At 28.3% G+C, this 57,671-nt stretch carries 42 protein-coding genes and 3 pseudogenes (1 of these 45 running past the window's edge); 29 read left to right on the top strand and 16 right to left on the bottom strand.

Annotated elements, in window-relative coordinates:
- On the top strand, window positions 1-1,314 hold the 3' portion of the coding sequence (locus QMG63_RS00225; protein ID WP_281860682.1) for a HEAT repeat domain-containing protein. It extends 108 nt beyond the left edge of the window; 1,314 of the gene's 1,422 nt are visible here — the last part of the coding sequence; its start codon lies off the left edge, out of view; it ends in the stop codon at window positions 1,312-1,314.
- On the opposite strand, the gene coaBC is transcribed toward QMG63_RS00225, so the two are convergent.
- On the bottom strand, window positions 1,308-2,483 hold the full coding sequence (gene coaBC / locus QMG63_RS00220) for a bifunctional phosphopantothenoylcysteine decarboxylase/phosphopantothenate--cysteine ligase CoaBC (protein ID WP_281862050.1): 1,176 nt from the start codon (window positions 2,481-2,483) through the stop codon (window positions 1,308-1,310). The two genes, QMG63_RS00225 and coaBC, sit on opposite strands and share 7 nt — an antisense overlap.
- Window positions 2,484-2,539: 56 nt before the next feature.
- On the opposite strand from coaBC, the gene QMG63_RS00215 reads away from it, so the two are divergent.
- Genes QMG63_RS00215 through miaA form a run of 9 tightly spaced genes read left to right on the top strand, consistent with a single transcriptional unit; the run spans window position 2,540 to window position 9,959 of the window.
- Window positions 2,540-2,734 (top strand): DUF997 family protein, encoded by a 195-nt coding sequence (locus tag QMG63_RS00215; protein WP_281860680.1) that lies wholly within the window; start codon window positions 2,540-2,542, stop codon window positions 2,732-2,734.
- Complete coding sequence (gene panF / locus QMG63_RS00210; RefSeq protein WP_281860678.1) at window positions 2,727-4,148, top strand: sodium/pantothenate symporter; 1,422 nt, start codon at window positions 2,727-2,729, stop codon at window positions 4,146-4,148. The genes QMG63_RS00215 and panF overlap by 8 nt, the downstream gene beginning before the upstream one ends.
- Window positions 4,149-4,152: 4 nt before the next feature.
- Window positions 4,153-5,115, top strand: coding sequence for an RluA family pseudouridine synthase (locus QMG63_RS00205; protein ID WP_281860676.1), 963 nt, complete (start codon window positions 4,153-4,155; stop codon window positions 5,113-5,115).
- Window positions 5,093-6,037 carry a hypothetical protein gene (locus QMG63_RS00200; protein ID WP_281860674.1) on the top strand — a complete coding sequence of 315 codons (945 nt, stop codon included), beginning with the start codon at window positions 5,093-5,095 and terminating at the stop codon, window positions 6,035-6,037. Before QMG63_RS00205 ends, QMG63_RS00200 begins: the two co-directional genes overlap by 23 nt.
- Window positions 6,027-7,433 carry a UDP-N-acetylmuramate--L-alanine ligase gene (gene murC, locus QMG63_RS00195; RefSeq protein WP_281862028.1) on the top strand — a complete coding sequence of 469 codons (1,407 nt, stop codon included), beginning with the start codon at window positions 6,027-6,029 and terminating at the stop codon, window positions 7,431-7,433. Before QMG63_RS00200 ends, murC begins: the two co-directional genes overlap by 11 nt.
- A gap of 11 nt (window positions 7,434-7,444) precedes the next feature.
- Window positions 7,445-8,311 carry a YicC/YloC family endoribonuclease gene (locus QMG63_RS00190; protein ID WP_281860673.1) on the top strand — a complete coding sequence of 289 codons (867 nt, stop codon included), beginning with the start codon at window positions 7,445-7,447 and terminating at the stop codon, window positions 8,309-8,311.
- Window positions 8,308-8,844: a (d)CMP kinase gene (gene cmk / locus QMG63_RS00185; protein WP_281860671.1), complete on the top strand. Its 537-nt coding sequence runs from the start codon at window positions 8,308-8,310 to the stop codon at window positions 8,842-8,844. Before QMG63_RS00190 ends, cmk begins: the two co-directional genes overlap by 4 nt.
- 28 nt (window positions 8,845-8,872) lie before the next feature.
- A complete protein-coding gene (locus tag QMG63_RS00180; RefSeq protein ID WP_281860669.1) occupies window positions 8,873-9,070 on the top strand; it encodes a DNA-directed RNA polymerase subunit omega in 198 nt (65 codons plus the stop codon).
- Entirely contained in the window at window positions 9,057-9,959 is a 903-nt protein-coding gene (miaA, locus tag QMG63_RS00175; RefSeq protein WP_281860667.1) for a tRNA (adenosine(37)-N6)-dimethylallyltransferase MiaA, read from the top strand. Before QMG63_RS00180 ends, miaA begins: the two co-directional genes overlap by 14 nt.
- 176 nt (window positions 9,960-10,135) lie before the next feature.
- Here miaA and QMG63_RS00170 read toward each other — a convergent pair whose 3' ends face one another.
- On the bottom strand, window positions 10,136-10,495 hold the full coding sequence (locus QMG63_RS00170; protein ID WP_281860665.1) for a hypothetical protein: 360 nt from the start codon (window positions 10,493-10,495) through the stop codon (window positions 10,136-10,138).
- A 78-nt stretch (window positions 10,496-10,573) separates the two neighbouring features.
- On the opposite strand from QMG63_RS00170, the gene QMG63_RS00165 reads away from it, so the two are divergent.
- The gene (locus tag QMG63_RS00165; RefSeq protein WP_281860663.1) at window positions 10,574-11,122 is read left to right on the top strand and encodes a TDE1717 family outer membrane beta-barrel protein; all 549 of its coding nucleotides are present in this window, start codon (window positions 10,574-10,576) and stop codon (window positions 11,120-11,122) included.
- On the opposite strand, the gene QMG63_RS00160 is transcribed toward QMG63_RS00165, so the two are convergent.
- The 5 genes from QMG63_RS00160 to topA all read right to left on the bottom strand — a co-directional run bounded on the left by QMG63_RS00160 (window position 11,115) and on the right by topA (window position 19,100).
- Complete coding sequence (locus tag QMG63_RS00160; protein ID WP_281860661.1) at window positions 11,115-11,903, bottom strand: phosphodiester glycosidase family protein; 789 nt, start codon at window positions 11,901-11,903, stop codon at window positions 11,115-11,117. The two genes, QMG63_RS00165 and QMG63_RS00160, sit on opposite strands and share 8 nt — an antisense overlap.
- Window positions 11,896-12,408, bottom strand: a complete 513-nt coding sequence (locus tag QMG63_RS00155; protein WP_281860659.1) for a hypothetical protein — start codon at window positions 12,406-12,408, stop codon at window positions 11,896-11,898. The genes QMG63_RS00160 and QMG63_RS00155 overlap by 8 nt, the downstream gene beginning before the upstream one ends.
- 83 nt (window positions 12,409-12,491) lie before the next feature.
- Window positions 12,492-13,931: a PTS transporter subunit EIIC gene (locus QMG63_RS00150; RefSeq protein ID WP_281860657.1), complete on the bottom strand. Its 1,440-nt coding sequence runs from the start codon at window positions 13,929-13,931 to the stop codon at window positions 12,492-12,494.
- Between the two features lie 141 nt (window positions 13,932-14,072).
- Complete coding sequence (locus QMG63_RS00145) at window positions 14,073-16,559, bottom strand: ATP-dependent RNA helicase (RefSeq protein WP_281860654.1); 2,487 nt, start codon at window positions 16,557-16,559, stop codon at window positions 14,073-14,075.
- A gap of 3 nt (window positions 16,560-16,562) precedes the next feature.
- Entirely contained in the window at window positions 16,563-19,100 is a 2,538-nt protein-coding gene (gene topA, locus QMG63_RS00140) for a type I DNA topoisomerase (RefSeq protein ID WP_281860653.1), read from the bottom strand.
- A 75-nt stretch (window positions 19,101-19,175) separates the two neighbouring features.
- Between topA and sbcD the strand changes: the two genes are divergently transcribed.
- The 4 genes and pseudogenes from sbcD (at window position 19,176) to QMG63_RS00120 (ending at window position 24,859) form a co-directional block, all read left to right on the top strand.
- A complete protein-coding gene (sbcD, locus tag QMG63_RS00135; RefSeq protein WP_281860651.1) occupies window positions 19,176-20,408 on the top strand; it encodes an exonuclease subunit SbcD in 1,233 nt (410 codons plus the stop codon).
- Window positions 20,395-23,244, top strand: coding sequence for an AAA family ATPase (locus QMG63_RS00130; protein ID WP_281860649.1), 2,850 nt, complete (start codon window positions 20,395-20,397; stop codon window positions 23,242-23,244). The genes sbcD and QMG63_RS00130 overlap by 14 nt, the downstream gene beginning before the upstream one ends.
- Window positions 23,245-23,291: 47 nt before the next feature.
- Window positions 23,292-24,232, top strand: a pseudogene (locus QMG63_RS00125) (ROK family protein).
- Window positions 24,233-24,859 carry a copper homeostasis protein CutC gene (locus tag QMG63_RS00120; protein WP_281860647.1) on the top strand — a complete coding sequence of 209 codons (627 nt, stop codon included), beginning with the start codon at window positions 24,233-24,235 and terminating at the stop codon, window positions 24,857-24,859.
- 203 nt (window positions 24,860-25,062) lie between these two features.
- Here QMG63_RS00120 and QMG63_RS00115 read toward each other — a convergent pair whose 3' ends face one another.
- From QMG63_RS00115 to QMG63_RS00100, 4 genes are all read right to left on the bottom strand, one after another.
- A complete protein-coding gene (locus QMG63_RS00115; RefSeq protein WP_281860645.1) occupies window positions 25,063-25,917 on the bottom strand; it encodes a hypothetical protein in 855 nt (284 codons plus the stop codon).
- Window positions 25,905-29,039 carry an isoleucine--tRNA ligase gene (gene ileS, locus QMG63_RS00110; RefSeq protein ID WP_281860643.1) on the bottom strand — a complete coding sequence of 1,045 codons (3,135 nt, stop codon included), beginning with the start codon at window positions 29,037-29,039 and terminating at the stop codon, window positions 25,905-25,907. The genes QMG63_RS00115 and ileS overlap by 13 nt, the downstream gene beginning before the upstream one ends.
- Window positions 29,024-31,180: an AAA family ATPase gene (locus QMG63_RS00105; RefSeq protein ID WP_281860642.1), complete on the bottom strand. Its 2,157-nt coding sequence runs from the start codon at window positions 31,178-31,180 to the stop codon at window positions 29,024-29,026. Before QMG63_RS00105 ends, ileS begins: the two co-directional genes overlap by 16 nt.
- 94 nt (window positions 31,181-31,274) lie before the next feature.
- Window positions 31,275-32,984 (bottom strand): phospho-sugar mutase, encoded by a 1,710-nt coding sequence (locus tag QMG63_RS00100; protein WP_281860640.1) that lies wholly within the window; start codon window positions 32,982-32,984, stop codon window positions 31,275-31,277.
- A 118-nt stretch (window positions 32,985-33,102) separates the two neighbouring features.
- On the opposite strand from QMG63_RS00100, the gene uvrB reads away from it, so the two are divergent.
- The 3 genes from uvrB to QMG63_RS00085 are packed head-to-tail and all read left to right on the top strand — an operon-like array spanning window position 33,103 to window position 41,337.
- A complete protein-coding gene (gene uvrB / locus QMG63_RS00095) occupies window positions 33,103-35,064 on the top strand; it encodes an excinuclease ABC subunit UvrB (RefSeq protein WP_281860638.1) in 1,962 nt (653 codons plus the stop codon).
- A 34-nt stretch (window positions 35,065-35,098) separates the two neighbouring features.
- The gene (uvrA, locus tag QMG63_RS00090; RefSeq protein WP_281860637.1) at window positions 35,099-37,939 is read left to right on the top strand and encodes an excinuclease ABC subunit UvrA; all 2,841 of its coding nucleotides are present in this window, start codon (window positions 35,099-35,101) and stop codon (window positions 37,937-37,939) included.
- A complete protein-coding gene (locus QMG63_RS00085; RefSeq protein ID WP_281860635.1) occupies window positions 37,894-41,337 on the top strand; it encodes an LPS-assembly protein LptD in 3,444 nt (1,147 codons plus the stop codon). Before uvrA ends, QMG63_RS00085 begins: the two co-directional genes overlap by 46 nt.
- A gap of 231 nt (window positions 41,338-41,568) precedes the next feature.
- Here QMG63_RS00085 and QMG63_RS00080 read toward each other — a convergent pair whose 3' ends face one another.
- Window positions 41,569-42,159, bottom strand: a complete 591-nt coding sequence (locus tag QMG63_RS00080) for a ribonuclease H family protein (RefSeq protein ID WP_281860634.1) — start codon at window positions 42,157-42,159, stop codon at window positions 41,569-41,571.
- 6 nt (window positions 42,160-42,165) lie between these two features.
- Window positions 42,166-43,767 (bottom strand): hypothetical protein, encoded by a 1,602-nt coding sequence (locus tag QMG63_RS00075; protein ID WP_281860632.1) that lies wholly within the window; start codon window positions 43,765-43,767, stop codon window positions 42,166-42,168.
- A 156-nt stretch (window positions 43,768-43,923) separates the two neighbouring features.
- Here QMG63_RS00075 and arcA point away from each other — a divergent pair, with 156 nt between their 5' ends.
- The 4 genes from arcA to arcC are packed head-to-tail and all read left to right on the top strand — an operon-like array spanning window position 43,924 to window position 48,584.
- Window positions 43,924-45,153: an arginine deiminase gene (gene arcA / locus QMG63_RS00070; protein ID WP_281860630.1), complete on the top strand. Its 1,230-nt coding sequence runs from the start codon at window positions 43,924-43,926 to the stop codon at window positions 45,151-45,153.
- Between the two features lie 19 nt (window positions 45,154-45,172).
- Window positions 45,173-46,168, top strand: a complete 996-nt coding sequence (argF, locus tag QMG63_RS00065) for an ornithine carbamoyltransferase (protein WP_281860628.1) — start codon at window positions 45,173-45,175, stop codon at window positions 46,166-46,168.
- 50 nt (window positions 46,169-46,218) lie between these two features.
- Window positions 46,219-47,634, top strand: coding sequence for a YfcC family protein (locus QMG63_RS00060; protein WP_281860626.1), 1,416 nt, complete (start codon window positions 46,219-46,221; stop codon window positions 47,632-47,634).
- A gap of 17 nt (window positions 47,635-47,651) precedes the next feature.
- Window positions 47,652-48,584 (top strand): carbamate kinase, encoded by a 933-nt coding sequence (arcC, locus tag QMG63_RS00055; protein ID WP_281860624.1) that lies wholly within the window; start codon window positions 47,652-47,654, stop codon window positions 48,582-48,584.
- Between the two features lie 263 nt (window positions 48,585-48,847).
- Here arcC and QMG63_RS00050 read toward each other — a convergent pair.
- Window positions 48,848-49,048 (bottom strand): annotated as a pseudogene (locus QMG63_RS00050) (diadenylate cyclase CdaA); the annotation flags it as partial.
- A gap of 70 nt (window positions 49,049-49,118) precedes the next feature.
- On the opposite strand from QMG63_RS00050, the gene QMG63_RS00045 reads away from it, so the two are divergent.
- The 3 genes from QMG63_RS00045 to trpS all read left to right on the top strand — a co-directional run bounded on the left by QMG63_RS00045 (window position 49,119) and on the right by trpS (window position 52,207).
- Complete coding sequence (locus QMG63_RS00045) at window positions 49,119-49,976, top strand: hypothetical protein (protein WP_281860623.1); 858 nt, start codon at window positions 49,119-49,121, stop codon at window positions 49,974-49,976.
- Between the two features lie 102 nt (window positions 49,977-50,078).
- Window positions 50,079-51,149: an AI-2E family transporter gene (locus tag QMG63_RS00040; protein ID WP_281860621.1), complete on the top strand. Its 1,071-nt coding sequence runs from the start codon at window positions 50,079-50,081 to the stop codon at window positions 51,147-51,149.
- A 2-nt stretch (window positions 51,150-51,151) separates the two neighbouring features.
- Window positions 51,152-52,207, top strand: coding sequence for a tryptophan--tRNA ligase (trpS, locus tag QMG63_RS00035; RefSeq protein WP_281860619.1), 1,056 nt, complete (start codon window positions 51,152-51,154; stop codon window positions 52,205-52,207).
- A gap of 69 nt (window positions 52,208-52,276) precedes the next feature.
- Here trpS and QMG63_RS00030 read toward each other — a convergent pair whose 3' ends face one another.
- Window positions 52,277-54,067 carry a phosphoglucomutase gene (locus tag QMG63_RS00030; RefSeq protein WP_281860618.1) on the bottom strand — a complete coding sequence of 597 codons (1,791 nt, stop codon included), beginning with the start codon at window positions 54,065-54,067 and terminating at the stop codon, window positions 52,277-52,279.
- Between the two features lie 154 nt (window positions 54,068-54,221).
- Here QMG63_RS00030 and QMG63_RS00025 point away from each other — a divergent pair, with 154 nt between their 5' ends.
- From QMG63_RS00025 to QMG63_RS00010, 4 genes and pseudogenes are all read left to right on the top strand, one after another.
- Entirely contained in the window at window positions 54,222-54,368 is a 147-nt protein-coding gene (locus QMG63_RS00025; protein WP_281860617.1) for a hypothetical protein, read from the top strand.
- A gap of 198 nt (window positions 54,369-54,566) precedes the next feature.
- Window positions 54,567-55,622: a hypothetical protein gene (locus QMG63_RS00020; RefSeq protein WP_281860615.1), complete on the top strand. Its 1,056-nt coding sequence runs from the start codon at window positions 54,567-54,569 to the stop codon at window positions 55,620-55,622.
- A gap of 182 nt (window positions 55,623-55,804) precedes the next feature.
- Window positions 55,805-56,335 carry a P13 family porin gene (locus QMG63_RS00015; protein WP_281860613.1) on the top strand — a complete coding sequence of 177 codons (531 nt, stop codon included), beginning with the start codon at window positions 55,805-55,807 and terminating at the stop codon, window positions 56,333-56,335.
- A gap of 95 nt (window positions 56,336-56,430) precedes the next feature.
- Window positions 56,431-56,954, top strand: a pseudogene (locus QMG63_RS00010) (glycoside hydrolase family 3 N-terminal domain-containing protein); the annotation flags it as partial.
- 59 nt (window positions 56,955-57,013) lie between these two features.
- On the opposite strand, the gene QMG63_RS00005 reads toward QMG63_RS00010, so the two are convergent.
- A complete protein-coding gene (locus QMG63_RS00005) occupies window positions 57,014-57,550 on the bottom strand; it encodes a hypothetical protein (RefSeq protein ID WP_281860611.1) in 537 nt (178 codons plus the stop codon).
- Window positions 57,551-57,671: the final 121 nt, after the last annotated feature.

The raw sequence follows: 57,671 nt of genomic DNA, 5'->3' as shown, positions 1-57,671 counted from the left end.
AGTAAGGATATTACAGAAAATGATTTAAAGAGGGATGATACTCAAAATCCTGTTCTTGAAAATGTTAACTTAGATGTGAAGCGGGTAAATGATGCTATTTCTTATGGACTTGATGCCCAAGTTATTGAAATTATTAATAGTCTTAAAAAATCAGGTGATGGTGAATATAATGCTTTGCTTGAAAAGAGATTGAAGAAAACTTTTAATATTGATCTTAAATTAGCAATTCTTGATTTGTTTTTATCACTTAAATATGCAGGCAGTGTTGATACTGCTAATTATATTCTTGATAATTATGAGAGCAATAGATATCCTAACAATTTGATCAATTTGGCAATTTTGTATCTTAAGGAATTTGGCAGTAAGGATTCTTTAAAAAAAACTCTTATTGATATTCTTGAAAATAAGGAAGGGAATATTGTAGCTACTGCTGCTTATTATCTTGGTGAGCTTTCTTCTCCTGAATACTCAAAAGATATGATGAATGTTTATGATAAATATTCTGGTAATGATGGAGTTAAATCGGCAATACTCATTGCTCTTGGAAAATCTGATGCTATTAATTATGCAAATAGATTTTATGAAATTTCTGTTGATAGTTATGAAAATCCAGAAATTAAGGCCTCAGCTATTAAGGCTCTATCATATCTTTTTCCTGAGAAAATAACAGAGAGCACTGATTTGTATCTTCAAAATAATAATAACAATTATAATATTAAAATTGCCATTGTGGAAGCACTCTCAAGGGACGTATCTTTGAAATCAAAAGAGATTTTACATGATTTTTTAAGGGATTCTGATGCTAATATTAGGATTAGTGCCGTTGAGGCTATTAAGAGGCATGGTGATATTGCTTCAAAAGAGGTATTAATTTATAAGATCAAAAGCGATCCTTCTTTAAAAGTCAGGGAAGCATCAGGTAGAGCTTTAGTAGATATGGGGTTTGGTTATGAAGAGATACAAAATATAATGTTTGATTTTAGTGTTGAAAATAACTTTAAACTTACTATGTTTAGTTATCTTTTAGATAAAGATGTAAATTCTGCACGTTTAATCGCTTTAAATCTCTTGGAAAAAGAAAATATTAATAAACCTTCAAAGTTGCTTACAAGTATTGCTATGTTTCTTGCAGCTAGAAAGGGTAATTTTGATAATTTTTATTCTAAGATTATTGAGAGTAAAAATATTGATTTAATGAATCTAGCAATTAAGGGCGCTATTTATAATAAATCTGCACTACTCTTAGATAAGCTTAAAGAGATCAAGAGAACAACTCGTTCAGAGTATTTAAGAAAACTTTTAACGAATTATTGATATAAAATTTTTAAAATTTCTGTTGCCGTTTCTTTTTTTGATATTTCAGGAAGTTTTTTAACACTATTTTTGTCTATTATATAAGTTTTGTTTAGGCTTGATCCAAAATATTTTAAGTCGTTTGCAATAATATAGTCTAGGTTTTTTGTTTTTAATTTTTCTTTGGCTTTTTCTATTAAAATTTCATCTTTTTGAGCACAAAATCCAATAACAATTTGGTTTTTAGTTTTGTTTTTGCCTATATGTTTTATTATGTCTGGATTTTTGATGAACTTAATATGAAGGTCTTTAATAGCATCTTTTTTGATTTTAGTCTTATAAATTTTATCAGGTCTAAAATCTGCAACAGCGGCAGCGCCAATTATAACGTCAAATTCTTGGTATATGTTTATTGCTTCTTTGTACATTTCTGATGCTGTTTTTATTCTAATAACGTTTATTCCATAAGGTGTTTTTTCATTGCTGGGGCCTGTAATTATTGTTACATGGGCTCCAAGATTTCGTGCCTCAATGCCTAGACTAAAGCCCATTTGTCCTGTTGATTTATTTGAGAAGTAACGAATTGGATCTAATTCTTCTTCAGTTCTAGATGCAGTTATTAGTATTTTTTTGTTTTTTAATGGTAATTTTGGCTCTAATGCGTTTAATATTATTTTTAAAATATCATTTTCATTTTTAAGTCGTCCAATAGCATTTAAGGAACATGCCAGAGATCCTTCATCAGGTTCAATAAATTTATAATTATATTTTTTTAGTTTTTTAATGTTTTCTTCTAAAATGGGGTTTTGATACATTATGTTGTTCATTGCTATTGCAAAATAAGTTGGAACAGTGCTTGCAGATATGACTGTAGTTAAAGTATCATCAGCAATTCCTGATGCAATTTTAGAAATGATGTTGTATGTTGCTGGAATAATTAATATTAAATTTGCCCATCTTGCCAAATTTATGTGTTCTACTTCTTCGTGGCTTGTATTCCACAGGCTTTGAATCACTCTATTTTTAGAGATTGTCTCTAGTGTTAAGGGAGTAATAAATTTAGTCGCGTTTTTTGTCATTATAACTTTGACATTATACCCCATCTTTACTAAATTTGAGATAATATAGGTTGACTTATAGGCTGCGATTCCCCCACATACCCCGATTAATATATTTTTATGTTTCTTCATGTTTATTTTATACATTATAATATAATTATATTTAATTTTTTCAAAAGGATTTTTAATTGATAAATAAAGTATTTTTTGCAAATATTATATATTTATTTCTGTTTATTTGGTGGCTTTTATCAGCTTATTTATCTTACTTTCCTATTGATATATTTAATATTCCTCTTTGGTTTTTTTTGTCATGTATCTTGTTTCCTATTTTCAGTTTTTTATTAGTGTGTTTTTTTGTGATTTTTTTTAAGAATGACTAAAGCATTTTTTTTATTTTTTATCTTTTTGATTTCATATTGTGCTTTTGGCATCTTTTTTGGAAAAAAAAGGGGAGAAGTGTCATTTTTACATAATTATTTTCTTGCAAATAAGGGTTTAAATTTTTTTGTAATGTCATTAGTTGTTGCTTCTACCTATATTAGTGCTAGTAGTTTTATTTCAGGCCCTTCGGCTGTTTATAAATATGGATTGTCTTTTATATTTTTAGCAGTTATTCAAATTCCTACAAGTTTAATTTCATTTGTCATTATTGGTGAAAAATTGAATTTGGAAGCTAAAAAAGTTAATGCAATAAATATTGTTGATTATATTGGGTATAGATATCTTAGTCGATCTTTAGTTTTTGTTAGTAGTGTGATAATAATTTTTTTCTCTTTGTTTTTAATTTCAGCTCAGCTTATGGGAGGTGCTAAACTTTTAGAGGTTTTTTTTCAAATTAGTTATACTGATGCTCTTATTTTTTTCTCTCTATTTGTTTTTTTATATGTTTTCTTGGGAGGGTTTAAGATAGTAGCATATATGGATTTAATACAAGGTATTTTGATGATCATAGCGTCTGTACTATTATTTTCAAGGTTAGTTGATTTGGGAGGTGGAATTAGTAATCTGTTTAAGGTGGCTCGGTTAAATCTTAACGATGATCTATTTTTGCCGTCAAATTTGAATTTGAAAATTGAATATATAATTTCTTTTTGGATACTAATAGGAATTGGGGTTTTGGGGCTACCACAATTTGTTAATAATTTTATAGCATTTAAAGATGTGAAAGCTATTAGATTTTCTCTTCCTATTGTTACTTTTGTAATAGGATTTTTTGTTGTTATTATGCATTTAATAGGTTTTTTTTCTCTTATTATTTTTCCTGAATTTGAACCAAATGATAAAGTTATCTTAAATGTAGCATTAAAGGTTTTAAATCCTAAAATATTTATATTATTTTTTATAGGACTCTTATCAGCGATAATGTCTACAATAGATTCAGGTCTTCTTTTACTGTCTTCTATTTGGGTAAAGTCAATATTGTTATTAAGTAAAAATATTAGTGCTAAGATTGGAATTAATAAAATTATTATTATTTCTAATGTTTGTTTTATGTTAATAATAGTTTTTTTATCTTTAAAACCACCTGACTTTTTGCTTTTTTTAAATATTTTTGCGATTGGAGCTTTGGAAGTTTCATTCTTTTCTATTATTGTTTTTGGACTTTATTTTAATTTTGTAAGTAAAATATCGGCTTTTATTTCTCAAGTTTTGGGACTTTTGAGTTATTTGATCATAGTTTTTTATGGTGAAGTAGGTAGTTATTATTTTCATCCTATTCTTCCTTCACTCTTTATTTCTGTATGTTCATTTTTGATAGTTAATTTTGTTTGTCAAAAATGTAGTAAAATTTAGTTGTATGTTGTCTTTAAATGTTAAGAATGTTGGTAAATATAGTGTTATTAATGTTCTAAAGAATGATGATGGTAAAAGACTTGATGCAGTGTTGACAAAGTTTTTAAAATTCCCTAAATCTAAAATAATCAGGCATATTAGAAATGGAGATATTCTTTTAAATAATTTAAAAGTTTCCTTTTCGCATAGGATTTTTAAGGATGACAAAATTTATTTGTATAAACCTTTACTGCAGGGTTTGAGCTTAAACAGGGTAATAGTCAAAGATGAGGCTGCTATATTAAGAGATATAAAAAAAAGAATAATATATGAAGACGCAGATTTGCTTGTAATTAATAAGAGAAAGGGAACTTTGGTTCATGGGGATAGATATTCACTTGATACTTTGATTAATGCTTATCTTGCAGATGAAAGTCTTGGTTCTCTTAGTTTTAAACCCTCCGCTGTGCATAGATTAGATAGAAATACTTCAGGACTTATTATTTTTGCAAAAAATATAAATTCTGCAAGAATTTTAAGTCAGGCATTTAGTAGTGCTATTGTTATTAAAAAGTATCTTGCTTTACTTGATGGCGTGATTACAAAACCTTTGACTTATAAAAATTTTTTATATCGAGATAAAATTGCAAGAAAAACTTTTGTTATCAATGATATAGATAAATGCAATGCTGTAACTGATATTAAACCAATTTTAGTGTCTAAGTCTTCAACACTTGCAGAGGTGTCAATTAAGACGGGATTTACACATCAAATAAGAGCACAATGTGCATTTAATAGACATGCTTTGATTAATGATAAGAAATATGATTCTCAATTTGTAAAAACCAATTACTTTTTACATTCTTTTTTGATAAAATTTAACCAGTCATTATTTTTAAGAAATGAATTTTTTGTTGAACCTAGTTCAGATTTTTTAAAACAGATAAGTAATATTTTTGGTGTATATGATTTTAAGGGATTTATTTAATAAGTGCACATTTAAAAATGTCTTAGGTACAGTTAAAGACATTTCAATTGCCATTAAACATAAGTTTGTAAAAATTAAGGTTTATTCTTTAGTGGGTGTTGCTGGTACTGGAAAAAGTTTTAGATCCCATTTGATAGCAGATAAATATTCTATTCCTTTGATAATTGATGATGGTGTTTTAATAAAAAATATGAAAATTATTGCTGGGAGTTCTGCTAAGTTTGAGAATAATATGTTTGATGCAATAAGACGTTCTATTTTTGAAGATGATGTTCATAGAAACGAAATCGTTGAAGTTCTTCGCAGAGAAAATTTCAATAAAATATTAATATTGGGAACAAGTATTCGAATGATAGATAAAATAACTTCTAGACTTTTCTTGCCTAGTTCTTCTAAAATTATTTATATAACAGATATTTCTACTAAAAGGGAAATAGAAAAGGCAAGAATTTCAAGACAAATGGGAGAACATGTTGTTCCAGCAGCTGCCTTTGAGATAACGTCTATTAAGCCTAATTTATTATTAGATTCAATACGAGTTTTTTTTAAAAGTAAAGGATTTTTATCAAAAAAAAGAAACTATATTCGTTCTATTGTAAAGCCTCATTTTCATGAAGAGGGTGGCATTTTATCTGTTTCTAAAAATGCTGTAAGACAAATTATTGAACATTGTGTTTCTGGATATAATGAAAATTATATTGTCTATAATTTAAAGATTAAAAAAAATCAAGGCAGTTATTCTTTTAAGCTTTTTTTAGATATTCCACTTGAAAATAATTTACTTAATGATGCGGAAATGCTTAGAAGTTATATTATTGAAAACGTACTAAAATATACGGTAATTAATATATCTGGTATTGATGTTATTATACATAGATTCTATGATCAAAAAGGTGATTTGGAAAAGAATAATGAATGTTGACTTGGATAATTTAAGTAGTATTTTTTTTGTAGGCATTAAGGGCTCTGGACTTTGTTCACTTGCCTGTTTTTTTAATGCTAAGGGGTATTTTGTAGAAGGTGTCGATGTTCCTTCCAAATTTCATACAGAAGATATATTAACTAGCAATAATATATCTTATTATGAAAATATTTATGAATTTTCACTCAAGGTTCATAATAAATCATATGATATTTTAATATATTCCCCAGCTTATGATAAGGATAATTTATCTGTTTTGTTAGAAGCGCGTGAACTTGGTATTCCTATTCTATCTTATCCTGAGGTTATTGGAAAGATTTCTGAAAAGTATTATAGTATTGGAGTTGCAGGTTCTCATGGGAAAACTACTACAGCAGCATTTTTGGGTCTATTGTTTAATACTCTGGGATTACAGCCTAATGTAATATTAGGTGCTAGTGTTAAAGATTTTGGAGATAAATCTAGTCTTGTTGGTCAAAGTAATATATTTATTGCAGAGACCTGTGAGTATAGAAATCATTTTTTACACTTTTCACCGGATATGATTGTTTTAACTAACATCGATTATGAGCATGTTGATTTTTTTGAAAATTATGAAGCAGTTGAGAATGTTTTCTTGCAGTATATTAATAATTTAAAGAAAAATGGAATATTAATAATAAATGCTGATGAAGTTAATTTACTTAAAATTGAAAATAGAATTTTGAGAAAAGATATTAAAGTGTTTAGTGTTGGATTTAATTCTTTAGCTGATTTTAAGATTGAACGTTTTGAGGTGATAGACGAGTTTTTAAAGTTTGATTTCTTGGGGGGTATTGATATTAGACTAAGGTCTCCTTTGATGCATAATGTTTTAAATTTTGCATTATCACTTTTGGCGTTAAAATTATTTTTCGAGGAACATAAAAAATTGGTTTGGAGGTTTGATGATCGGATAAAGATGATAGCTAAAGAATACATGGGGATAAAAAGAAGGATGGAATTTATCATGGAAAAAGATGGAGTTATATATCTTGACGATTATGCTCATCATCCAAAAGAAATTAGAAATACTCTTTTGGGATTGAAGACTTTTTATAAGGGTAGGCGTATTATTTTAGATTTTATGCCACATACTTTTACAAGGACAAAAGTTCTTTTTGCTGAGTTCGTTAAAGTTTTAAGTAATGTTGATGTGTTGATTTTGCATAATATATATCTTTCAGTTAGAGAAGATTTTGATCCTAATAAACTTTCTAAAGAACTGTTTCTGGCTCTTAAAAATTTAAATCAGAATGTTTATTTTTTTAAGGAAGTAGTCGATTCTGTTGATTTTATAAAGGCTTTGTTAAAGAGAAATGATTTATTTGTTACAATGGGAGCTGGTAATAATTTTATTTTACATGATTTTTTGTAAAGGTATTTTGAATGAAAAGTATGACTGGATTTTTTCACTTAGAAAGAGTTGTTTCAAATTATATGTTTAGTGTTAACTTAAAATCTTATAATGGTAGGTTTTTAGAATTTAAATTTAAATTACCTGAGGTTTTATATGCTTATGAGATTGAGATAAGGAATTTAATTTCAAATTATGTTAAAAGGGGAAATGTTTTCTTAAATGTAGGGTATAAGGAAATGGTTCCCAATATTAATTTTAGTTTAAATCATCATTATATTGAAGCTATTGCTCATCTTAGAGATAGCTTATTGCATAGTAATTTAAACATTAAGGATGAATTGAGTCTTAGTGATTTTTTATCTTTAAGAGGGGCTTTAATTGTTGATGAGGGTGATGTTAATCAAGAAATGATTTATCATGCTTTTAAGGAAGTTTTGGAAGAGACTTTATTAAATTATGATAAAAGTAGAATTTTTGAGGGTGAAAATACTAAACAAGATATAATTTCAATTCTTGTGTTAATACGGAATGATTTAGAATTGTTAAAGGGATCTCAGAGTAGTATAAATAGTAAACTTTTTTTAAGTCTTAAGGGAAATTTATTAAAGTTAATGGATGATTTTAGTGATATTAATATTGCAGAAGAGGCTGCTAAAATGTCAATTCGATTAGATATTAATGAGGAAATAGTAAGATTATATTCACATGTAGACAATTTTTATCAAAATCTTGAAAATGAAGTATGTGGCAAGATTTTAGAGTTTATTGTTCAGGAAATGCATAGAGAGGTTACAACAATGAGCAACAAAGCCATTGATCTTGATATTAGAAATTTAGTTTTAAACATGAAATTAAATTTAGAGAAAATAAAAGAACATCTAAGGAATATTGAATGAGAATAGCTGTTTCTAGCAAGAGTGGTTGTGGTAATACAACTATTAGTGGGATGCTTGCAAAGCATTATGGTCTAAAGCTTATTAATTATACTTTTCATGATATTGCTAGAGAGAAGAATATGTCCTTTGATACGTTTTATGAGAAAGAAATCATTGGTAGAAATGATCATTATTGGGATGAATATCTTGATAGTAAATTATTGGAGCTTTCAAAAGAGGATAATACAGTTCTTGCATCTCGTCTTGCAATTTGGCTTGCCAAAAATGCCGATTTAAAGATATATCTTTATGCTAAGATAGAAATTCGGGCAGAGAGAATAATAAACAGAGAAGGTGGTATGTATTCCGATATTTTGAGGAGCACTTTCAATAGAGATTTTAATGATTCAAAGAGATATTTATCTGTATATAATATAGATATTGATAATTATTTAAATGTAGCTGATTTTATAGTTGATACAACTGATAAATCTGCAAATAAAGTTTTTGAATTGATAAAGGATGAGATAGATAATAGAGGATTTATATATTAAGTAAATAAATTAAGGAGGTTTTAAAGAAATGAAAATACCTTTAAAAGAGATACAAGATTTTGATGGCAATTATTATGAACTTGTTATGGCAGTTATAGTTCGTACAGATCAGATTATTGATCAAATTTCTTTAGCAGAACATTCTATTTCTAATGAGAGAGTAGTAAGTCAGGCTTTTAATGATATTGTAACAGGTCAATTTACGTATTCAATTGAAGAAAAATAAAATAGTTTTTATTTTTGGTCCCACAGCTGTAGGGAAAAGTGATATTTTATTCAATTTTCCAAAAGGTATAGCTGAAGTAATTAATGTCGATTCTATTCAAGTTTATAAAGAGTTTGATATTGCTTCTTGTAAACCTAGTATTGAATTGAGGTCTCATATAAAACATCATTTAGTGGATTTTTTGGAACCGATTGAAGAATATAATCTTGGAGTTTTTTATAAAGAAGCAAGCAAGATAATAAAGAATTTAAGAGATCAAAACAAGCTTCCTGTATTTGTAGGCGGATCAGCTTTTTATTTTAAGCATTTACAATATGGATTGCCCAGCACCCCTCCTGTTTCTTCTAAAATAAGATTTTATGTAAATAATCTTTTTACTACAAGGGGGAAGGATTATCTCTTAGAGGAACTTAAGAGAGTAGACTTTGAAAGATATGAGTCAATCAATGAAAATGATATTTATAGAATTAAAAGATCACTTGAAGTTTATTATCAAACAGGTATTCCAATTAGTCAATTTTTAAAAAAAGGTCAGATGATTGAGGATGTTTTAGCTATTGGCCTGAAAAGGCCTATGGAAGAGATGAGGTCTAGAATAATATCTAGGGTAGGGAAGATGATTGATTGTGGATTGCTTGAAGAGATTAAGAGTTTATTAGGGAAAGGATACGATGAGACAACACCGGCTTTTAAAGGAATAGGGTATCGTGAATTTTTGTTGTGGAAGAGTAGACCTTATTCTATGTTAAATGATATAATAAATCTAATAATTAAAAATTCATTTTTATATGTAAAAAGGCAGATGACTTTTTTTGATAAAATTCCTAATGTTTTGTGGTTTCATCCAGATGATGATTTAAGAGACATTTTGGATTTAATTTTTGTTTAATAAGGAGATATGAAGAGTGCCTTGCGGAAGAAAAAAAAAATTACAAAAAATATCTACTCATAAGCGAAAAAAAAAGAGAAGAAAGAATAGACATAAAAAGAAAAACAAGTAATAAAAATGTTAGTTGGTTTTTTGCTAGCTAACATTTTTATATTATTAGTTTACTTAATTTAAATTTATTCAATAATTATATTATCTATTATATTTATGTCTTTACTAAAGATGTACCCTTTTTTTCCTTTGTAGGTTGCTAGTATCCATTTGCCTTTAATTCCGTGTTTTTCTGTATTTTGCATTATTTTTTCAATTTTTACTATTTCGTCTTTTCTAATTATTGTTAGATAATTATAGTTAGTATTGTCCGTTTTAGTTACATTGTTTAAAATAGCATAATTTTTTGTTATGATTCCTACTTTTCTTGAAAATCCTAAGATACTACTTTTGGGTAAGTTGAATTTGTTTATTAAAGAAATTTCTAATTTTTTGCTGCATGTTAAAAATATTATAGAAATTAAAGACAGTAATTTTATTTTCATACTTTTATTATATATGTTACTTGATATACAGTTATATATAATAATATAATGTTTCTTTAGAAAGTGTAAGGATTATCAATGAAAAAATATTTTTTTTTATTATTTTTATTTTTTCCTTCAAGTGCTTTAATATTCGCATATCCATTATCTTTTGGAGGGGGATTTGCTTATCAATTTACTAATTATACTAGCAAAAGTGATATAAGTAATTCTATAAAAAATTATAGTAGAGTGGATAATGGAATAAATCTAAGTTTGTTCTTTGATGTTAATTATGTTATTTTGGATCTCTCTTATAAAGATGCTTTTTTATCTAGTCATCATAGTAGATATTTTGCTTTTGGGCTTTATGGAATTTATCCGATTGTTTTTAAGGAATATGTTAGAACATTATTTCCCCTTCTTGGAATTAAATATACACTTGATTTAAGTGCTAAGAGACAAAATTTGGTGTTTTTGTCTTTGGGATTTGCTACGGATTTTTTCGTTCCTGAAGTTAAAGGACTCTATATTAGACCTTTATTTATTCTTTCAATTTCACCTACTTCTCTTTCTGTAAAGAATTTTTCTTCTCTAACCACTGAGGTTACTCTTGGAATTAATATTGGTTGGAAATTTCTCAATTAGACAGTTTTATTCCTAAGTGAAAAGGGACTATTCTCTCTTGTCCAAAAAGGTTAGATGTAGCATTAAGTTTATAAGCAGATTTGTTGGATTTTGTTACAAGTGTGGTTGAACCACCTCCATCTAGATTAATAGAGTTGTTAATATCATAACTTAATGATAGATCTATTGCTTCATTTAACGAGATTCCTTTGCTATTATTAGCGCCTCTTCCTTCTACCGTTATTAGATATAGGTGTTTGTTTCCTTTATCACTCCCTATTATTGTTCTTGGATGTTTATTTTTTTTAAAATTTTTGGTGTATTTTCCATTTTTGATTAAAGGAAAGAAACCGCTAAAACCATAGTCAGAATTTTTGATTTCATCTTGCTTGGGATTTAATATTATTTGATTGTTCTTGATTATAATTATTCCTTGATCTTTTTTTGCATTGGAGATTATTTTTTTATCATATATGTATAAACCGTTAGGGTAGAATATATTGTCTTTAATTTCATATGGACTAGTGTTAATAGCAATATCTACCTTGTTGGAAAGTAAAAATTGACTTGTTGTTTGGCCATTAAAGTAGTAATTATTAGTTTTTGTGTCATAAATAGGTTTTGATATTATGAACTTTAAATTTTTGTTTTTAATCTTGATAATGACGTAATTACTTTCTTTAAAAGAACCTTTAATGATTTCATATCTCATTTCCACGTTTTCTGGATTGATTGATTTTTGTGCTGATAAAACGCTTGCTGTCATAATTAATATTATTACGCTTAAAAATTTTTTATTCATTTCTCTTTATTTTATAAGAATAAATGCTCTTAGGATACTTGTTTAAAATTATATTTTTTATCTTTAAAGAAATTTTGTCATTTTTTATTCTTGCAATGTTATATAATTGATAAATTATTTTTATATCTAACTCTTTATGTTTGTGTAAGATATCATTGATTTCGTTCTCGCTTATATTTTCTTCATTGATTCTAAGTTTTAGTAACAAAATCTCGTTTTTTATGTTTTTATCTTTAGGATCTTGTATTTTTTTTAAAAAATTATTAGCTTCTTCATATTTTTTTATTTTAAGTAAATATTTGGCCATGAGTAGATAATAGTATTCTGAATTTAGATTCTTGATTGCATTTATTGTTTCGAGTTCTTTTGGTAAATTGTTATTTAAGTTGTATAGCATATATAATTTATTTAATTTTTCTAAATTTTCTTTGTCTGTAGCATATGTTAGAACAAAAGGAATTATTAATGACAAGATCAACAATATTTTAGATTGTATGAGATTCATGTAATTTTATTTAAGTTATTATACACTTTTTTAGTGAAAATAAGAAGAAAAAATTTTATTTATTTCTTCTTATTCTTTATGATTTAAGTTTTAGATTTTATATAATTTGAAATTTGTTCGGATTTTGCTCCGAATATTACTTGCACTTGATTTCCTAATGTAATGATTGTTCCAGTAGCTCCAAGTTGTTTCATTAAATCCTTATTTACTAATGAGGAAGAGTTAACGTCTACTCTTAATCGTGTAAAACATGAATCAATATTTGTTATATTGTCGAGTCCCCCAAGAGCTTGGATAATTTTCTCAAAATTTTCGTTTTGGGATAGTTTAGAATCATTATTAGAAATTATTTGCTGTTTGGTATTGTCTTCACGGCCAGGTGTTTTAATTTTAAATGTTTTGATTAGTGTTATGAAAATGGTGAAGTATACAGTTCCAATTACAAGTCCTATTGGTAGTATTAGTAAAGCATTTGTTGATTTTGGAAACATTAAGAAGTAATCTATTATTCCTGCGGAGAGTGAAAATGCTATGCGTATTTCAAGTATATTAGTAATTACTAATGATATTCCAGTTAAGATCGCATGTATTAGATAAAGTAAAGGTGCTATTAACATGAATGTGTATTCTATTGGTTCTGTAATTCCTGTTAAAAATGAAGTTAGTGATGCAGAGAGTAAAATACCACCTACTTCTTTTCTTCTTTCTTTTTTTGATGTTAAGTACATTGCAAGAGCTGCACCTGGTAGTCCAAACAGCATCACTGGATACATCCCCGATGTAAATGCGCCAGCGTTTGGATCTCCATTTAAATATCTTGTAATTTCTCCTTGAATTATGTTTCCGTCATTTGTGGTATATTCTCCAAATACAAAATATACTAAAGTGTTTAAAAGCTGATGCAGGCCTGTTATTATGAGAAGTCTATTTAAAAAGCCGAATACAAATACTCCTAAATTACCAGCTTCTATCATCCAGTTTCCAATTTGATTAATAGTTATTTGTAGAGGTGCCCATATGAAAGCAAATATTATGGCAAGTATTGCAGACAATATTCCATTAGCTATTGGCACTAGTCTTTGCCCTGAAAAAAAACCTAAAAATTGTGGTATTTTGTAGTTTGTTATTCTATCGCTAAGCATGGCTGAACTTATGCCTGTAATAATACCTCCCAAAACGGACATGTTAACAGGTTCTGATTTTCCGTTAATCATTATTGTAAATGTAGATAGCCCTGCATTTAAAATTAGGTATCCTACGGCCCCTCCAAGCGCTGCGGCTGCTTTATTATTTTTAGATAGTCCCATTCCGGTTCCGATTGCAAATAGTATGGGTAAATTCCCAAAAATGGCACCGCCTGATTGTTCCATTAATCTGCCAATTTGTCTAAGCATGTTGGAAGATTCTGTAGTTTCTATTATGAGGTATCCAAAGCCAAGTAAAAGACCAGCAATTGGTAAAACGGCTGCAGGAGTTTGTACAGCTTTTCCTAAATTTTGTATATTTTTAATTAAATTATTCATATTTATCCTCCATTAATTTATATGTTTTTTATTAGTTACAGTTTATATTAACTTTAAATATGATTCTAGTTTAAATAAAATTAATTTATTTATTTTTTTGTTAATATTTATTTTACAGTCTTAAATGTGATTTATGAATGTTTAAAAAAAGAAGTTTAATTTTTTATAAACTTTATTTACCATTTTTTTAATAGGATCAAGTTTCTTAATATTGTCTTTGTTGTCGATTAGGGTTTTTATGCTATCCATTGATTCCTCAATTGCTACGATAAAGCTTTTTTGAGGTTTGAGCCAAAAATTGTCTGAGTAGTTACTTTTAAGTGATAGGAAAAGAACTGATTTTTTATTGGGATGTTTAATGAAATTCATAGTGCATTTTAAAATATTTTGCATCTTGTCAATTTCATTAATGTTGATATTTGCGCTTTCATATGTTTTAATAAGCGACCAGTCTGATTCCATACCATTTACTATACGCATTATTTCTATTAATTGCTTATTTTTGAATATTATTAAATTTTCATGTGTTAATTTTGCAAGGACATTTCTTATTGCTTTCTCTTCTGAGTTTTTTAATCTTTTTGAGATTAATTCTTGAACTTCCTTTAAGCTAATTGTTAATTGATTTTTATTTTCATTGTGAGTATTAAATTTCTTTCCCCCAATAGTTATTTCATTTTCTAATAAATGTTTTTTATCTTTTTTTGCTATGTTTTTGTGGGTATGATTTATTTTTTTATTTTCTTGTTGAGTGTTTTTTTGTTCATTTTCTTCAAATTGAATATCGTTGATCCATTCTTTTTTAAGTACCCCAATTGATCTGGCATATCTTTTACTTGTCTCTATTATTTCTCCTGCTACGAAATATTTTACAGAATCTGTGTTAATAAGTGAGCCTGGATGAGTTACTATATTTTGGGCTTTTATTGTTTTATATTTATTTTTTGAAGTTTTAAAGCAAATGTAATCTCTCATGCCTTTCATTATGGATTTTAAGTACCCTTCGTGATCAATTTCATGTTTATGTACTATTGGTATGTTGAAGCTACTTACAATATTTTCAAGTTGTCTTTGTACGTTAGTAATTTCTTCAAGACCTTGTAAATCTAAATAGTTCTCTTTAGCAAAGGTTTCTTTATTAATGGCTTTTTTATAATCTTCAAATATATTAATAAATCCTATTAAGTCACCTAGTGGATTTTTATATTTTAGATGGGCTTGTCTGGCTTCTATTTCTTCGTTTTGAGGTAGTAAGAAAATTCCACTTGTGGATAAAAATGATAGTCCAATTGTGGTTGGATATATTGCTTGTTGATAGTTCATCATTGCTTCAACTAAAGCTCTTGAATGTATTGGTATTAGAGGGAATATGATCATATATTTTCCAATTTCCGTAAGTTCATTTTTTTCATTTATTGCATCTAAGGATTTTAATATGTCACTTGCTGTTTGAATGGATTTAATTGATGGTTTTGAAATGAAGTCAAATCTTGTAAAATTTCTAATTCCAATATCCGCCATTCTTAAGATTACTTCAGAGAGATCTGTTCTGTATATTTCTTCCTTTTGATATTCGTCTCTTAATTGATATTCATCTCTTTTATATAATCTGTAACATGTTCCCTTTGCAAGTCTTCCTGCTCTTCCTGCTCTTTGTGTTGCAGATGATTTTGAAATTGGTACTTCTTGAAGTGAGTAAGTGTGTGTTTTCATCTGAAATCTATTTGTTTTGACTTTTCCGCTATCAATTACTATCTTGATATTTTCAATTGTAATTGAAGTTTCTGCAATGTTTGTTGATACTATAATTTTTCTTTTATTCTTTGGTGTAGGCATAAATATTTGTTCTTGTGCTTCTTTTGCCATTCGACCATATAAAGGTAATATTATTAAGTCTTGTTTGGAATTCAGTTCATAAATTTCTTTTATCGTTTCTTTTATTTCTTTCTCTCCAGATAGGAATATAAGGATATCACCTTCTTTTTTTTCTTTGATTATACCACTAATTATTTCTTTTATTTTTAATATCATTGATTTTGATGTATTGAGTAGTGGTGGATTATAGATTATTTGTACAGGATAAGTAATTGTTTCTATGCTAAGTATTGGAGCGTTATTAAAGTATTTTGAAAATACTTGTGTATTTATTGTGGCAGATGAGATGATAACTTTAAAATCCTCTCTTTTGTTTAATATATCTTTAATAAGTCCTAGTATGAAGTCTATGTTTAAACTTCTTTCATGAGCCTCATCTATTATTATTACGTCATATTCATAAAGTAGGGTGTCTTTTTTGAGTTCTTGTAATAAAACCCCATCTGTCATTAATTTTATCTTTGTTTTGGAGCTTGTGACTTCTTGAAATCTTATTTTATAGCCTACCTCTTCTCCAAGTTTAACTTTAATGTGTTTTGCAATATATTCTGCTATTGATATTGTGGCTATTCTTCTTGGTTGTGTTATACCAATTTTACCAAGTTTTATTAGCCCTGATTCATATATTATCCTTGGTATTTGTGTTGTTTTTCCACTTCCTGTTGGACTCTCTATTATTAAAACGTTGTTTGTTTTTAAATTTTTAATTAATTCATCTTTATATTTGTAAATGGGAAGCTCAAAATCATTCATATCCTACATTAGTCCAAAAATATAAGTTGCATCTATTTGATTAAGGTCGATATCAGTAGGCAAATCAACCTTTTTCCTCTTAATTTTAGCATAAAATTTATCATTTTGTTTGTAAACATAAATTTTATTTCCAACTTTATTTTTTGCTAGTGGTATTGTTTTTACAATAATTCCGTTTTTTTCTAGTTTTGCGTCTAGCAGTTTAATTGATTCTTCTAGTGTTATTTCGTATGCTTTTGTGTCTTTTTTTAATGGGCATATTATGCTGTTGTTTTCAGTTTTAATATAGTCTCCAAAAATCCCTGTTGTAGCAATTATTTTTTCATGAGTTTTTGGATATTCGCCAATTATTTTTGGAAGTGAGAGTAATTTGAGAGCAAGTTCTAGGGTTATATTTTCATGTTCTATATTTTTTGTTGACATTTTTTTAGCTTTTATTATTTTAGGTTTTTTTGGTTTACCTGTTTTTGTGAATTCTTGTGGAGCATGAATATCCTCTCCAAGTTGGACAATTCCTCCATATTTTGAGTTTTTATATATCACATTAAGTCCTGTTTCAGGATCAATTCCTAATATATTGGGTTGTATTTCTTTTTCTGATATTATTTTTTTTATATCATCTTCTTTGTATAAGTTTTCTAATGGTGTTGTTACATTAATCGCATAATTATTTCCATTAAAAATTAAATAGGGACCAAACTTGCCAATATTAACTTTATAACTAAATTTTTCGTTATTAGTATATTCATGAACTATTCTAAATTCTTCAGGGCTAATAATGGGTTCTATTTTATTTATAGTATTCTTAAGACCTTCTTCTCCATTATAAAATTTATTTAGATATTTTATTTTGTCTAATGCGCCTATTGCGATCTTATCTAGGTTTTCTTCCATGTGAGATGTAAATTTTAGTTCAATTAATACTGGGAAATATTTTTTTAAGAGATTTATGACAGCAGCTCCTTTTATTGTTGGAATTAGTGTGTTATTATATTCAAATATATATTCTCTTTCAAAGAGTGTTGAGATAATAGTTGAATAAGTTGAAGGACGTCCTATACCTTCCTTTTCAAGCTTTTGTACAAGTGATGCTTCTGTATATCTAAGTGGAGGTTTTGTCTCATGCTCTTCTGGTTTTACATCTAAGATGACAAATTTATCACCTTCTTTTATAAGGGAAAAATCTATGATACTGTTTTCATAAGACTCTTTACTGTTTTTTAGAAAGCCATCAAAGATGATTGTTGTGAAACTTGTTTTAAAGGTTAAAGTTTCATACTTCAATGTTATTTTAATAATTTTTTTTATTGCGTCTTTCATTACGGATTCAATAGTTCTATCCCATATTATTTTATATATTTTTCTGGCAGTTTCGCTTTCTATTTGTATTTGTTCAGGAGAAGTAAAGAGTTCAGAAGGTCTTATAGCTTCATGTGCATCTTGAGCCATTTTAGCTTTGGCATATAATCTGTCATTTGTTTCTATATATTCTTCACCATATTTTTCTTTTATAATAGTTTTTATTTTTTCTCTTGCGGTTTTGGCAATGTTATAAGAATCTGTTCTTATGTAAGTTATGTAGCCGTTCTCATATAGTTTTTGTGCGTAATTCATAATTTGTTTGGTTCCTATTTTTAATCGTCTGTTTACTTCTTGTTGAAGAGAAGATGTGATGAATGGTTTAGGAGGCGCTTGTTTTATTTCTTTTGTTTCAATTGAAATCACCTCTATCTCTTTTGTGTTATTTAACTCCTTTGTAAGCATATTCATTAATGTTTTGTCTATTACAATCGTTTTTTCAGGATCGTGTAGATTCCCTGTGTCGTTTACAAAGTCTTTGCTCTCAGCTACATTTTTGTTTTTAATTTTTTCAAGTATTGTTTTAATCTGTATGTCATTTTTGTTGTGTTTGCATTCAAGCGTAATGGAATAATAATTGGCTTTCTTAAAATTTATTCTTGTCATTTCTTTTTCTATTATTAATTGAAGGCCAACGGATTGTACTCTCCCGGCAGAGAGTCCGTAAGCAATTTTTTTCCAAAGTAGAGGAGAGATAGTATATCCATAAAGTCTATCTAGTATTCTTCTTGTCTCTCCGGCATTAACGAGATTCATGTTAATTTCTCTTGTATTATTTAGTGAATCGATTATTGCACTTTTTGTAATTTCATGAAATACCATTCTTTTATAATTTTTAATTTGTAATACTTCTTTTAAATGGAATGCTATTGTTTCACCTTCTCTATCTTGGTCAGTGGCAAGATAGATTTCGTCTTTTTCTTTTATGAGGTTTTTGAGTTTTTCAATTACTGTTTTTTTATTGTTTGGGATAATGTAGAGCGGTTTAAAGTCATTTTGATGATCTATAGAGATAGTTGCCCATTCAAATTTTTTGTACTCTTCAGGTATTTCTTTAGCACTGTTTGGCAAATCTCTTATATGTCCTATGCATGCTTCTACTAAGAATGAGTTATCAAGATATTTCTTTATTGTTATTGCTTTTGTTGGTGATTCTACTATTATTAATTTTCTTTGTTGCATAAAACCCTTATATATATATAATATAACATAATGTATAAATTGTTGTAATTTTTCAATAAAAATAGTTTGGTATTTATGAGTAATTATAGAGTTTTACATACGTCTGATTGGCATATTGGTAAAAAAATTGGATATTTTTCTAGGATTAGTGAGCAAGAGAAGTTTTTAGATTTTTTATTGAAATTTATTAAAAATGAAAAAATTGATCTTTTACTTATTGCTGGTGATGTTTATGATTCAAAGAGACCTGGATTTGAAGAACAAAAGTTAATAAATGATTTTTTTTACGAATTATCTTTTACTTCTTGTAAATGGTGTGTAGTTATTACTGGAAATCATGATCAAAGAGATTATTTTAATATTAATAAAAATATACTATCAAGGTTTAATTTTTTTTTAGTTACTGAAAATGAACTTTCTAAGCGAGTGTTGTTTTTAAAAGACCGTGGTGATGTTAAGTTTATTATTGTTTGCATGCCTTATCTTAATGAAAGGCTGATTGTGGATCAAGATTGTAAAAATATAGAACTACATAATGATGTCTTTCTTAAAAATCTTGAAAAAGCTTATAAAGAGCAAATATCAAATGCTATTGGGTCCCTTGATGGGCAGTATCTTCATATCCCTAGAATATTGATTGCACATTATTTTTTTTCTAGTAGTAATGTAGTTGGTAGTATTGGAAATAGTCCTATTTTACCTGTAAGTGTTTTTGGCAATAATTTTTCTTATGTTGCACTTGGACATATTCATGATTTTAAGAAGTTAAAAGATAATGTAGTTTATTCAGGTTCACCAATTCAGTATTCATTTGATGAGGATATTAAAAAATATGTGAATGTCTTGTTTTTTAGTGAAAATAGATTAGTTGAGCAAAATAAGGTTTTACTTCCTATATTTGGTAAATTGTCCCTTTTAAAAGGTTCTTTTAATGAGATTATGAATGATTTGCATAAAATTAAGAATGAAATTTCTTATTTGTGTTACTTAAAAATTGAGCTTAATGAGAAAGTGGCTTCTGAATTTGAAGAGCAGATTTATGCTTTTGCAAAATCAAGTTTAATCAATATATTTGATATTTATTATCATTGCGTATATTCAGAAGAAGAGTCCTTAAAAGAAAGACGAATGTTGCTTAATAGAGATGAGGTACTAAGTAGGGATGAGAAGTATTTTTTCCAGGAAAAATTAAAAAAAGATATTAAGAATGGTTTTAGGAGAGGAAATAAATTTAAGGAAGAAGAACTTATTGCTCTTTTTGAAGAAATATTACTTAAGGGAAGAGCAGGCGAATATGAGGATAAATAAGTTAGTATTTAAGAATATTGCTTCTTATAAAGGTGAATATGAGATCAATTTTGATGTTTCTGTTTTAAAAAATTCGGGAATTTTTTTGATTTCTGGAAATACTGGAGCTGGGAAGAGTACAATTTTGGATTGTATTACTCTTGCTCTTTATGCACGAGTTTATAGACTTGATAAAAATATTTCAGATTCAATTTCTAAAGGTTTTGATAGTGCTTATGTTAAACTTACTTTCACTATTTCTGGAAAAGTTTATGAGTCATTTATTGAACTTAATACAAGACAAAAGGAAACCCCCAAAAATATGGTACTTACTTGTTTTAGTGATGGGAGTTTTATTGAGAATAAAGATGATGTTTTGTCTTATATAAAGAGTCTTTGTAGGTTAGATTTTAAACAGTTTTGTCAAACTGTTATTTTACCCCAAGGTAATTTTCAGGAGTTTTTAACTTCAAAACCAAAAAATAAAACAGCAATAATTGACAATATTTTTAATTTAAAAAAGTATGATGATATAGAAATTTTTTTAAAGAAAGAATTAGAACTTGCAAAATTAAATAAAGAAAGATTAGTACTTTTAGATACAGAAGAAAGAAAGAGATTGAGCATTAATGAAAAAAAAATAAATGAATTGACTGAATCTTTGAATTTAATTGATGTAAAAGTTTTAAAAGAAAATCTTTGCAATGTTTATGATTTGATAGTTATTTGTGATGAACTAATAAAGTTCAATCAAAATTATTTAGATATTCAACATAGGATAGATAATTTGAAATTGGAATTATCTTCTAAAGTCTTTAGCAGAAAGAAGTTAAATAATGAGTATTTTTTGCAGAAAAAGAGTAAATTAAAATTAGATGAAAAACTTAAGTTTTATAATTCTAATGATTTTTTGGATTTAAAAAATTTTGTTCAAAGGCAAAGCGAACTATTAAATGATAAAAATCGGTTCTCGTTAGAGCTTGTAAATATTCAAAGGGACTTAGAAGAATTGAAATATTTGGATTTAGACAATTTTAATTTTGATTATGTAAAAGAATTATATTATGAGAATGTTATTTTACGTGAGATGACTTTTGATGAGGATGCTTATAATAGCTTGCTTGTAAAAGAGAGTCAATTAGAAACACAAAGAAAAGAATTATTAGTAGAACAGGAGATAAAAAACGTCGAAATCAAAAGTATTAATTCAGAAAAAATATCATTTAATTTTGATAAGTATGTTTATTATGAGGCATTAAAGTTATTAAAGGGGTTTTGTGAAGAATTAATATTGAGATATAAAAATGAATTAGACTTGTTGTTAAAGTCAAATGATAGTGATTTATCACAAGCTATTGAGAGCAATATTAAAATTGATTTATATAGAGATTTTTTAGAACATCTTAATAACAAGAGACAGTCTGTTGAGAAAGATATAGAGGATCTTAAACATCATGAGGATGCATATAAAGTATATCAAAGAAAAGAAGAATTAAAAATCAGTAGTTTAAATGAGCTTTTCAAATTGAATTCAAAGCTTCAAATTTTGCAATCTGAGTTAGATATTCTTAAAGTTGATATCTTGCATAATAAAGAAAGTAAAATTAAATGGGAGGGTTGTGTCTTAAATTTTAAGAAAAATAATGCAGAAATTTTAAAAAGAATTGGTCAAAATTTATTTCAAAAATATATAGATTATTCTAATAAGAATAAGATTTTGATTTTTGAAGGTAAACTTAAGGAAATTTCAGCTTTAAAATCAATGCTTGATGATTTAAATTCCAAAATTTCTTTAAAGGAAGTAGAAATTAAAGAAAATTTAGGTAAAATAAAAAATTTATTATCTAATGTTAATTTAAAGATAAGTCTAAGTAAGCCCGCTTTAATTGAGAGAGAGTTTGAAAAATTTTTAAGGTCTAAAAGAGACATAGAAAATGATCAGGTTAAATTAAATTCGTGTCTTGATAATATAAATAATGAAAAACTTAAACTTGAAAGTCAAATTGAGATGATGGAACAAACTATATTAGATTGTGAAGTAGAGATTAAAGATAAACTTGATAATTTTACTTCTAGTTTTGTTAATTTTAAAAGATTAATTAAAGGTGTTCCTTTTGTTAAGGATCCTATTTTTTCACTTGATTCTTTAACTCCTAGTAAAAATAGTTTAGAGCATTTTATGAAGTTGAGATCCGATTTTACATTTCAAATTGAGGTTATCTCTAAGGAGATTAGTAAGTATGAGACAAATTTTTCAAGCTTGAAGGAGCTTAAAGCAGAACTTAATACACATGAGATTAATTTAGAGAATATTAAGAGTGAATTAAGTAGTGTAAATGAGCGTAATGATAAATTGGAAATTTTAAAAAAAGTTGTTACTACTTCTCCTAGTTTAAAGTATTATGTTCAGAGTTTTTTGATTGATGAAATTTTAAGTATATCAAATAAAAAGTATTTAAATATTATTCTGCCTGATTTTGAGCTTGAAATTGATACAAATAGTAAAGATTTTAATTTTCTAGTTAAAAGCAAAAAAGATGGAAATATGATTCGTAGTGTTAAAACTCTATCTGGTGGTGAGAAATTTCTTGTATCTTTGTCGCTTTCTCTAGCTCTCTCAGACATGATAAGAGATAGTGAGCTTAAAATAGAAGCATTTTTTCTTGATGAGGGATTTGGGAGTCTTGATGAGGATACTTTAAAAATGGTTATTCCAAAGATTTCTGATTTTCAGCGTGTTGATGGGCGTCAAATTGGTATAATATCTCATGTTTCTTATTTGAAGGAAGAGATTAAGACTCAGATAGTTATAAGTAAAATTTCAACAGTTTCTAAGATTACTATAGAGAGTTTTTAATTTTTTGTTGTATAATTACCTGGATATTTTAAAATAAGGAGATTTGTATGGAACGTTACATTTCAATTGATGTTGGAGGTACTAATACTAAATATTCTCTTGTAGATAGTTGCGGTAATTTTTTTGATAAACATGAAGTTAAATCAGGTACTACTTCTGATGAGCAAGTTGGTGTTTTAGTCGATGTAATTAATTCTTATAAAAGAAAAGAAAATATTAAAGGTGTTGCGATTTGCATGCCTGGGTTTGTTGATCCTAAGGGCATTGTAATTAGAGTGAATGCTATTAAAGGATTTACTCATTATCCTTTAAAAGAAAGGCTTGAAGCCTTAACAGGGGTAAATGTTGAGATTGAAAATGATGCTAATTGTGTGGCTTTAGCAGAAAAATTTAAAGGTAATGCTATTCATTTTGATGATTTTGTTGCGTTGACTCTTGGAACAGGCATTGGTGCTGGAATATTTATGAATGGGAAAAACTTTTGCGGGGATATTCTTTTATGTCTGGTGAAATTGGGTTTATGATAACCAGAGGGCTTGAAAATAATATTCCTTTTAATTGTAGATGGGAATCTATTGCTTCTGTTGCAGCCTTAAGGAGAAAGGTTGCTGAGCGTTTGGGAATGAAATTTGAAGAAGTTTCTGGAGAATATGTTTTTGAGCTTGCTGATAGTGGTAATATACATGCTAGAAATGAAATCGAACATTTTTTTGAAACTTTATCATTTGGAATTTTTAATTTAACTTTTATTTTAAATCCTGAAAAAATCTTAGTTGGAGGCGGAATAAGTTCACGACCGGATTTAATAAGTAAAATATATGATAAATTAGAAAATTTATGGTCTTTAGAATTGGCTCATATTTATAATAATGATATCAAGAAACTTGTTAGAGTTGAAACAACTAAATTTAATAATGATTCTGGTAAAATTGGAGCATTATATCATTATTTTGTTGAAAATCAATTGTTATGTAATTTAGGTGTTTAGATGATAAGAGAGGCATGTGTTTTTAATATATTGGAGGCTTTAAATGCTGTTAAGCTTGGTGCTGATAGAATCGAGCTTTGTGAAAATACGACTTGTGGAGGAACCACGCCTTCTTATGGCACCATAAAAGTTTTAAAGGAAAGGTTGGATATTCCTATTGTTGTTATGATTAGACCAAGATGTGGGAGTTTTGTGTATTCTAATTTAGAATTTCAGGCTATGAAGGAAGATATTGAGATTTGCAAGAGTCTTGGAGTGGAAGGTGTAGTTTTTGGGATTTTAAAGGATGATTATGAAATTGACATAGGTAGAACTAAAAACTTGCTAAGTTTATCTTACCCTTTAAAAGTTACCTTTCATAAAGCAGTTGATGAGACTTGTGATATTAGATCTTCTGTGGCTAATCTTTTAGATATTGGTGTTCATAGAATATTGACTTCAGGAGGAGGCTTTAAAGCGGAAGATTCACTTATGATACTTCAGGATTTAATATTGATGGCTGGAGAAAAATTAGAAATTGTTGTTGCAGGTAAGGTGAGTAAGGATAATGTTGATGCTATTGATACTATTCTAGGTGCGAAAGCTTATCATGGGAGGTTGATTGTTGGTAATTTAAATTCATCCTAAGCTTATCGTTTTGTATTGATTTAAGGTCAAATTAAGTGAATATCTTAATATAAGAAGGGATTCTTAAGGTAAAATTTAAATAAAAATTTGCACATACTGATTTTGTTTATATTAAGTATGAGATTGTATGTAATTGAAAGATAGTTGCTTTTGTAGGTTCTGTAAATTGAGTTTATATAAAAGACGGTCTTAAATTTATTTTATTAGTAGTATGGCCTATTTGATTTAGATGCTTGGGATTCTTTGTCTTTATTTAGTATTAAACTTGTTATAAATTCTTTGACTTTTATTTTGTTAACATTAAATTTAAGTTCTACGGTATTTTGATCTTTTATTCTAGTTTTTATAGGACTTGAGATTATTATTTTTGTCATGCTTGCTAATAGGATTGGTATTAGTTTCTTTGATAAAATAGATAGTATTGTTGGATTATCAGTATGTAAGTAAACTTGTAAGTTATAATCCTGGTCATTTTCACTGTTTGCAATGAATATTCCCTTGTTGAATGGAATATGATTTATTTTTTTTATGTTATTTGGCATTAGTTTAGCTATATCCTTTATCCAAAGGAATATTTCATTTTGGTCAAGTATGTCAATATATTTTGCTGTTAGTATGTTTTCACTTTTATGAGTTGTTTCTTTTTGGTTTATTAGAATTCCTTTTTTATTTTTAGTGGGAGTGATATATATATTTGAATTTTTTATCTTCCATTTTGGTTTTATAAATATGTTTCCATAGGATTCAAAATTTGAGTTATTTTGTATTCCCCAAAATATATTTTTGGGAAAATTTCCTGTTATTATTGCTGAGAAAGTTCCTGAGTCTTTTGTGTAACTTAAGTATAAATTACCAACAGTGTTAAGACCGATTTTGTATTTGAATTTGAGTTCATTGTAGATAAATCTGTTTTTAGATAGATTGATGTAAGCGTATATGTCTGATGATGGGTCTAACAACATAATTGAAGATGTGTTGTTCTTAGGTGCACAGTAATTTAAAGTTTCACATCCTATAAAAAGAATAGCCGTGAAAATTTTGATAATTAATTTGGCCATATTTTGATACCTATATTTATGAATATTTCGTCGTCAAGTTCTACTTTTGTTAATGCCTTTTCTTTATTAATTTCTATTTTAAGTGTTAAGGTTTCCGTTTTAATATAGCTTTCAAATTGATTTGTTATTTTCTTCAATATGTCACTGTTATCTATGTATAGTATTATTCTATCACTAACATTAAAATTATTTTCTTTTCTTAAATTTTGTACTTTTCTTATAAGTTCTCTTGAAAGTCCTTCTAAATATAATTCTTCTGTTATTAGTGCACTTAATCCAATTGTGATAGAGTCTTCATTTATTATTTTTAAATTTTCTCTTTCATGTTTTTCTAAGATTATATCTTTTAGCGTAATATCATATGTATTTTCATTGATTTTAATTATATGTTTATTACCGTTTATTATTTTTAATATATCTTCGTTTGTTAGTTTCATTATTTCTAATGATCCTGCTTTCATATTTACGCCAAGTTTACTTCCAAGTTCTTTGAAGTTTGCTTTTGCTTTGTAAGTTACAAGTTCTTCTTCATTGGATTTGATTTGTATTTCTTTTGCGTTAATTTCTTCAAGTATTATTTCTTTCATTTCATTTAGTATTTGTTGTTCTTTTTGATCCTTGGTCACAACATAGATTGTGCTTATGGGTTTCCGTATTTTGATATTATGCGATGCTCTTAGTGATCTTGCGATTGAAACAACTTTTCTTATAAAGTTCATTTTTTCTTCAAGATCTATGTTAATAAGCTTGTCAATTGCTTGTGGGTATTTGTTTAGGTGGATTGATTCTTTTTCATCTTTGGTCTTTAGATTTTGATAAATTTCTTCTGTTAGGAACGGGATAAATGGTGCAAGCATCAATATTAAGTTTTTTATTACATAATATAGTGTTTCATAGGCATCTATTTTATCATTATCATTCTCGGATTTCCAAAACCTTCTTCTTGATCTTCTGATATACCAATTATTTAGTTTGTCAATAAATGCAAGAAGTTCTTCTATTGATTTTGTTAAGTTATATTTATCTATTTCTTCATTTAATATTTTTTTTAGACTTTCGACTTCGCTAACTATCCATTTATCAAGGATATTAGTTTTGTGTAGATTTATGTTATTGTTAGGTTCAAATTTATCAATTATTGCATAAGTTATGAAAAATGAGTAAGCATTCCAGATAGGGATTATAATATTTTTTAAAACATCTTTAACTCCATCATCACTGTACTTTAAATCATCGCCTCTTATCACGGGACTCATTACTAGGTAAAGTCTTAAAGCATCAGCTCCAAATGTGTTTATTACTTCCATTGGATCTGTGTAATTTCTAAGTGATTTTGACATTTTTCTTCCATCACTAGATAATACTAATCCATTAACTATTACATTTTTAAACGCTGTGTTTTCAAAAAGTGCAGTTCCTAGGATTGTTAATGTATAAAACCATCCTCTTGTTTGATCTAGACCTTCTGCAATGAAATCAGCAGGAAAAATATTATGGAAGTTGTCTTTGTCTTTAAATGGATAATGCTTGCTTGCGTAGGGCATAGAACCAGATTCAAACCAGCAGTCTAAGACTTCACTTGTTCGAACATATACACCACCGTATTCACTTGGCCAAGTAATTTTATCAACTTTATCTTTATGTAAGTCATTCACTTTTTGTCCTGAAAGTCTCTCAAGTTCTTCTTTAGATCCTATACATATTTTGTTTCCTGTCTTTGAACATATCCAAACTGGTATTGGATTTCCCCAAAATCTGTTTCTGCTTATTGCCCAATCTCGTGCATTTTCTAGCCATTTGCCAAATCGTCCTTTTTTTAAGTGTGAAGGCATCCAGTTTATTTGCTCGTTTGATTTTATGAGCTTTTCTTTTATTATTTCAATATTGACAAACCATGAGCTTATGGGTCTGTAAATTAGAGGTGAATTTGTTCTGTAGCAAAATGGATATCTGTGTAAAAAGTTTTCTCGTTTGAATAAAAGGTTCATTGATTTTAGTTTTTCTATTATTTTATTATCTGCATTTTTAACAAATAGTCCTTCAAAATCTTTTACTTCGTTTGTAAATCTGCATTCAGCATCTATAGGTGTGATCATGTCGGTTTTTGTATTATTTTTGAGTATGTTATAGTCTTCTTCTCCAAAGGGTGCGATATGTACTATTCCTGTTCCATCATCAGTTGTGACATATTCTGCTGTATGAATCTTGAAAGCCCCTTTATCCCGTTGGTTTAGGAAATAGTTAAATATGGGTTCATATTCTATTCCTTTAATATACTCACCTTTAAATTGTTCTATTACTGTATATGCTTTTTCATCTTTATAATAGTGATTTAACCTTTTTGTGCCGATTATGAATGTTTCATCTTTTTCCTTATCAAATATTTTAGAGTAATCTATATCTTTGCCAACAGCAATTCCAAGATTTGTAGGTAGTGTCCAAGGAGTTGTTGTCCATGCGAGTAAGTATTCATTTTTATCTTTAATTTTAAATTTTATAGTTAGTGATGGGTCATGAATTTCCTTATATTCACCGAGATTAACCTCAAAGTTTGAAAGAGGAGTTGCAAGTTTCGGAGAATATGGTAGTACATAGTAGCTTTCATAAATTAAGCCTTTATTATAAAGTGTTTGGAATACCCACCATACAGATTCCATAAAGGTTGTATCCATTGTTTTGTAATTGTTTTCAAAGTCGATCCATCTGCCTAATCTTGAAATTGTTTTTTGCCATTCTTTTGTGTATCTAAGAACTATCTTTCTACATTCTTCGTTAAATTTATCAATTCCATATTTTTCTATTTCGTATCTTCCAGAGATTTTTAAGGATTTTTCTACTTCATATTCTACGGGTAAACCATGAGTATCCCATCCAAAATATCTCTTAACCTGTTTGCCTTTCATTGTTTTATATCTTGGAATGATATCTTTAATTGTATTTGGAACGAAGTGTCCAAAATGTGGGAGTCCTGTTGCAAATGGGGGTCCATCATAGAATGTAAATTCTTCACAACCTTCTCTTTGTTGTATTGATTTTTCAAAAATTTTATTATCATTCCAAAATTTTAATATTTTCTCTTCTATCTTAGGGAAATTTACTTTGCTTTCTACTTTCTTGAACATAAGATTTCCTTTTGTTTAATTTTTATATTATTTTGGTCTAAATATATTTTTATTAAATTAATATTGGGATTTTTGAATATTTGATTGATAATTTTTTCTTCTATTTGTTCTTTTATTGCATTTAAAACGCTTCTTGCTCCGGAATTTTTATCATAATATTTGCTGATTATATGATTTTTAAGATTATCATCAATCTCTATTTGAATATTTTTTAGCCTAAATTTTTTAGTAAGTTCTTTGCAATAGTTGTTATAAATTAAGCTGAGATCTTCTTCTTTTAAGATATTAAGAATTATTTTTTTTTGTATTTTGTCTAATAGTGATGATTTGAATCTTGTCTTAAGCTCATTGTTGATTTCGTTTTTGATATTTATATTATTGTCTGTTTTATTAAATCCAATACTTCCCTTTCCAAGTAGTGTTTTGGTGCCAATAGATGTACTTAAAACAATAATGGTATTTTTAAAGGATATTTTGTCTTCTTTACTAGTAATTAACTCTCCCTGCTCAAGTATTTGTTCTATAATAGTAAGCACAGAATTATGAGCATGTTCGATGTTTTCAAATATAATAAAGGCTCTAGGATTATGTTTTAATCTGTTTGTTAAAATACCACCGTCAGCATAGCCTGTATATCCTGGATTCGTTCCTATTAATTTTGATATGGAGGTTTCTTCTCTATAGTCTGACATGTCTAGCTTTAGTGTTGAGTTTTGATCCTCAATAATGATGCTTGATATTGTTTTTGCTATCATTGTTTTTCCGCTCCCGCTTGAACCTATGAGCAATATTGATGTTAAAGGTTGCGTATTATTATTGATTTCGAGCTTTGTTTTGACCATTTCTATAATTATTTCATTTATGGCACATTCTTGCCCAATTATTTTTTCTTTTATGTGTATTGCTTCTGTTTTAAGCGTATCAATTTCTTCTTTGATGTTAGATTTTATCTTAATATTTAATAGTTCATCTGTTGCGCTTTTAATATCTTCTACATTGATTATTTTTTTATTTGTTTCTTTTTGCTTTTTTTGAGCTCCGGCAATATCAATTAGATCAATTGCTTTATCGGGAAATCTTTTGTTAATTAGATATTGTGATGATATCTTGATGACATTTTCTATGGCTTCTTTTTCATAAGTGACACCATGATAATCTTCAAAGTTTTTTATTATGTTATTGATTATATTGAGAGTTTCTTTTTCATCAGGTTCTTTGATAGATATTGTTTGAAATCTTCTAGTAAATGCCTTATCTTTAGAAATATGTTTTCTATATTCATCATAAGTTGTTGCACCTATGATTTGTATTGCAGAACGAGACAAAACGGGTTTTAAAATATTTGCTGCGTCAATAGAGCCTTCAGAGTTTCCAGCTCCTATTAGAGTGTGTATTTCATCAATAAATATTATTATGTTTTTATTGTTTTTAATGAATTTAATTATGTTGTTTAATCTTTCTTCGAATTCGCCTCTATATTTTGTTCCTGAGACTAAATCGGAAGTGTCGATTTGTAGTATTACTTTGTTTTGTAGTTGATTTTTTATTTCTTTATTTGCAATTTTGATGGCAAGGCCTTCAACAATTGCTGTTTTGCCAACGCCAGGTTCTCCTATTAAAATTGTGCTATTTTTATTTCGTCTCTCAAGTATGTTTATTAGTGATTGAATTTCTTTTTCACGACCGATTAGAGGATTGAGTTTTTTTTCTTTTGCAAGTATTGTCAAGTTTTTAACGTATTTATCAATTTCAAAATAGTCATTTGTAAGTCTTATTTCATCTTCAAATTCTTTATATGTTTCAATTAACCTTATTTTGTCTATACTTGCTATCATATTTTCTTCATTAAAGTTGAAGCTTAATTTATTAAGTTTATATTTCTTGAGAAGTTTTTTCGTTTTTAAGATTTGATAAAAAATCTCTTTTATGCCTATTGAGGTTTTAGACTTAAATTCTTTTTTTGTTTGTTCAATAAGAATAAAAATTTCTCTGTTTATCTTTGGAATTATAATTTCATTAGTACCAATTAAAACTTTTTCTAACTTTTCTATTTCACATAATGTATCTTGTTTAATATTTTTTAAAGTTTTGGTATCTATTTTTTTTATCTCAGATTTTTTTGGACAAACTAATATAGACATTAATAAATGCCAAATTGAAACTTCTCTATTTTTATTTTTTCTAGCAACTTCTCTAGCGGCTACTTCAACTAAATTTATTAGGTTCTCTGCTATCTTAATACTTTTCTATCTCCATTTTTATACTGTTTATTATATCAAAAATATTGTTTTTTTGTTCGTATCTTGAATATATGGATACGTAAAATTTAATCTTTGACTCTGTTCCAGATGGCCTAATGATTATTTTTATTTCGTTTTCTAATAAAAATTTTATTGCATTTGTAGTATGTTTGTATTTTGTTATTTTATATACATTGCCATTCATATCGGTTTCTGTTAATTGTTTGAAGTCTAATTTTTTGATTATGTTAATTCCTGCAAAATTTTTTTTAATTTCGTTCCTAAATTTTGACATTAATTCTTCTCTTAAAAACTCCCCATTACTTCCTTGAAAACTTTTATTAATTATAAAGTCTTCATAATATCCAAATTCTTTGTACATTTCTTGAAGATATTTTCCTATTGTTATTTGATTCTTTTTTAATGTTAACATTAAGTCACAAAATCCTTTTATGGCTGAAAATGCGTCTTTATCTCTAGTTCCAGTTCCAATTAAGTATCCATAACTTTCTTCACATCCAAAAATAAATTTTTGATTTGGTTCTTTTGTTTTTATCTCATCTATTAAGTGCCCTATCCATTTAAATCCTGTATATGTTCTATATAATGTTGAGTTATATTTTTTTGCTATCTTATTTAGCATTGGTGTTGTAGTGAAAGAAGCTATAACAAATACATTTTTAGGATTCTTTTCTCTAGATAATAAGTAATTCATTAAAATGCATGCAATTTGATTGCCGTTTAGAGTTTTCCATTTTTTACCCTCATTAAAGGCTATACCCATCCTATCAGCATCTGGGTCGGTTGCAAATGCAATATCACAGTTTTCTTTTTTTGCAAGTTCTATTACTTTAGACATGGTAGTATGTTCTTCAGGATTAGGATAATTGACTGTCGGAAATTCTGGGTCAGGGATTATTTGACTTGGTTCAATTAAAAGTTCTACTTTACTGCCTTTAAATAATTCCTTTATTATTGTTCCTCCTGTCCCGTGCAAAGGAGTATATGCTATTTTTAAATTTATGTTTTTGCTTTTTTTATTGAAATCAGGAAATTCTTCATTTATTTTTTCTATGTATGCTATATCAATCTCATCATTAAGTTCAATTATTGTTTGCTTATTTATACCTTCTTTTTTTATAAGTGTATTTTTAATATTAGATACTTTTTTGATTTCTGATATTATTTGTGTATCATGAGGAGGTATTATTTGAGCACCCCCTTTCCAATATACTTTATATCCATTGTATTCTTTTGTATTATGACTTGCTGTTATCATTATTCCAAGATCGCAATCTAATTTTCTAACTGTATATGATAACTGGGGTGTTGATCTTAGATTCTTGTATATATAAACTTTAAGGCCATTTGATGCAAAAATTTCGGCAGCGTCATATGCAAAGTTTTTTGAGAAGTATCTTGAATCATAACTTATTATAACTTTAGGATTTGGTGTGATTTCAAGGATGTAATTGGCAATTCCTTGGCTTGTTTTTGTAATATTGTAGGTATTGATATAGTATGTTCCAGCTCCAATGATACCTCTCATTCCAGCAGTGCCAAATTCTAGTTCTTTATAAAATCTATTGTACAGTTCTCTCTCATTATTTTCATTAAGTAATCTTATCGCTTCATCTTTAAAATATTTGTTTTTTTCAAGTTGAATGTATTTTTCTACTTTTTTTTTAAGTTTATTATTTTTCATACTATTTTCCTTTATTTTATTATTTGAGAATCTATAATATAAATTATAGAGTAATAAAGTATTAAGTGTAGAATTAGTTATTATATTTTGAGTTACAATTTTTTTATTTGAGGTTTTCATGCAATTTTGTTTAAGGTCTGATTATTTTCCTGCTGGTGATCAATCAAAAGCAATTAGAGAAATTGAGGAATCTATTTTACTTGATAATAAATATCAGACTTTAAAGGGTGTTACAGGTAGCGGTAAAACTTTTACAATGGCTAATATTATTAGGAATTTAGAGAAACCTGCTTTGATAATTAGTCATAATAAAACTTTAGCTGCACAGCTTTATAGGGAATTTAAGGACTTTTTTCCAGATAATGCAGTTGAGTATTTTGTTTCTTATTATGATTATTATCAGCCTGAATCTTATCTTCCATCAAAAGATTTATATATAGAAAAGGAAGCCTCTATTAATGAAGATATTCAAATAAAGAGGATAAGGACAATAACATCTCTTTCTAGGAGGCGAGATGTTATTGTTGTTGCTACAGTTTCTTCGATTTATGCATTAGGTTCTCCAAAATTTTTTAAGAATGCTGCACATGTTTTTTTTGTAGGGCAAAAGATTTCTATTAAAGAGATAGCAGATATTTTTGTTAAGCTTCAGTATGAAAGGACGCTTATGAATCTTGAACATGATAAGTTTTCTATTAAAGGTGATGTTATTGAAGTATGGCCTAGTAATGAGCATGGTGATTTTGCATATAAAATTTATTTAGATTTTGATGAGATTGTTAGGATAAACAGGATTAGTCCACTTACAAAAAAGGTATTGGGATCTACTGATGAATTTACTTTTTTTGCTAAGTCTTATTTTGTTATTCCTTATGAAAATATATTGGATGCTCTTCCTAAAATACAAGTTGATTTAGAAACACAATATCATTCTTTGAAAGAAAATGGTAAGTTTGTTGAGGCTGAAAGACTTAATCAGAGAGTAAAATATGATATTGAAATGTTAAGAGAGACTGGATCTTGTCAGGGCATAGAAAATTATTCTAAATACTTTAGTGATAGCGAGATGGATAGACCCTATTGTCTTTTTGATTTTTTTCCCAAAGATTATTTGTTATTTATTGATGAATCTCATGTTACTTTGCCTCAGTTTAGAGGAATGTATAATGGAGATTATTCAAGAAAATTAAATCTTATAAATTTTGGATTTAGACTTCCATCAGCACTTGCAAATAGACCTCTTAAATATCATGAATTTGAATCTTTGATTAATCAGGTTGTTTTTATTTCAGCAACTCCTGGCCTTGAAGAGTGTGAAAAGAGTAGTGTTATTGCTGAACAAATAATACGTCCAACGGGTTTGATTGATCCAGAAATTATTCTTAGAGTTTCAGATGGGCAGATGGAAGATCTTTATAATGAAATTCAAAAAAGAGTGGCTTTAAATGAAAAAGTTTTAATTACAACTTTGACAAAAAAAATGGCTGAGGATTTAACAGATTATTTATTAAGTCTTGATATAAAGGCTAGATATTTGCATGCAGAGTTTAATGCTATTGAGAGAGTAGATATTATTACATCTCTTAGAAAATCAGAAATTGATGTTATTGTGGGTATTAATTTATTAAGGGAAGGTTTAGATATTCCCGAGGTTTCTCTTGTTATCATACTGGATGCTGATAAAGTAGGATTTTTAAGATCTACTGCTTCTTTGATCCAAATGATTGGTAGAGCTGCTAGAAACTCAAATGGTTGTGTTATAATGTACTACGATCACGTAAGTTGCGCAATGAGAGAGGCTATTGACGAAACTAATAGAAGACGGAATATTCAAATTGAATACAATAAAAAAAATAATATTATTCCAAGGACTATTATTAAAAAAGTACAAAATATTTTAGAAAAAGAATTAAAAAATGAAACCTTTGATTATGACATTAGAAAAATTATTTCTGATGACAAATTATCTAAAAAGGATCTTATCATTAAGCTTAAGTTTAAACTTGAAGAGGCAGTTTGTGATGAAAGATTTGAGGATGCTATCTTTTTGCGAGATAAAATAAGAGAGCTTGTTAAGTAAGGGGTGAAAATTTTAAAGACGAGGAGTTTATGTCTTGAGAGAAAAAATTACTGTCAGAGGTGCAAGAGAGCATAATTTAAAAAATGTTAATGTTGATATTCCAAGGAATAGTTTGGTAGTGATATCTGGAAAGAGTGGTTCTGGTAAGTCCTCTTTGGCTTTTGATACAATTTTTGTAGAAGGGCAAAGAAGATATATGGAGTCTGTGTCATCTTATGCAAGGCAGTTTTTGGGAGTAATGAAAAAGCCTAATGTTGAGTATATAGGCGGACTCTCTCCTGCTATTTCAATTGAGCAGAGGACAATAAGCAGTAATCCAAGATCAACTGTTGGTACAATTACTGAAATTTATGATTATTATAGATTGCTATTTGCTAAAATTGGTAAGCCATATTGTCCAAATGATGGAAGTTTAATAGAAGAACAATCTTTAGATAATATAATTAATGTTATTTTAAGTTATGCTGAAGGGTCTAAAGTTATATTATTTGCGCCTGTTGTTATGGGTTCAAAGGGTGCTCATAAAAAAGAGCTTGAAAAGATATTAAATCAAGGGTTTAGTAGGGTAAGAGTAGATTCTCAAGATTATTTGATAGAAGATGCTGTTAGTTTGAGCTTAGATAAAAATAAGAAACATAATATTGAAGTTATAGTAGACAGAATAAAATTGAGTAGTAATGTAAGAATTAGACTTTCAGAATCTATTGAGACTGCTTTATCGATTTCTAATGGGTATTTACGTGTAGAAATTGAAAATGATTTAGAAAAAATAGATAAAATTTTTACAGAACATAATAGTTGTTCTTTGTGTGGTTTTTCTCTTCCTGTCATAGAACCAAGACTTTTTTCATTTAATAGTCCATTTGGAGCTTGTCGTGAATGTTCGGGTCTTGGCATTACACTTGATTTTGATTTTGAGAAGATTTGTCCTAATGTGAAGCTTTCTTTTAATGATGATGCATTTATTACTTTTAAACCCAATTCGTCTTGGGCTTTATCAATTTTTAAGGGGCTTGCTAAGCATTATGGTTTTAGTTTAGATACTCCCATAAAAGATATTTCTGAAGATATTCTTAAAAAAATTTTGTATGGAGCCAATGAAAAGATAGATTTTATCTATAAATCTAAAGAAATGGAGAGTAAAGAAATAAAAGGTGGTTTTTATTATTCTAAGGAATTTGAGGGCCTTATTCCTCTTTTAAAGAGGCGTTATCTTGCAACTGAATCTGAGAGTGCTAGATCATTTTATGAGAGTTTAATGTCTCGCAGAACTTGCAATGCTTGCAAAGGTAAGCGATTAAGTCTTGGGGCTTTGTCTGTTAAGTTGTGCGGCAAAGATATTCAAGAACTTAGTGATCTTTCTGTTATAGATTCTTATTCTTTTTTTGATAAGATTGAGCTCGATGAGCTTGATGTTAAAATTTCTAGAGAAATTTTAAAAGAAATTAAAAGTAGGCTTAAATTTTTGATTGATGTTGGACTTTCTTATTTATATTTAAATAGGATGTCTGGAACTCTTTCAGGGGGTGAGGCTCAACGAATTAGGCTTGCTACTCAAATAGGATCGGCTCTTGCTGGAGTTCTTTATGTACTTGATGAGCCTAGTATTGGATTACATCAAAGGGATAATGAAAAATTAATAAGTACCCTTGTTAATTTGAAAGAACTTGGTAATACGGTAATTGTTGTAGAGCATGATGAGCAGACTTTGCGTACCGCTGATTATATTATTGATGTTGGACCTGGAGCTGGGATTTATGGTGGAGAGATAGTTGCTAAGGGAACTTTATCTGATATTTTAAATAATGACCATAGTGTGACTGGCAAGTATTTAAGCGGTCAACTTAAAATAGAAGTTCCAAAAATAAGACGTAAAGTAGGAAAAGCTGAAATTGTACTCTTGAATGCTAGTAAAAATAATTTAAAAAATATTAATGTGCGTATTCCTTTGGGAGTTTTTACTGTAATAACGGGAGTTTCTGGTAGTGGAAAGAGTACTCTTCTTAATGATATATTATATCCTGCTCTTGATAGTAGGTTAAAGTCAAATACAAGTTATTTTGATGGTTTTGGAGATGTCATTGGGTATGAGCAAATTGATAAAGTTATTCAAGTAAATCAAAAACCAATAGGTAAAACACCAAGATCAAATCCTGCAACTTATGTTGGATTTTTTACAGAGATTAGGGAACTTTTTGCAAGGCTTCCAGAGTCTAGAGCAAGAGGATTTAAGGCTGGTAGATTTTCTTTTAATGTTAAGGGTGGGCGTTGTGAAAAATGTCAAGGTGATGGATATTTGAATATTCAGATGCATTTTTTGCCTGATGTTTTTGTTCCCTGTGATTTGTGTAAGGGAAAAAAATTTAATGAGGAAACTTTGGAGATTAGGTATAAGGGAAAGAATATTTATGATGTTTTAGAAATGAGTGTCCTTGAGGCTAAAAGTTTTTTTGAAAATATTCCAAAGGTTAATCATTATTTAGAGATTTTAAAAGAAGTGGGGCTTGAATATATTAAATTAGGTCAAGCATCAACAACCCTTTCAGGAGGAGAATCTCAGCGGATCAAATTGGCTTTTGAGCTTGGAAAAAAGAGTACAGGAAAGACTTTTTATATTATTGATGAGCCAACAACAGGTTTGCATTTTGATGATATAAGAAAATTGTTAGAGGTATTGCAATTGCTTGTTCAAAATGGAAACACTGTAGTCCTTATAGAGCATAATTTAGATGTAATTAAACAGGCAGATTATATAATAGACTTAGGTCCTGAGGGTGGAGTATCTGGAGGAAATATTGTTGTATCTGGAACTCCTGAAGAGGTTTCAAAATGCAAAAGTTCCTATACGGGAATGTTTTTAAAAGATCTTTTGTAATATTATTTTTGGTAAATATTTTTAATTGTTTTATCTTGTTTGCTCAAAATGTTAATGATAAGAAAAGTTTAAAAGATAAAAAAAATCTAACTTTAATGCAAAAAGCTAATTTGAAAGAACTTGAACTTTCTAGTGATGAAGATTTGAAAAAATGGGCATTAAGAGAAGGTATTGAAGAGAGAGATATTCCTAAGATAAAGTTATTACTTTTGGAAAAATTTGGTATATCCCCTGAACTTTTTTCAAAAGCTAGCAAAGATATAGGCAGATATAAAATAATCATTGAGAGTACAGATAATCTTGAAAATTTTACTTATGAGATTACAGGGGATGAAACTATCATATTTAAAGGGAAAGTAAATCTTATTATTGAAGACGTTAAAGATAATAAAAAGCATAACATTAAGGGTGATAAAATTATTTTTAATAAAAATTCCAAGAAGCTTTTTTCTAGTGGAAATGTCGAATATAAATTTGATTTAAGTAGTGATGAGAAGTTATATTTTTATGGCGGTGAATTATTTATTGATTTTGATTCTCAGAATTTTCTTCTTAAAAATGGAACTGTTCAAAAAAAAATGAATAAAAATTTAATTGACCATATTGTTTCATTTGGGGGCAAAGTTTTAAGGAGATTGGATAATGATTCAAACATTTTAGAAGAGGCTTTTATTACAACTAGTAAGATTCCAGAACCTTATTATTCTATTAGAGCCTCTAAGATATGGATTTTGCCATCTGGGGACCTTGGTATTTTAAATGCTGCGTTTTATATAGGAAGAGTACCTATATTCTATATCCCATTCTTTTTTAGACCAGGTGATAGTTTATTTTTTAATCCGTCTTTAGGATATTCTTCAAGGAAAGGTCTTACTCTTTTTAATACTGTATATTTACTGGGTAAAAAATCTGCTAATATTGATGAAGTTTCTTTTTTAGATTTTGATTTTCATTCAGTATACAATTCAGATAAAAAATCTTATATTAAAAATGGTTATTTAACTTATTTCTTTGCAGAAGATATTGTCTCTAAAGTTAATCAAGACCATGTTAAATTGATTTTTGATATTTATTCTAATTTGGGGTTTTATTCAGGTATTGATTTTAATTTAGGTGATACTTTAGATCTTTTTAAAACTTTTGAAGGTAGTTTTGGTATAGGCTTGACAAGAACTCTCTATAAGCATAATATCTCTGGTGACTATCGCCCTTTTAAGGGTAATAATATCAATTACTCCCTTTTTAGTTTTGATAATATAAATAAGGGTGACATATTTGGATTTGAGGTTCCCTTTAGGTATTTGCTTAAATCTAAGTCTGAATTTTTAATTAGTGATGTGCTTTTTTCATTGATTTTTGAGCATTATTCAGATCCTTATGTGATGATTGACTTTAAAGATAGATTAGAGAGTGCAACATTTTTTTCAATTTTAAGTCCTTTAAAAGATTCATCAGAGACAGAAAAGATGATAAAGACATTCGATTGGAATTTATCTTCTTTTTATAATCGAACTTTTGATAATAATGCCCTTATTGATTATAGATTAAATAATCTTGGATTTACTTTTAAATTAGCCAATTATGAGAATATTTTTGGTAAAAATCCTAAAAGCATTGAAGATCCAACTAGAAAATGGTTTTATTTAGAGAGAATTCATCTGCCTTATATCGACTTAAATTTTCAGAAAGAGCTTTATAATAACAGTTGGACTTCTCTTTCTAATTTTAAGGGTGAAGAAATAATTATGGTACCCAAAGTTAAAAATATTGAAGATAATGTTGAGAATGACAAAGATAAAAGTAATGCCAAGAAACTTGAGGAAAAAAAAGATTTAACCAAAGATTTTTATTTATCTCCCAACCCAATTATTTCTAATAATCTGAGTAAGCAAGATTCTTTTTATATAAGATTGGGAATAAATCCTTATTTTAAAAATAATATATTTTTTGATAATTCTAAATTTAAGTCTCCCCAGGAGTTTAAATATGATGTAGAGACCTATTTGTTTGAGATTAAAAATAAAATAGATTTAAAATTTCATGCTGATTTTTATAATCGGCTTGTTACTTTTGAAGATATTTTGTATCTTAATACTATTGAGTATAATCCTTTAGATAAAGATTATAATTTAGTCGATAAAGACAAGAAGAGCGAACATTCACTTATTAATAAAATAAATTTGGATTTATTTCCTTTTATGCTGTATCCTGCTTTTTCTCGGAGTAGTATTAAGTTTGAGAACAAAATTACCCTTTATTCATTTGATAAAAAGTATGATAGAGATTCTAAAATGTTGAATGGCAAGAGCAATACCATTTTTTTGAAAAGTCCTGAGACTTTGCATCAAGAATTGAGTTTTGGCTTGATTTATGACTATAGATTTTTTACTACTAGTCTTTCAGGTGTGCTGAAAAATACTTTTGAAAATATATATGCTTCTTCTAATTTTAAGTTTGCGATGGAATTTCCTTATTTGTTACAAGAAGTAGGTATTGGAATTAAATATGAGAAGAAATTTAAGGAAAACGAGAAGAAATCTGTTTTTAAAAATACTTCTGTTAATTTAAAACCTTTAAAACCCATTTCCCCTTATAAGAATTTAGAGATGTATCCTGCTTTGTATTATAAGATAGAACCAAGATATTTAGATTATTTAAAGCTTATCTTTCTTGTTGCTTATGATCCTTTGATTAATGGAGTATCTGAACTTTCGTTTAAGTTTAGTGCTTATGATTTTAGATCTGAATTTGCTATGAAAAATGATTTTGAGTATAAATATGATAAATTGATTAGCGATTTTGCAAAGGTAGGAGATACAACTAAGTTTATTCCGTATTCTTTAAGTTTTCAATATAAAAAAGATTTATATGATTTTAAGTTTTTTGATGAAAAATTAAAAATTGGACTGGGAACAGATGTTGGATGGAAAATGAATTTGCAAAAATTTGTTGATAATGAATTTTGGCTTGAGTTTATTTTTAAGTTTAGGTATACTAAATTTTTTGAGTTGAATTTTTCAACTCGTTCTATTAATACTAAAACTTTTAGATATTTTGGAGGATATATGGAACAGGTTGATCTTGAAACGGTTAATCTGTTTGCGGATCTGTTTAAGTCATTTAATTTCTTTAATATTCAGGATAGAAAGAATTCATTATTTAAAATCAAAAAAATTAGTACGAGCTTTAAATTTAATTTTTATGATTGGCAATTTGTCGGGGACTATAGTTTAAGTTCAGATATTTTGAAGGATGGTAGTGGTAGGTATTCTTATATTTGGAGAAATAATTTTTCAATTTATATTTCTTGGAATTTCTTTGAACCTGTTAAATCATCGTTGGAAAGTAATGCAAATACTAAGTATGAATTTTTAATTAACCGTAAATCTAAGAAATAAATAGTAACTATCTGATTATCTATTTAAAATAATTTTTTTATAAATTTAAACTTTTTTACATTTTTGGGATTTTTGATATTACACTGTCAATAGTTTGGTTTGAGTTAATGTTAATTTTTGTTATGCTCACTTTTAAAGTAGCTGTATATTTGATTTTGTTGAATATCTGCTTTTATATTTTGAGTTGTTATTGATTTAGATCTTAGTGTTTTGCTTTATATAAATGTTATTTTACCTTTTATGGAATCCAAGATCCGCAATATTGTTGTCTCCTGATATCAATAATACCGTTCCTCCTTTTTCTTCAAAAGTATGTCTTAATTTGGTCACATTTTGAATTAATTTGATGCTATTTTTGTTTAAGTTTTTATTGTAAAATCCTTTAGACCAATAATCAATTACTAGTTTGCTATCTCCAAATATGTTTTTTGTGTTTTCTTGTAATGCTATTTTGAGTGCAATATACAATCCTAAAAGTTCGCCATAATTGTTGCTAATTCCATCAAAATTTTTAACGTAGTAATTATTATGATCATTAATTAGACTTTGATCCATTACTTTGTTTAGTATAGATACTCCTTTTTCATTAACAACTCTAATTTCTACTCCTTTGCCTCTTCCAGTTCCAGAGTCAAAGTATATTCCTGTTGGGTAAATATCGTTCTTTCCATCTCTTGAGAGCCAATTTTTTGCTTCTTCTTTTGTTTTGAAGCTCTTTATTTTATTTTTTTGTCCTATAATTTTGTTTTTGCATTCTTCCCAAGATGTAAAGATCATTTTTTCATTTTTGTCGTTTAATATGCATGCGTAGTATTTTTTCATGTTGAATCAACTCCCTAAACACCAAGAATTAATTATATTGCAAGCTTTGCCAAACTTTTTTTCTTTTGAATTTTTTATTTCTATTAAATCTTTTATTTCTCTATTATACCCAATAAATTTTTCTTTAAGAGTTGGTTTGATAACTCTTTTTGGTAACATACTGGGAAATATTCCTGATATTGTGTATGACATATAAAAATCGTAAGCAGCTGCGTTTATATCCCCAGGAGTCACTATACCAGATACTTCATAATTTCTTGAAACATCAAGACCAGCTATTCTGTATGTTCTGTCAACTATTAATGAACAATAAGTTTTATGGTGGATCTCTTCAAGATTAATTGAGTCAGTCCACATATTAGAAGATAACAGGGGTACCATATATCCAAAATTATTGTCAATATATCTGTTTTTAGCAAAATTTATTGCTTTTTGGATAGTTCTTTTATCTGTTATAGGTGAAAATATTTTTAGTATCCTTGATTGTATATATGTTGTGAGTTTTTCATAGCCTGAACCTTGAACAGATGCTGTTTCAAATTTGATTTGATTGCTTGTGATTACTGATTTTATATCGAAACTATCTTCTCCTTTAAATACAATTTTTTTTGTATTGTCATATTTATCAGCGTCAAATATTCCTGTGTGTTGCCAAAAGTAGAAAAAGTCAGTCCAATCTATTTTTGGTTTTATTAGCAGTATGTCTCCATTTGATAAAATGGATCTTAGTTTTTGCGGTGTTATTTCTATTCCTGTTTCTGGATCTATGATATTAGGGATTAAGTTATAATTATTTGTTGAGTTTAATTTTTGTTGTGATTTTGTTGAATAGTATGAATGGTTGTATTCATCAGCAATTGTTTGTTTTTGCAGTATTTCTGTTATTTTGTTATTTTCAATTTGTAAATGAAGCATAAATCTCTTGAAATATTTTTTGTCATTAATTTTTAATAATTGATTTGCTATTATGTGAGGAGATATGTATTCTATTCCGTTTATTATGTCTTTATTGACAGCATAATTGGTTATGCTGTCTTGAGGAAAAAAAGAGTTAATGTTTTCAATGGGTATATATCCCATATTTTTTTCGTAAAATATTTGTTCTAATGATGCTAAAATTTCCTTGTCTAAATACATTTGTGCTTCTGTTAGCTCTGTAAACTTTTTATTAGGTGAATTTGGTTCAATTTCATCAGATTTTTTTCTAAAACTTGTATCAACTTTAATGATTAAATATCCGTTTACATTGCTTTGTTCAATAAATTTTTTCCATTCTTGTGAATTATTTAGGTGCCTTTGATAGGCCATTAGATAGTTTTGTATTTCTTCTATTTTTTGGGGACTTATTTTTAAATCTATTGCTAATATTTTTAATAAGTTGGGAGATCTTGTATGCTTTAATATTGTGTCTATTAGATGTAATGGTATGTGATATGTAGTATATGTCATATTAGTTACTAAGGCAGGATTAGGTGGATAGTGATGGGTTAACAGGATAGTATTTGAAGTGTAATTTTTTTGATCACTTTTGCTAAATAAAGAACACGAACATATTAAGTAGAGACTTATGAAATTGAATATATATGTAATATATGTAAGATATTGCATATCAATATTTTATCATATTTATTGAAGTATTAAGCTTGTTTGTTTTTTTTATAAGTTTTAATTATGTTGATTTTTCGTCTTTTAAGTTTTAATATATTAACTAATTATAATAAATTAAAATTTATAAAACTTTTTATAAAAATAGAGGTTTTTGTTATGCAGTATTTAAAACCAATAAATGTATTTTCAGAAATAGGTCGTTTAAAGAGAGTGTTGCTACATAGACCAGGGGAAGAATTGGAAAATCTAACTCCTTCAATAATGCAAAGGTTATTGTTTGATGATATTCCTTATCTTGAAGTGGCAAGGCAAGAACACGATGCTTTTGCAGATATTTTAAGAAATAATGGAGTTGAAGTTGTCTATATTGAGGATTTAATTAGTGAAACTATTTCTCAGTGTGATAGTGTCAAAGAGCAATTTATATCACAATTTATTCTTGAAGCAGGGATCAGGACTGAGAATAAAACTCGAGCTTTGAATGATTATTTTTATAATATGTCTGTTAGTGACATGATTTCAAAGATGATAGCTGGGGTTACAAGGGATGATCTTAAAAATTATAAATCTGATTCTCTAAACTCTTTAGTAAACAGTGAATATCCTTTAATTATTGATCCTATGCCCAATATACTCTTTACAAGGGATCCTTTTGCGAGTATTGGTCATGGTGTAACAATAAATAAGATGCAAACTAGGGCTAGACATAGGGAAACAATATTTGCAGAGTATATTTTTAAATACCATCCTATTTATAAAGACAGTGTTCCTATATGGTATACTAGAGATGAAGATACTACGTTGGAAGGTGGAGATGAGTTAGTTTTAAGTCGTGATGTTTTGGCTATTGGTGTTTCTGAGAGAACCGAATCTGAATCTGTTGAAAAAGTAGCTCGCAAACTTTTTCAACAAAAAACATCTTTTAGTACTATTTTAGCTTTTCAAATCCCACAAAATAGGGCTTATATGCATTTAGATACGGTTTTTACTCAAATAGATCATACTACTTTTACAAGTTTTACTAGTGAAGATATGAAATTTACCATTTATGCTTTGACTTATGATTTGGGTTTTGACAATATTAAAGTTAAAAGTGAAAAGGCTAAATTGGAGGATATTTTAAGCTTCTATCTTGGAAGTAAGATTAATATGATAAAGTGTGCTGGAGGGGATCTAATTCATGGAGCAAGGGAGCAGTGGAATGATGGTGCTAACACTTTAGCAATAGCACCTGGAGAAGTAATAGTTTATTCTAGGAATCATGTAACTAATAGATTGCTTGAGGAATTTGGGATTAAAGTTTATAAAATGCCTTCTAGTGAGCTTTCACGAGGAAGGGGAGGTCCTAGATGTATGTCTATGCCTTTAATAAGGGAAGATATTTAGTTTAAAGGAGAAAATATTTATGTATGATTTACGAGACGATTTACGAAGAAAAAGTTTTTTAAGACTTTTAAATTTTACTCAAAAAGATGTGAGATATTTACTTGATTTGTCTCATAGTTTGAAGAAATCTAAATATGCAAAATTTGAAGAACAAAAACTTAAAGGAAAAAATATAGCTATAATTTTTGAGAAGGACTCAACAAGAACAAGATGTGCCTTTGAGGTTGCTGCTTATGATCAAGGAGCCCATGTTACTTATTTGGGGCCAACCGGTAGCCAGATAGGTAAAAAGGAGTCTATAGCTGATACTGCAAGGGTATTAGGAAGAATGTATGATGCTATTGAATTTAGAGGGTTTTCTCAAAAAGCAGTTGATGATTTAGCTAAGTATGCTAATATTCCAGTTTATAATGGGTTAACAGATGTTGCCCATCCAACACAAGTACTTGCTGATTTTATGACTATTGAAGAACATAAGGGATGTTTGAAGAATTTGAAGATGGTCTTTTGTGGAGATGGTAGAAATAATGTTGCCAATTCTTTAATGGAAGGGTGTGCTATTATGGGAATGGATTTTAGAATATTTGCGCCAAGAGAACTTTTCCCAGATCCAGAATTGGTAAGCAAGACAAGATTGATAGCTGCTGAGAGTGGCGGTAATATTGTTATTTCTAGTTCTCTTGAGGAAACAGTGAAGGATGCTGATATTGTTTATACTGATGTTTGGGTGTCTATGGGTGAGACTAATTGGAATGAAAGAATTAAGCTATTAAGACCATATCAAGTTAATAATAAACTTATGAAATTGGCAAAGGAAGATGCGATATTTATGCATTGTTTACCAGCTTTTCATGATTTAAATACGGTGCTTGGTAATGAAATATTTGATAAATATGGGCTTGAAGGTATTGAGGTTACACATGATGTCTTTGAAAGTGGTCAGTCTGTTGTGTTTGATGAGGCTGAGAATAGGTTACATACTATTAAGGCTGTAATGGTTGGAACTTTGGGATAATTAGTTATAAATTTAGGTTAGGAAAATGTAAATTTATTAGGAGAGATAAGATGGTTAAGAAGAATAAAATGCCAAGTAGTTTTACGATAGTATTTTCTTTAATAGTGTTTATGACTATATTAACTTATATAGTTCCTGCCGGTGAATTTTCTAAGGAAACGAGAGAAGTTAATGGAAAGTTACAAGAAGTTGTTGTGGCGGGAACTTATCATACAGTAAAAAGGGCTTCTCGGGGATTTTTAGATGGTATTTTTACTATTTTAACAGCAATGGCTAAAGGAATGGAGCATGCTGTTGAAGTTATTGTATTTGTTTTGATTGTTGGTGGAGCTTATGGAGTGATTTTAGGAACCGGTGCGGTTGATGCAGGGATAGCCGCAGCAATTAAAAAAATGGGCAATAAGGATAAACTTTTGATACCATTTATGATGTTTATTTTTTCCATAGGAGGAACTACAACAGGTATGTATGAAGAGACACTTCCATTTTATCTTATTATGATTCCATTAGTAATATCCTTGGGCTATGATAATATTGTAGCTGTTGCAATTATTGGATTGGGAGCTGGTGTTGGAACCATGGCATCTACTATTAATCCATTTGCTACAGGTATAGCATCAGCGATAGCTGGTATTGAAATAAAGGATGGGTTTTATTTCCGTATTATTTTGTATATATTTTCTGTGTCTGTAGCTATAGTATATGTGTTGATATATGCGATTAGGATAAAGAATGATCCTAAGAGATCTATAGTGTATGAACAAAGGGAAGGACATTATAATCTCTTTGTTAAAAGTAAGATGGGTGATAAGAAAAATGTCATGCCTGAATTTACAAATAGACGAAAGATGGTATTGGCATTATATGGAGTGATGATTGTATTTTTAATATATAGTATTTTGGAGCTTGGTTGGTGGATGCAAGAGATGACGATGTTATATCTTGGTACAGCAATTTTATCAGCATTTATATGTAAAATGAGCGAGTTAAAGATGTGGGAAACGTTTGTAGAGGGAGCTAAAGATATGATGACAGCAGCGCTTATTATAGGCATGACTCGAGGAGTGATGATAGTAGCTGATGAGCAAATGATTACAGGAACTATATTAAATGCAGCATCAGAACTTTTATATGGAATACCTAAAGGTCTATTTGTAGTGTTAAACGAACTTGTACAGATGTGTATAGGGTTTATTGTTCCTTCATCATCAGGACATGCAAGTCTAACAATGTCAATGATGGGGCCATTGGCTGATTTTTTAAACATGCCAAGGTCATCAATTGTTTTAGGTATGCAAACAGCATCAGGTCTAGTTAATTTATTAACCCCAACAAGTGGAGTTATAATGGCTGTATTGGGTATAGCAAGGATTAGTTATGGTAGTTGGTTTAAATTTGTAATGCCAATATTTGTGATTGAATTTGTAATATGTATTTTAGTGATAATGGCAAATGTATATTTATAAAAAATTAGGGAGTATGTATGAATAAAAGAATTGTAATAAGTCTTGGGGGGAATGCATTAGAGGGTGGAGAAGGAACATTTTGTGATCAATTGGCAAAAATAGAAAGCAGTGTATGTGAGATAGTAGATGTGATAGAGTATGGTTATGAAGTAATTATCACTCATGGTAATGGCCCGCAAGTAGGAAGGATTTTGTTAGAAAATGAGATGTGTAAAGAGACCCCATTGACACCTCTTGATGTATGTGTTGCTATGAGTCAAGGGATGATAGGGTGTTATATTGAGCAGGCACTGCGGAATGAGATGTGTAAGCGAGGAATTAAACGGGGAGTAGTAGTAGTGCTTACGCAAGTCTTGGTAGATAAAGAAGATGAGTGTTTTAAGAATCCTAGCAAACCTATTGGACCATTTTATGATAAGGTAAGATCGGAAGAGCTTGCAAGTAAGGGATATATTTTAAGAGAAGATAGTGGAAGAGGTTATAGGCGAGTAGTAGGATCTCCTAAGCCAATTGAGATTATAGAAATTGAAGAGATAAGAGAATTAATAAATAAAGGATTTATAGTAATTACGTGTGGAGGCGGTGGTATTCCTGTTAGAAGAGATGACATAGGAATTATTAAAGGAGTAAGTGGAGTCATTGATAAGGACTTTGCGTCATCTAGATTAGGACAAGATATTGAAGCAGATAAGTTATTGATAGTTACTGCTGTTGATCAGATATCATTAAATTTTGGCAAAAAGGATGAAATTTTACTTGACAAGGTAAATGTTGTTGATTTAGAAAGATATATAGCAGAAGGACATTTTGCATCAGGGTCTATGTTGCCTAAAGTAGAGGCAAGTATTGAATTTGTAAAGTCTAAAGGAAATAGGGAGGCAATTATTACATCACTAAATAAAGTTATTGAAGGAATAAATGGTGTGGGAGGCACGATGATAACTAGATAGGAAATGTAATAGATACTATTATATATATAATAATCTTATTGCTTAATCTCATCTTGAACAAGAATCAATTAAGAGATAAGATATTTTAAGAAAAGTAAAAAGAAATAATAGAGAGAGACTTGCCTATTGTTCCAATTATAGATATGCAAAAAAATTATTTATTTAGAAAGGATAAATGAACTGGCTGGCAACCCAATGCTACAAAAAAAATTTGTTTTTTATTAGTTTGGAGGATTAAATCACAAAAAACTATTAATTAAACATAGCCAATTTATTGTATATAAGTTAAAATAATAAGACACGATACCAATGGATGTAATGATGATCATTCCTTTAAGTAAATTTACAGAATAAGAATTAATGACATTTTTATAGATATAATAAACTAGAATGCTAATTAAACTTACATCTAATACTTTAGAGAAAATATCTTTTATTTGATTTATACTATTTATATCTATCATAATCATTTTTATTCAATATATTTATATATTGTAATATAATTTAGTGTTAATTTAAATTTATTTTTTGTTTATGGGTAAAAAAGAAAAAATTATAGCTTTGATATTTGATTTTGATAATACTTTAATTTATGGTAATATGCAACAGGTACTTTTTGATGAGTATAATGTTGATGCTAGTTTATTTTGGGATGAAGTTGAAAATTTATCTATTACTTATAACAAAAATCATTGTAATATCATTGCTAATGAAATGATATATTTGTCACATTTTTTAACATATGTCAAGGAAGGTATTTTTAAAGGTTTAAATAATAAAACATTATTTAAATTGGGCTTAAAATTAAGATTTTTTGAAGGAGTTCTTTCTTTGTTTAAAGAAATCGATGAAATAAATCTAAGTTTAAAGAAATCAGATATTGTGATAAATATTTATATTGTTTCAAGTGGTTTTAGGCAGATGATTTTGGGCAGTAGTATTGCTCCTTATGTTACTAAGGTTTGGGCTTGTGAATTTATAGACACATACCTTATGCCTTTTTATCAAAGTTTAGATAATAAATTTTCAGAAAATGTTGTTTTAAGTAGCGTATGTTATTTCGTAGATCATACAATAAAAACCCGGGTAATTTTCGAGTTAAACAAGGGATCTTATGATAAAATTAATAGGAGGATTCCTAAAGGTAGAAGAGAGATTCCTTTTGAAAATATGTTTTATATTGCAGATGGTTTTAATGATATTCCAGCCTTTGAAATTTTGAATAACAGCTTAAATCATTATAAAAATACGTTGACGGTTTATCATGGAAATGATGAAAATGCTAAGAGGCTAGTTAAAGAGAAGAGAGTAGGGGATTTAGCCGAAGCTAATTATAGTAAGGGAACTAAGTTATATAATTGGATAATGGAAAAGATTCATTTAAATATATGAATTGATTTTAAATTTTGACAAATGTTCGTGAGTGGGTATTGACTCTGTTTTTAAGTATTTTTCATAATGATAATGATTAAGGTATATTGAAGGAGAAGTGAGATGTCTTTAGAGCTAAAACCAACTGATAGGTTAAAGTTTGTTAAATTACAGTCTGTGTTTTATGTTGTAGCTTTGATTGTAATGTTAATTGCTATTTTAAAAATAGCACAAACAATATTTAAACCTTTAGCTATTGCGGTGGTTCTTGGATTTTTGGTATATCCCATTTATACTTTTCTTAAAAAACTAAAGATCCCAAGAGTTTTAATAGTTTTTGTAATTTTTTTTGTTCTTTTTTCATTTTCTTATTTGGTTTTTAGTTTTGTTTATTATAGTGTTACTATATTAATTAATCAATTACCTTATTATCAGAAGCAGTTGATTTTTATTATGGTAGATATTCTTGAAAAATATAAGTTAGATAGTGCTATTATTAGCAATATAGATTTTTCTAAATATATTTATCCTTTTTTAACTCGTATGTCTAATGAGATTATTGGATTTGCAAGCAGTTTAGTTGTGTTATTTTTATTGTTGTATTTTTTACTATCAGAAATACACATTTTTGATATAAAGGTTAAAAATGCTTTTAAACAATCTGTTTCGAGTATATTTATTGAGGCTTTAAATACAATAAATAATCAGATTAGTAAGTATCTGGGAATAAAGCTCTTTGTTAGTTGTCTTACAGGGTTTTTAGTGTTTATAGGTTTAAAGTTGTTTGGACAAGATTTTCCTCGTGTATGGGCCGTGCTTACATTTGTTTTTAATTTTATTCCAAGTATAGGTTCAATTTTGGCAGTTTTTTTTATTATGATAGCTGCTTTGGTACAGTTTTATCCCAATTTAAATTTGGTTTTCTATATATTTATGTATAATACATTTGTTCAAATGTTGATTGGGAATATTCTTGAGCCTAAGATGCAAGGACATAGGCTTGATCTTTCTCCTTTTTTGCTGCTTTGTTTTCTTTTCTTTTGGGGATGGCTTTGGGGTATTGTGGGACTTTTAATAGCCTATCCTTTTACAGTGATTATAAAAGTAATAGTAGATAATATAGAGTGTTTAAAACCTTTTTCTGTGTTTTTAAGTGGTTCAAAGATCTTAAGTGTTGATAATAAGGAGAGTTAAATTTGCAGAGAAAAGTTATGCTTACAGGAGATAGACCTACAGGTTCTCTTCATTTAGGGCATTATATCGGGTCTATTGTTAATAGATTAAAGTATCAGGAGAAATATGAAACTTATATTATTATAGCGGATTTGCATACTCTTACTACAAAACCAGATTTAAAAAGCATTAATGAAATATCTGTTAATGTTAGAGAAATGGTTTTGGATTATCTGGCTTGTGGGATTAATCCTGAAAAAGTTAATATCTATTTGCAATCAGCTATACCTGAGCTTTTAGAGTTAAATTTAATACTGTCAATGATTGTGATGGTTAATCGTTTACAAAGGATTCCTAGTATAAAGGATATGAGTATTGCTGCTGGGCTATCTGAACTTCCTTATGGACTTTTGGGTTATCCTGTTCTTATGAGTGCGGATATTTTGATGACAAAGGCTAATTTAGTTCCAGTTGGACGTGATAATGAGGCTCATATTGAACTTACAAGAGAACTTGCTAGGAAATTTAATTATCTTTATGGAGATTTTTTTCCAATCCCTGAAGCTGTCTTTACAGATTCTCAGGCTCTTGTGGGAATTTATGGCAAGGTTAAGATGAGTAAAAGTCTTGGTAATGCGATATTTTTAAGTGATGATGAAAAATCATTGCGTAAGAAAGTTATGTCTATGTTTACAGATCCAAAAAGAGTAAGAGCAGATATACCAGGAGAAGTTGATGGTAACCCTGTTTTTATTTATCATGACTTTTTTAATAGTAATATTGATGAGCTTTGTGAGTTTAAAACTAGATATAGACAGGGTAAAATTGGAGATGTTGAAATTAAAGAGAGGCTTTTTGAGGTTTTAAATCAATTTTTAATACCAATTAGAGAGAGAAGAAAATTTTTTAAAGCTAAAAAGGGTTATATTGATGAAATAATATTTGAAGGTACAAGTAAAACTAGAAAAGTTGCAGTAGAAGTTATAAAAAATGCTAAAAATTTAATGGGTATATCAAAGACGTGGAATGGGGTGAGGAGAAATATAGAGAAAATTTTAAAAAATAATCTAAGTACATAGGTTATACTGCATAATTAACCATAATAAATCAATTTGTTTGAATTTTGTGTCATAATTCATGTATGTTAATTAGGTTAAAGAGTTAGCCAAGTATATTAAATCTGTATGAAAATCTAAAAGGGGATATAGTAAATCATTATGTTTAGATATGACCTCACTTAATACTCTAAATATTGGTTCTGTTTTTGAGCCACGGAACCATAAACTAGCAATTATTTCATGTTTGTTGTTTTTAAATAAAACTTTAAGCCCCCCTGATGAGTCACCTGTTCTGGAGAGATTTTGTTTGATACCCTCATAATTTATAATTTCATAATTATGTATTGGTAATTTTTGTAACAGGGTATTATTGTTGTTAAATTCTTTTTCTAATAATTTTTCGTAATTGGTTTTTAGTATTTCTTGATTTTCTACTTTTATTTTAAGCATGGCTTTTTCTGATGATACTTCTACATTGCTATAAAAATTGATTGTCTTTAATATATCCTCAAGAGTGTAGTGTTCATTATATGAATTATTAGATATTGAGCACCATATCTTGTAAAGATTTTTGATTGTAAGCAATTTTATAATGCTAAAGAGAGTTGTTAGTGGGTCTCTTACTTTTGAAGGGTATATAATATTGCCCCCATTTGATCCTTCTCCCAAAATTTTTACTATTAATCCTTTATTCCGTAAAAGGTCAGCCATTTCTATTAAGTTGGCTTCACCAACCTCCACTCTATAAACTTTTGTGTTAAATAGAGATGCTATTTTTTCAATGTTTAGTGAGGTTGCATCATTAACTACGACAGCTAAATTATCTTTAATTCCCATATGGTAAAGATAGCTAAGCTCTGAGAGTACTGAGAGTGCAAATATTTTTTGTGGTGTAATGATACTTGCTTGTTCTTTTTTTAAAATTGCAACCAGATTGCCTCTATCTCCATCACAATCAGGGACATATCCTAACTTGAAAGAATTGTCATTCTTAAATTTTTGCTCTAATATTTGTTTGCACATGTTTAAAGATGTCCCTTCGGGAGTCATTCCATGCTTAAAGATACCAATTTCTGTGTTATGAAGTTCTAATTTTATTCCCAAAGATTCAATCATTTCCCTATCAATTGAGTTAATGCGAGAACTCCCATTCATCTCTCCTATGATTCCTATAGGTTCTTTTTTGATAGTTTTTTTTAGTATGTCAATATTTTTTTGATTGTGTGTGTCTGAATATATTATTTGCTGCATTAATGACTTATATGAGTTATAAGATTGTGTTTTATGTCTAGCTTGTGAAGTGATAATTTCTTCATATGTTTTTAAGTGCAGAGCATTGGTATTAAACTTTTGTAAGTTTGTTATTAGATTGTTTATTAAAGTTTCATTTTCAATGTTGGATCTGATCTGACATATTATTTTCTTTGTTTCATTTGAATTTAGCACGCCTCCATCATTTAATCCAATTTTAATGCCATTATATCCTGTAGGATTATGACTTGCAGAAATGTATATAAATCCTTTTGAATTTTGATTTTCTTTTGTATAAGCTAAGATTTCTGGTATTGGGAGTATTCCAAAAAAATTTACACTGTTGTTGTTTAAAATTAAGGTCTTAATTATTATCTTTGAGATTATATTTCCAGTTGTTCTTGAATCTAATCCAACATTGATATATTTTTTTTGTTTATCTTTAAAATAATTTGATATTGTAAAGGTTATAAGAGCAACTAATATTTTGTCGTCATCATTTATTTCATATTCTATTGAATTTTCATTTTTTGATTTTGCAAATATCTTTCTAAATCCTGAATGAGAAAATATCATTTCATTAATAGCGTTTCTTAGATTTGTCATATTTAATATATACCCTTTTAGCATATTTTCCTCTTCATTAGTATTTTTAATTTAATATTTGCCTTTATTTGTAGTATTATGATTATAGTAACATATTCTATTACAATAGGCATTATTTAATAGCGCTTTTTATAATATGTTAATTGTTGTTTACCTTGTCTTTAAATGAGGTTTTGGTATGTATGAGGTAATCGATGAAATTTTTTCTAAAAAAATGCTTGATATACCTTATCTTAATATACCCTTAACTACTCGTGATGAAATACTTACAATTGTAACAATTGTAATGAAATACAAATTACTGTCTCTACTAAGAAATTCCTAAATATTATATAAAATATTATATAATATTGGTTAATTGTGTGGTAATATATATATATATATAGAATAAGTAATTATTTATCGGACTTGATAAGTAGGGGTTTGCTTATAAGATAGAAACAAAGATTGGTTCTTAATGTTGATGATATGCTGAATAATAATAGTTAAAAGTTGTAATAAATTACAAAGAAGGAGAGATTTAATGGTAAGAGTAAGTATGATGTTTTTTATTGTGTTTGTAATAAGTTGTGATTACAATGCAAAAATAAGAGAAGAAGAAAGTTTAGCTCCAAAATTGTTTGAAGCTAGGTCAAATAAAATGGTAATTGAGATCAAAAAACCAACCCCTCCTTCTCCTGATGTTATTCCTCCTTCTCCTGATGTTATCCCTCCTTCTCCTGATGTTATTCCTCCTTCTCCTGATGTTATCCCTCCTTCTCCTGATGTTATCCCTCCTTCTCCTGATGTTATCCCTCCTTCTCCTGATGTTATCCCTCCTTTAGGTGAACAAAAAGACATAATTGCTCCAATAAATTTAAAGGGATCTTTAATTGAACTTTCAGAAAAAGCAACAACAAAAGAGGAAGCTTTGAAACAATTTTATGAAGCAAGAAGAGCGTTTTATAACTTTGGATCTGTATTTATGATTAAGCGTGATGAACCTTTTCTTTATGATCCTACAAATGCAGGTTTCCCTCCCTTGATCTTGGATAAGATATTTGACATAGGAGAATGGTACTATCGTTTCAGTACAGAAAGTATTTATACATCTATGCGTTATAATCCTGAGCTTATTTATTCTTTAGCATTTGCAATATATACAATGTATCCTCCTCGTAGTGTTTCCAAGTCTGTTAGTATATCTTTAGAAGATAAAAGACGATATAGGTTTGTTATTAAAGAGTTATTGACTATGTTAGGCAGAATGTCATCTAATACTTTAATGCCCTTACGGGGAAATTTTAGTGATCGGAGAAATCGCGATACTTTTAATAAGTATTCTACTATGGAAGAACTTGTAAATCTTACTCAAAAAATATATGAATATAGTGACATGTTAAATTGTGCATCGCACAAGATTCTTGTTTTGACAACTTATCACTTGCCGAAAGAAGAAATGACAGCAGAAAGATTTTACAATATATTTAATTCACTGATCAATAGTAAAAATAGTAATGCTGCAGTTATAGAGGTTGAAAATAAAGGAAGAGAGATTTGTGATTTGTTGCAAGAGATATTCGATAGAGGAAAAAACTAGAAGAGAGAGAAAAAATAAAAAAAAGGGGAGTAAGCAATAAAGGATTTAATGAATAGAGGTTTTGTTGTAAATATCTTATGACAAATGAGTGTAGCATGGTAAGAGAATTATTGACTTATTATATGTTATATAATAAGGGATATGATGAAGATATTGAGCATTTTTTTGGAAGGTAGGGTTTTATGAAACAAGTATTAATTTTAATGTTATTTTTTGTTTGTATTGTTGTTAGTTTTGCTCAAAGTTATGATGAGATGGCTTCTGATGCTGTAACTGCAAAAGGCAATATGGATAGCAAATTGTTATTTTATGAAATTCATAAACAAAATACTTTAGTGCCTTTTCTATTGAATTTTTTTGTGGGTTTTGGTATAGGTTCATTCGTGCAAGGAGATCTTACTGGTGGATTACTGATTTTAGGATTTGATATGTTGGGTTTCGGTTTGATTAGTGGTGGTATGTATTCTCTTTCTCAATATAAAGGTATTAATACACCAACGATTGCATTATCTTTGATGTCTTTAGGTGGAATTACTTTGTTTGTGACACGAATTGTTGAAATAATAATTCCCTTTACATATGCGTCTAGTTATAATAGGAAACTTCGAGAAAAATTGGGTATATCCTTGGGAGGATTTAAGCCTCAATTTGAGATAAATTTCAACGAAAATTCTGGTTTAGTTTTTGAACTTGCTTTTACTAAGAAGTATTGATTATAAAATTTAAAATAAAAATAAGTATAGTTTTTAATATATTTACTTGCTGTTACTTTGTAACAAGGTAACAGTAAGTACCACAAAAGGTTAAGAATGTAAATATGGCACCTGTAGCAGATGCTAAATTTGCTACAAATAACCCCTTAGGTAGCAGAACTTTTGGGTCTCTTCATCTTATAATATTGGTCTTATGGTAGAGGCATTTATTGATGGGATACAAAGGGAAGGTGTTTTTGCTGTAGTTAAGCACTTTCCTGGACTTGGAGGCACAAAAGTAGATACCCATAAAGATTTGGCCTTATTACCTTATAGTAAAAATTTTTTAATGGTAAATAATTTTATACCATTTCTTTTTGGAAAGAAAGCAAAATTTATTATGCTTGGACATGTACTTGTTCCTAATATTTCCGCAGATGTAAGTAGTATGTCCAAAGATATTGTGGATATTATAAGACATAATCTGAATATCTTTAGTATTATCATGACAGATGCGTATGATATGGGGGCAATTGTAAATAATTTTAGTTTGGAGCATGCGATTAAGAAATCATTAAATTCAGGTATTGATATTGTGCTTATTCCAGAAGGGTTTAAAAAACTTAATGTAGAAGAGTAAATATTCTTAAGTTTTGTATAAAGGAAATGTTTATTAAAAATGACTAAGTATTGTTATAATTAGATAGGAAAGGTAATAGCTATATCGACTAAAAAATACTCACGTAGAGAAGAAGAAAATATAGAGAGGATAGAGAATAAATTAGTAATTGGAATATTAAGTTTAAGAGAGACAAAAGGCAATGCCGGGAAAAGAAAAGCAGAGATATTATTTCCACCAGTAATAATAGAAGTCCTAAGAGATATAGGTAATTGAGTACCTACTAAGATATTGATAATGAAAGAATATATATGTATTTGATATTTCAATATATAAAAAGAAATAGATAGAGTAAAATAGACATTTGAGAATGAAGTTGAATTTTGGGGATAAAAGTTAATGGGGATGATATTGAAATCAATCCATTCATTGTAAGTCATGGTTATTCCAATGAAAGCGTAATATTTGTAATGTTGATTATAAGGAGTTAAATTTATATAATTGTGTTGAATAATACCTATTTGTAGTGGTTTTATATTTTCATTATTAAATTTTTCACCCCATGCATGGGCATGTATTATAAACAAGTGTAGTGATATAAGTATTAAATTTTTCATTGTGTGTGTAAAAAATTGTAACATGTTATTAAAGAATAAAAAATGGTTTTTACTTGTTTGTATTGTATGAAATGGGGAAGGATGTAATAATATTATATTTTATACTATTAACAATTAAATA

Source organism: Candidatus Borrelia fainii, assembly GCF_027925085.1.
GTDB lineage: Bacteria > Spirochaetota > Spirochaetia > Borreliales > Borreliaceae > Borrelia > Borrelia turicatae.
Note: the sequence above shows the minus strand (reverse complement) of the source record. Positions and strands in the feature narration are given on the sequence as shown.

What these genes read in the sequence shown, in the direction of transcription:
- coaBC (WP_281862050.1), bottom strand. Translation starts at nt 2,483, where the DNA reads ATGAAGAAACATAAAAATATATTAATCGGGGTATGTGGGGGAATCGCA.
- panF (WP_281860678.1), top strand. Translation starts at nt 2,727, where the DNA reads ATGACTAAAGCATTTTTTTTATTTTTTATCTTTTTGATTTCATATTGT.
- QMG63_RS00205 (WP_281860676.1), top strand. Translation starts at nt 4,153, where the DNA reads ATGTTGTCTTTAAATGTTAAGAATGTTGGTAAATATAGTGTTATTAAT.
- QMG63_RS00200 (WP_281860674.1), top strand. Translation starts at nt 5,093, where the DNA reads ATGATTTTAAGGGATTTATTTAATAAGTGCACATTTAAAAATGTCTTA.
- murC (WP_281862028.1), top strand. Translation starts at nt 6,027, where the DNA reads ATGAATGTTGACTTGGATAATTTAAGTAGTATTTTTTTTGTAGGCATT.
- QMG63_RS00190 (WP_281860673.1), top strand. Translation starts at nt 7,445, where the DNA reads ATGAAAAGTATGACTGGATTTTTTCACTTAGAAAGAGTTGTTTCAAAT.
- cmk (WP_281860671.1), top strand. Translation starts at nt 8,308, where the DNA reads ATGAGAATAGCTGTTTCTAGCAAGAGTGGTTGTGGTAATACAACTATT.
- QMG63_RS00180 (WP_281860669.1), top strand. Translation starts at nt 8,873, where the DNA reads ATGAAAATACCTTTAAAAGAGATACAAGATTTTGATGGCAATTATTAT.
- QMG63_RS00170 (WP_281860665.1), bottom strand. Translation starts at nt 10,495, where the DNA reads ATGAAAATAAAATTACTGTCTTTAATTTCTATAATATTTTTAACATGC.
- QMG63_RS00165 (WP_281860663.1), top strand. Translation starts at nt 10,574, where the DNA reads ATGAAAAAATATTTTTTTTTATTATTTTTATTTTTTCCTTCAAGTGCT.
- QMG63_RS00160 (WP_281860661.1), bottom strand. Translation starts at nt 11,903, where the DNA reads ATGAATAAAAAATTTTTAAGCGTAATAATATTAATTATGACAGCAAGC.
- QMG63_RS00155 (WP_281860659.1), bottom strand. Translation starts at nt 12,408, where the DNA reads ATGAATCTCATACAATCTAAAATATTGTTGATCTTGTCATTAATAATT.
- QMG63_RS00150 (WP_281860657.1), bottom strand. Translation starts at nt 13,931, where the DNA reads ATGAATAATTTAATTAAAAATATACAAAATTTAGGAAAAGCTGTACAA.
- QMG63_RS00145 (WP_281860654.1), bottom strand. Translation starts at nt 16,559, where the DNA reads ATGAATGATTTTGAGCTTCCCATTTACAAATATAAAGATGAATTAATT.
- topA (WP_281860653.1), bottom strand. Translation starts at nt 19,100, where the DNA reads ATGCAACAAAGAAAATTAATAATAGTAGAATCACCAACAAAAGCAATA.
- sbcD (WP_281860651.1), top strand. Translation starts at nt 19,176, where the DNA reads ATGAGTAATTATAGAGTTTTACATACGTCTGATTGGCATATTGGTAAA.
- QMG63_RS00130 (WP_281860649.1), top strand. Translation starts at nt 20,395, where the DNA reads ATGAGGATAAATAAGTTAGTATTTAAGAATATTGCTTCTTATAAAGGT.
- QMG63_RS00120 (WP_281860647.1), top strand. Translation starts at nt 24,233, where the DNA reads ATGATAAGAGAGGCATGTGTTTTTAATATATTGGAGGCTTTAAATGCT.
- QMG63_RS00115 (WP_281860645.1), bottom strand. Translation starts at nt 25,917, where the DNA reads ATGGCCAAATTAATTATCAAAATTTTCACGGCTATTCTTTTTATAGGA.
- ileS (WP_281860643.1), bottom strand. Translation starts at nt 29,039, where the DNA reads ATGTTCAAGAAAGTAGAAAGCAAAGTAAATTTCCCTAAGATAGAAGAG.
- QMG63_RS00105 (WP_281860642.1), bottom strand. Translation starts at nt 31,180, where the DNA reads ATGTCTATATTAGTTTGTCCAAAAAAATCTGAGATAAAAAAAATAGAT.
- QMG63_RS00100 (WP_281860640.1), bottom strand. Translation starts at nt 32,984, where the DNA reads ATGAAAAATAATAAACTTAAAAAAAAAGTAGAAAAATACATTCAACTT.
- uvrB (WP_281860638.1), top strand. Translation starts at nt 33,103, where the DNA reads ATGCAATTTTGTTTAAGGTCTGATTATTTTCCTGCTGGTGATCAATCA.
- QMG63_RS00085 (WP_281860635.1), top strand. Translation starts at nt 37,894, where the DNA reads ATGCAAAAGTTCCTATACGGGAATGTTTTTAAAAGATCTTTTGTAATA.
- QMG63_RS00080 (WP_281860634.1), bottom strand. Translation starts at nt 42,159, where the DNA reads ATGAAAAAATACTACGCATGCATATTAAACGACAAAAATGAAAAAATG.
- QMG63_RS00075 (WP_281860632.1), bottom strand. Translation starts at nt 43,767, where the DNA reads ATGCAATATCTTACATATATTACATATATATTCAATTTCATAAGTCTC.
- arcA (WP_281860630.1), top strand. Translation starts at nt 43,924, where the DNA reads ATGCAGTATTTAAAACCAATAAATGTATTTTCAGAAATAGGTCGTTTA.
- argF (WP_281860628.1), top strand. Translation starts at nt 45,173, where the DNA reads ATGTATGATTTACGAGACGATTTACGAAGAAAAAGTTTTTTAAGACTT.
- QMG63_RS00060 (WP_281860626.1), top strand. Translation starts at nt 46,219, where the DNA reads ATGGTTAAGAAGAATAAAATGCCAAGTAGTTTTACGATAGTATTTTCT.
- arcC (WP_281860624.1), top strand. Translation starts at nt 47,652, where the DNA reads ATGAATAAAAGAATTGTAATAAGTCTTGGGGGGAATGCATTAGAGGGT.
- QMG63_RS00045 (WP_281860623.1), top strand. Translation starts at nt 49,119, where the DNA reads ATGGGTAAAAAAGAAAAAATTATAGCTTTGATATTTGATTTTGATAAT.
- QMG63_RS00040 (WP_281860621.1), top strand. Translation starts at nt 50,079, where the DNA reads ATGTCTTTAGAGCTAAAACCAACTGATAGGTTAAAGTTTGTTAAATTA.
- QMG63_RS00030 (WP_281860618.1), bottom strand. Translation starts at nt 54,067, where the DNA reads ATGCTAAAAGGGTATATATTAAATATGACAAATCTAAGAAACGCTATT.
- QMG63_RS00025 (WP_281860617.1), top strand. Translation starts at nt 54,222, where the DNA reads ATGTATGAGGTAATCGATGAAATTTTTTCTAAAAAAATGCTTGATATA.
- QMG63_RS00020 (WP_281860615.1), top strand. Translation starts at nt 54,567, where the DNA reads ATGGTAAGAGTAAGTATGATGTTTTTTATTGTGTTTGTAATAAGTTGT.
- QMG63_RS00015 (WP_281860613.1), top strand. Translation starts at nt 55,805, where the DNA reads ATGAAACAAGTATTAATTTTAATGTTATTTTTTGTTTGTATTGTTGTT.
- QMG63_RS00005 (WP_281860611.1), bottom strand. Translation starts at nt 57,550, where the DNA reads ATGAAAAATTTAATACTTATATCACTACACTTGTTTATAATACATGCC.